The following is a 42,745-nucleotide window of genomic DNA, read 5'->3' as shown; positions in this document are numbered from 1 at the left end:
TACCCCTTCTTCCCAATGCCCCATGCCCCATTCCCCATACCCAATGTCCCTAACCAACAAGTTGAATTACTTATGCCAAACCTATATCACAATTTATCATCTGTACTCGTTAAACCACAGCAAGATGAGCCTCATCAAGTTGAAGATTCTAATGCCATTGTTGATTATCGAAAAAAGGCAGCAACTGAGACTAAAGAATGGTATTACGGCACGGAAGAACTGCTAGATGCCTTACCAAGGATCTGGACACGCTCAATGCTGTACTTTTTGGCAGGTTTTGCAGCGATCATCTTACCTTGGTCGATGCTTTCTAAAGTTGATGAAACAGGAAGTGCTAGAGGGCGTTTAGAACCTAAAGGAGCGACGCAAACCTTGGGCGCTGCGGTTCCTGGTAGTGTTGTCTCTGTGAAAGTTCAAGAAGGTTCGACTGTTAAAGCTGGACAAGTTTTACTGGAGTTAGAGTCTGATGTAATGCGAACAGAACTGCAACAAGCGCAGACAAGGCTGCAAGGATTAATTAATCAGCGATCGCAACAAGAGCTATTAAAAAACCAATTCATCTTGATGATTAGCACTCAAGAGCAACAAAACAAATCCCAAGAATTGGAAAAAATGGCTCAAGTTAATCAGGCGCAGCAACATCTGGATGCCCAGCAAAGCTCGTATAACTTACAAAAATTGGAAAAACTAGCTTTAGTTGAGCAAGCTAGGCAAAATATTCACTCTACTTCGATTGCTCAAAAGTTAGCTACCAGTCGTTTACAGCGAGATTTAACAGAAGTTGCACGTTATCGTAATCTTTTGGGACAAGGTGCAATTCCTCAAATTAAAGTTGTGGAATTGGAAAAGATAGCAGAAGAAAGCCAACGCTCCCAAGAACAAGCAAAGTCTGATATCACACAAGCTCGACTGCGTTTACAAGAAGAAGTAAGTCGTTATCAGGGGACTATGAGTCAAGCTTTGGCAGATATTCAACAAGCAAAACTACGTCTGCAAGAGCAGCAAAGTAGCTATCAAGGTATTGTGCAAGCAGGTAAACTGGCAGTACTCAGAAATCAAGAACAGCTCAAAGAACTACAAACACAAATTAGTACTCTGCAATCAGAAATAGCTCAAACAGGTAGTCAGATTACATCCTTAAACCTCCAGCTACAGCAACGAGTAGTGCGATCGCCTATTGATGGGGTAATTTTTGAACTGCCCATCCAAAAACCAGGGCCAGTAGTAGAAACAGGACAGGTGATCGCCCAAATTGCCCCAGAAAATACTCCTTTGATTCTCAAAGCTCAGATGCCTAGTCAACAAAGTGGTTTCTTGAAGGTGGGAATGCCAGTCAAAGTCAAGTTTGATGCTTATCCCTTCCAAGATTATGGTGTGCTACAAGGGAAAGTTAGTTGGGTTTCACCTAACTCAAAAATTCAGACAAACGGCGACAACAGAACAGAAACTTATGAGTTGGATATCATCTTGGATCATCCATACATCCAAGCCGGTAACAAGCAGATTACTTTAACCCCTGGACAGACAGCAACCGCAGAAGTAATTATCCGCCAGCGTCGAGTGATTGACTTTATCTTAGATCCATTCAAGAAGTTGCAAAAAGGTGGTCTGGAACTATAGGGATTAGTTAAGTTTCGAATTGCCTACTAATTAGAAAATATATCTTGAATTATGAACTAGGACAGGTTATGAGCCTGCCCTATTTTTTGTTGTTCAATACTTAAAGGATGTTTGTTTTAAAAGTATTAAGCGAATATAATTCGCTACTAAGTAGAACGGCGTAAATATTTGTAGTTGGGATGAGGCATGAAGCAAGAGGGTTTTAGCGTTGTTTACCTTTCTTAAGATAATTGTGTTTTTTCCCACCGACTTACTTAACATAATCAATAACCCTGTTCTGTCACTCTCGGAAAACAATAATCGAAGCAATATTCTGAAACTTTGATTGAGCCAAGCTTTGAGGCTTTATTTTCTAACAGTAACTAAAATTTATAGCCAAAACTTAGAAATTAAAGCCTCGAAAGGCTTTCAGCGATTGGGTTCTCCCAAAGTGATAAAAGAGGGATAATCTGCGGAAGCAGGTTTTGTTTGTGTAGCCAAGGCACTGCGTTGGGCGGCTTTGCCGACTTAAAGGAAATGCCGCGCGACTTCTAGTCGCCCAGGTAAGTAATAAACTAGACTTTACAAACATCCTTTTAGATCAATTTGAAAAAAAATGCGACAGATAGGTAGGGGCACAAACAATGTTGTGCCCTTACGAATAATTGATGTGTTGCCAATATTATTTGAATTGGTATTATTCATCCAATCATAGTTGTCATTAATTTGTAATTTATACAACTATAAAATTGAAAGCTATTTCAGAAAAATCAACAGTAAAAATTTTGTTTTCATCTACACCTGCTAAACTCTTAGTGCTATTTGAACTTTGATTTAAACTATCATACATTGTGGCTAATAGTGAATCACTATAACCACCTAATAATCCTTGAAGGAAGCCACCTAATATGGTGTTCATTTCCATTATATGTAAGTCATGCAAAAACATGTTTACATCGGTTTGATGTAAATCAGAAATTACTATTTTAGCCATTTTATTACTTTTCCAGGTCAGGTTTTTTAGTCAAAACTGATGAGCTATACTCGGAATACTTTTGTCTTTTTAGTAAGACATCATTAGCAAGCTCATTTGAAAATCGAAAGCAGATTTAGCTTTTACATTATGACATTACTAGCTATTTTAAAATTAAAGATATGATGTGAAAAAATATTAAATACTATAAAATCAAGACATAAGTAATTAAATTTTGTCTTTAAAATTGGTTTTTTATCTATGTTTATAGATTAAGCAATGCTACACTATTAAAAATAAATTGTATACATTATTATCGCACTAAATATTAAAAGTACCATTAGATAGAGACAGGAATTAAGAAAATAAGAGAATATAATAAAAATGTTAATTACCTATCAAAAAAATCCCATAAGTAATTTTCAATTAATTTATTTTTGGAGGAATGGCATAATGTCAAATGTTTTAAACATTTCTAGCGAAGACATTATTTACCATATAAAATTGTCTTGTCAAATTCCTGGTATGTTAGAAGCGATCGCTTCTAAAAAAGTTATTGTTGAGGCAGCCGAAGCAGCAGAAATTACAGTTGATACAGAAGAACTGCAACAGGCAGCAGATAATATGCGCTTAGCCAACAACTTGGTCAAAGCCGAAGATACCTGGTCGTGGTTAGAAAAACATCATCTTTCTTTAGATGATTTTGAAGAAATAGCTAAAATCACCATCTTATCTGCAAAGCTAGCTAGTCATCTATTTGCAGATAAAGTTGAACCATTTTTTTATGCTCACCAAATTGATTACTCTGGAGCCGTAACTTATGAAGTTATTTTGGATGATGAGGACTTAGCTTTAGAACTGTTTTATGCTTTGCAAGAAGGTGAAATTAGTTTTCAAGAAATTGCTCGCCAATATATTGAAAATCTAGAAAGCCGCCGTGCTGGTGGTTATCAAGGGATTCGCTACCGTACTGATTTTAGACCAGAGATTGCAGCGGCAGTTTTTGCCGCCACTCCCCCACAGATTTTGAAGCCAATAATTACACCCAAAGGAGTACATATAATTGCAGTTGAGGAGATAATTAAACCACAATTAGATGAACAGCGTCGTCTGCAAATTATTGGTGATTTCTTTACAGATTGGTTACAGAAACAAATCTCTACTCTGGAAATTGTGGCGCAGCTTCAAAAGAATACTAATTCACCTTCATCCTCAGCCCAAGATTTGCTAAAACCAGCTTAATTTTAGCAACCATCAACCATAATCTAATTGACAATATGGTTAAGTTAAAGTTAAAGGCACTTTTTTGATGACGAATTACAATTCATCACTCATCATTCATCAAAATGGTGGCTGCCGCAAATGCCAAGTAGTTGATTGTTCATAAGCATAAGCTACTTGAATTAATTGATCTTCCCGCAGCACTTTACCAATAAGTTGCAATCCAATAGGCAGGTTATTGTTATCAAAACCACATGGCACACTTATACCCGGTAAACCAGCAAGATTTGCGGGAATCGTCATCAAGTCAAGTAAATACATGCTTAAAGGGTCAGTATTTTTTTCCCCTGCTTTAAAAGCTGTCGTAGGAACAGTAGGACAGGCTAGTACATCAACCTGCTTAAAAGCCTTTTCAAAGTCTTGCTTAATCAAGGTGCGGACTTTTTGCGCTTTAAGGTAATAGGCATCATAATAGCCAGCAGAAAGGGCATAAGTTCCAATCATAATCCGGCGTTTGACTTCTGCACCAAAACCAGTAGAACGGGTGCGAGTGTACATAGACAGCAGATTTTCTGCATCAGGAGCGCGATAACCATACTTAACGCCATCGTAACGAGCTAAGTTAGCCGATGCTTCTGATGGAGCGATGATGTAATAACTGGGTACGCCATAGCGGAAGTTAGGGCAGGAAATTATATGAATTTCGGCTCCCAAATTTTGTAATTGATCAATCGCTTTGGTAACAGCTTGTTCTACAACAGAGTCCAAGCCTTCACCAAATGTTTCTTTGATGATACCAATTCGCAGTTTACTTCTGGCTTTGAGGTCTGGCTTTAAACTAGCGGCGTAGTCGGGAATTTCAACTTTGAGGCTAGTGGAATCTTTAGGATCGTAACCTGCGATCGCATTTAACAATATTGCAGTATCTTCTACTGAACGTCCAAATGGGCCAATTTGATCCAAGGACGATGCGAAAGCCACCAAACCGTAGCGAGAAACTAACCCGTAAGTCGGTTTCAGCCCTACCACCCCGCAGAAAGATGCAGGTTGGCGAATCGAGCCACCGGTATCAGAACCGAGAGACACAACACATTCTTCCGCCGCCACCGCTGCTGCGGAACCTCCAGAAGAACCCCCCGGAACCCGTGATAAATCCCATGGGTTAGCTGTAGTTTGGTAAGCAGAATTTTCTGTGGAACCGCCCATTGCAAACTCATCTAAGTTGGTTTTGCCCACCATCACTGCCCCCGCATCAGCCAGTTTTTGTGTCACTGTTGATTCATAAGGTGGGACAAAATTTTCTAAAATCCGGGAGGCGCAAGTGGTAGGAACCCCTTTGGTACACATATTGTCTTTAATACCAATGGGAATACCTGCAAGCAGTCCAATTTTTTCTCCAGCAGCAATTTTGGCATCCACAGCCCTAGCCTGCTCTAACGCCTGTTGTGCTGTTACATGTAAGAAACTATGTAATTTTGGCTCTAACACTTGAATGCGGTCTAAAGCTTCTTGGGTAATCTCAACAGCAGAACGTTCTTTTTTAATTAGCTGTTCGTGCAGCTCGCGGATGGATGCCATGATTGCTCTCTTTGTGACTCAAGTCCTTGATTTTAGTACATATTGCAGAAGATTGGGTATTGGGTATGGGCTAGAATACAATCCTGGTAAATTTATAAATTAATTTTACAGACTTGATTTAGGGAGTTGGTAAAGATGGTTAAAATAATCACCCGTAAATATGTAGGTCAAGAAAATGTTTATGACATTGGTGTTCAACATGACCATAACTTTGCCATCAAAAATAATTTCGTAGCTGCCAATTGTTTCAATAAATCCCATTCAACTGCCTACGGTTATGTCACGTATCAAACTGCATATTTAAAAGCTAATTATCCATTAGAATATATGGCGGCACTGTTGACGGCTAACAGTGGCGATACAGACAAGGTACAGAGATATATTAATAACTGTACCAATATGGGTATTCAAATAGATCCACCAGATATTAATCGCTCAGGTCTAGATTTTACCCCAGCCGCAGGAAAGATTTTGTTTGGATTTTCAGCAGTGCGAAATGTGGGACAAAACGCGATCGCCTCTATTTTAGAAGCAAGAAATGAAGGAGCAGAGTTTAAATCCCTCGCAGATTTTTGCGATCGTTTAGATCTGCGAGCAGTCAATCGCCGAACTTTAGAATCGCTCATTTATTGTGGAGCTTTTGACAAAATTGAACCAAATCGTCAACAATTAATCAAAGACCTAGAACTCGTTTACGATTGGGCACAATCCCGCGCCAAAGATAGAGCTAGCGGTCAGGGAAATCTCTTTGATTTATTAGGCGAATTTCCGAATACTAGTACTAATAATAAAACAAAAAGTAAAGCTTTTGAATCTGTTCCTAAAGCTAACCCTGTTCTCGATTTTCCTCCCCAAGAAAAGTTGCGGATGGAAAAAGAATTATTGGGATTTTATGTATCAGATCATCCACTAAAATCTTTAAGACAAATAACACCACTCCTCACGCCAATTAACCTCTCACAGCTAGGCGAACAAAGAGAAGATACAAAGCTGTGTGCAGTTGTCATGCTGAATAATGTGAAAAAAGTCATGACTAAAAAAGGCGATCCAATGGCAATTTTACAAATAGAAGATTTGACTTCACAATCTGAAGCAGTGGTTTTTCCTAAAACTTATGAACGCATAGATTTTCTCCTTCAAGTCGATACTAGATTGATTATTTGGGGTAAAATAGACCGACGAGATGACCAAACTCAATTGATAGTTGAAGATGCAGAACCGGTAGAAACGGTGCAAATGGTTATGGTGGAACTAAATCCCCAACAAGCTGGCGATATTGAAGAATTGCACCGCTTGAAAACAATTTTGCAAGAACAGTCAGGGGACAAAGAAAAAGCCAAAATGCCAGTAATTGGAATTGTACAAGCAGAAAATTCTCGGAAACTAGTTCGCTTAGGTTGGCAATTTTGCGTGCAAGATTCTCGAATAACAGTGCAAGCTCTACAAAATGCTAGATTTACTGCTCACCTAAAACCTTTGATTAGTACCTAATAAATAGATATTCTTGTTTTATTGTCTAATGAAAATATTGTTGTAAAAGTGTTTCCATAAATTAGCATGTGGCTAGCTTTAAAATAGCAGTGCTAATTAAAGAGAGAACAAATCTCGTATATCTACTTAATAAGAATAGTTTTATTAATACAATTTTTTTAACTAAGTCAACAGTAAATTGCCTTAGAAATATTAGTCTTTAATAGTTTTTTTAGTTACTTATGCGGATGATGCTTTTCTGTATAAAATGATATCTTGTTATGCCATAAGGACTTAGACTAGCGCTAGGGAAAGGAGCTAAAACTGGATGATTACAAACGATTTATACCAATTTGTTTCTTACTGTAAAAAAATTCAACCTCAAACTCAACAAGATATTAAACAATTTTTTGAGGGGGTAATCGTTTTTCCTTATGATAATGAACTTCTCTTACAAGCTTATTTATTTTTAAATATTAAATCATTGTTTCCTTCATGTTGTGAATTACTATTATTTGAAAAATCTCCAATAGCGGATTATACAGATTTAGGTAAATGCGATTTTGTCTATCTCACATTTAAAGGCAGTCTATTTTTAATTGAAACTAAATTTATTGATACAGAGGCAACAGGAGCAACAGAAAGAAAAAGAAGAAATAAGCATAGAAATAAGGTATTTGATCAAGTTATTACTTTAAAAAGCCGATTTAGTGAATATTGGGATATTAATCTTGAACAATTAGAATGTGGTGTTTTTACAACTGATTCAGAAGTTGAATGGAGAGGAAATGGTGTTAATGTTATAACTCAATCAATATCTATTAATAATCTTGAAAGATGGCGTAAAAACTATAATATAAAGTAACTATTTTTAAATTTAAACCACGCTTATAATCTTAATTTAAATGTCTATTAATTTATATTGAAATTATCTATATTTAACTAAGAAAGTTCTCTAAACAATAAAAAAGTCATATTTACATCAGCATTTAAACCAACATCGACGATATAACAACAGGTACAAGCTTTAAACACCCGTTTTAGTACAAAAGTACTATTTGTTTGATAGAATGCCTTACAAGCTCAGTAGCCTTGTAGGAAAAACTATGAAAACAATCGAACACAGCTACAACAATAACATCTCGCTTCCATTGTCCTTATCACAGCCTACCAAGGTCAATAGTGCAATAGTGCCATTGCAACCTCAACAAGAAATTATAACCAGCGAATGGGAGCATTTAATAGCACAAGCGCAGCGCATCAATCAAATGGCAGCAGAGTTAGAAGTAAAAATATTAGAGTTGAAGGCAATAGCCAGCACCTTCAACACTCAAGCAAATGGTAAACCTTGCAAAAGCATTTGCAAGTATTTGACAGTTAGTGTCCCTTGGGTGAGACAAAAGCCAGATAAATCATTGATTATCACCACACGGAAAGTTGATTTATTCCGAGCAGAAAAGGAAGCTGCACTTTTAGCCCAAAAACTTCGTCAGCAAACTAAAAGAAAAAGATTAGCCTCTCAGCAACATATAAAAAACAAGAGTATGGCTGATGCTGATCAACTATTACGCCTTTAAATGACACAATCACTTCCTAAGTTTGTTGATTGCTGACCGTTAACAGTCAACAGTTAACAGTCCATACGAAAAGATGTGCAACTTAGATATGTGACAGCTTACCAATCGTTTTTTACCAGGAACACTGAATCAACAAATCTTAAAATTATGAAGATTCAACCATAGATCAGGCTTTAGGCTGTAACAGTTATGCTGATGGAAGTGGTATCTGGTACGAATGGCGCTAAGTTTTGAGATGCCATACTGCCACAATCCACATCAACTATCCCAACTTCATAGCATTGGGAACAGTTGGTTTTGAAAGCGAAGAGGCAAAACTGCCCTAGGAGTTGCACTTTCATTTTTTTTTGAGAGTGCAACATCACGGACGATCAATCAGCGCATAAAAGAGGTAAAGAAAGGTGTTAAAGACACTTTTAGTGATTGCTGTTGGTTTTTTACCGTCCCTAATTTCTCTGTGGGTGATCCGCAAAACCCAGTTACGGACACGCTCACGGTTGAGGCAAGCTGCGCTGAATTTGTCAGGAGTAAGGGTACGGCAAAATATTCGACCTCCTGAAAGCGATCGCTACTATTTAGAAGGAGTAGGCTACCTCATTGGTGACATCAGTTGCAAATTTAATGCCCAGTCTGGCTACATTCGTTGTGCTGTCAACCCCAGCGGCCCTTGTCAAAATTGCCGTTACTATGAATCAAGAGAATTAGCTGGTAGTGAAAAACAATCTTGAGCAATTAAAGTCTCAATCAAATAAGAAAAACAAAGAGTTTAGATCATAATTTTGACGTTACTAAATCCAGGTATTATATTTGTGAACAATATCGTTATTTTTCCAACTTTTCGCTACACGGCCTTGAGCTAGATAATTTGTGTTGGTATAGTAGCGAACATTATTTTCAAGCACAGAAGTTTTTTTAACGTTTCATTTAGAACTAATTCAATTAGTAAAAATGCCTAAAGATGCGGCCAAAATGGGGCGTGAAGAAACTCGTCCTCTACGTCAAGATTGAGAACAAGTTAAAGAATAAATTATCCACAAAGCAGTGCTACGTAAATTTGAAACCCATGCAAATATTCGAGAAGTTGTACTTTTTACGGAAATGAAGAAATATTAGACAATTCACCCATTGTATAGATTTTGGGGTTGTGGGTCTGATGGAAGTGATAAAAATATGCTGGGAATAATTCTAATGAAAATGCAAGAGATACTGCGTTATACTGACGATGCAAGGAGTTGAAAATACTGTGGTAAAATAACACTATTACCGTTAATGCTTACTCCTGCGGACACCTAAACAAGGTATTTAGGTAAAAGCAATCTAAAAGCTTAAAACTAACTTATTGATAACTAGTGACTTCCAGTAGTGTGTTGGCTGACACAAATATTTTTCTGTATTTAACTTTTCAAAGTACTCTTGCTTAAACTCACGAGAAGCACATTTTTGTAGAGTAACTTACAAAGTAAGCTAATCGTCCTTTAAATTGCACCATTTTCATAGTAAGTTGCAAACCCTCTCTCTTGCTGCCTGCCCCCTGCCCCCCTGCGGTTCCAATGGGCTTTCTTATATGTATGCTTAACAGTTTAGTAATTCCTTAGATGAGTAAAAAATTATGTCTCTATCAAAAAAGATCAAGCAATACTGCAAATGGTTTTGGGATGAATCACTAGGAGGTGATTATGACACTTGGGGTACTAGCACCTACTTTATGGAGGTTGGCCACGATTTGTGTGCTGTTAGACAAATAGAGGTTTACGAAAACGGCAACGTATTATTTTATGATGACAGCCACCTTTTAGATAACTATGGCATGTTATGCGATAAACCTTTAGGTAAAGAGGATATCCAAGAATTTGGTATTACCAAAGCCGAATTTGAACAAGTGTGGAATACAAAAACACCAATGAATAGGTAAAAAGTCACCTGAAGCAATCGGCTTTGATTTATTTCGCTTCGCGTGTCAGTTGTCAATTGTCAGTTGTTTTAGCCACTGGTTTAATACCCTATCCCTTTATGGGTGGTTTTTACAAATCTTCTTGAAAAGTTCTGCGCCCGGAAACCGGGACGCACAGCGCCAGTTCTCTCAAGTCGGCAAAGCCGCCCACGAGACTGGCTTGACTTTTCGCTTTCTTTGCAACTGACCACTGACCACTAACTACTGACAAAACTCCATCCCTTCATGGGTGGAGTTTTTATATAACTAGACAATAGAGAAAAAGAAATTCGAGTTGTACCGAGTTTTTTTACACAATCAAAGAGGAGTTCTATAGTAGAAAAATCGACTGCCCTGTAGTGTGGTTATACTGTATTCTTGAAAATCTTAAATTGCTTTAGTTATAACTGATTCAAGATCAAGAATACTGTTTGAAATAATCCTACAACAACACCTAAAACACCACCTAAAGTCACGATCGCCTGCAACTCATTTTTGACAATTCCCTCAATAGCAGCTTCTAAATCAGCGGGTGAAGTTGACTTTACACGATCAACGATTACTTGATCTATCGACAAAATAGGAATTACTTGCGCTACGATTACTTCTAAATCTTTTTCCAAGTACCGTTCTAAAATGAAAGCTAACTCTTGACTTACCACTTCTAAAGAAGAACTTACTACAGGTGAAGCGCTAAGACGATTGAGTAGCAACGAAGCAATATTTTCCCAGTTAACCGAGTCTGTTAATCCTTGCAGTAATTCACCACCACTAGTTTGTACGTAATGGCGTACAGTTTCGCGTGTAGTTTTTCGTAATTGGCGTACAGTACCAATTGGCAAATTTTGCAATGATAAATTTTGCAAGATTTTCTTGAGGCGATCGCGCATTTGCAAATCTTGAATCAATTCTTGTAAACGCTGATTAGTCGCTTCTTTTTCATCCAAACAAAAAGTTCGCAGTCTCGTCAGAGTATTACGTAAGCCAAACAGATTTGCTACTACCCAATATGTGCCGCTAGTCTTTTCTCGAAAGCTTTCATCAACAATCCCAATTGTGCGATCAGTTAAAAAATCAACAATTGCCTGACGCAACACATCTGGTGGTATAACTACTTGTAATAACCAATCAGCAAGACGTGTAGATTGTTCTTCACTTAGTTGCAATTCCAGCAATACTTGATCAAAAATTTGATTAATCTGCACCTCTAAAAAGTCTTCTTGGCGAGCTAAAACTTTCAGCAGACGTGGTAAAGATTCACCTAACAAATCACGCAAAATCCCCGCCACAATTTTGGTGCTTTTTTCATTTTGATCTGTTTTGATTTGTTCAATCGCCATTTGCAGCAACCAAAGAATTGCTGCTTGTACGCGTTCTGTTTGCAACAAACGTCGCGCCAGATTTTGCAATTCTTCTGGCGTTAGCAGCGATCGCATGATTGTATTAGAAATGTTTTGAGCCAAACGTTCCTGGTTGCGAGGAATCAATCCAGGTGTGAACGGCACTCTTCGTCCCCCAACGTAAATTGCTCGGTAGGGACGAAATAACATTTTGATGGCTATATCATTGGTGAAATAGCCGATAACTCCACCCAGGATAGGGGGAGACACATAAAGCCAAAGATGAGACCAGTCCAAGGGAGGAATTAAAAAAGTTAAGAGTGTAGGAATTAAAAGTTAGGAGTTAGAAGTTAGAAATGAGAAATGAAAATTTATCATTACTCATAGTTCATAAATTCATTAAGTCTTCACTCGTTACTCATCACTCATTTTTTTGACTACCAATACTCCCATCATACCGTTCGCAATGGGGTAGTGTGTGGCTGAGGCGAAACCAACTTGACGAGCTAATTCTACTTGCTCTTTCCCTGTGGGGAAGCGCTCTAAGCTGGGACTGATGTATGCATATTCATCTTTTAAACCCATCTGCTTTGCCATTGGTACAACAATACTATCTAAATACCATTGTTGAAAAGCGCGTAGTTGCGGATTGCTGGGTCGATGAAAGTCTAAAATTGCTGCTTTCGCACCTGGTTTGAGAACTCGATGTAATTCTTGGAGGCTACGGGGAATATCAACAACATTTCTTAAGCCATAGCCCATTGTAGCGGCATCGAATTGGTTATTTTCAAAGGGTAAATCTAGTACATCAGCCTCAATCCAAGAAATTACAGGTTGAGGGTAATGCCTTTGGGAGCGTTCTTGGGCAGTTGCTAGAAGGTTAGGCGAAAAATCTACACCATACACTTGTCCTGTCGCTCCCACACGCCTTGCTAAGCATAAGGCTAAATCGCCGCTGCCGCAACACAAGTCTAAACATGTGTCTCCTGGTTTAGCAGCGCTCCATTTGACTGTCATTTCCTTCCATATACGATGTTGCCCCAGACTCAACCAATTGTTTAACTGATCATAAACTGGAGCAATACGGTCGAAAATGGCACGGATTTCAGTAGACATTAATTAGGCAATAGTTTTTGGTCAGTTGTTTTTTATTTTGACTAATGACCATTGACCACTTAACTAATGACTATATTTTTGTTTGATGGCAACGGCTACTAGTCAGAGCGATCGCTACTAGTTCTGCTGATAAATGAATTAGGGTTAATTCATCTTCTCGCAAAGAACACGGTTGTTCCCACTGTAGTGACAATACCCCTAACATATCATTTCGGTAGGTAATTGGAATAACTAAATGTGCTTGTACACCAGTATCTTGATAATGAGCTACACCCGTTAGTTTGGCATCTTTGGCTACATTCAAAGAAACTTGCATTTTTCCAGTAGCGATCGCCTCACTAGTTAGAGGGTCTTGAGCTAACCAGTTATCTAGCTTGCCGTTAGAACTGTAAGATCCTTGAGTCGCAACTAAGGTATTTCCCTCTATTAGCTGCAAAAGACAACCGTCTGCGTCAAAACTATCACTAAAAGCTGTAGCAATTGGTGTTAGAGTTTCATCTAAGCTATGAGCCGCTTGTGTTACCTCCACCAAAACAGTCAGCAGCGCCATTTGGGCATTAGCACGGCGCAATTCTTCTGTCCGTTGCTTAAGCAAATCATAAGTTTCTGCCGCCCTTTGCACTACTGCCTTAAGTTCTCCTGGATCCCAAGGCTTGGTGATATATTTATATACTTGCCCAGCGTTAATTGCCTCTACTAAATCCTCAATATCTGTAAACCCAGTGAGGATTATTCTTACCGTATCTGGAAATTGAGGTACAGTCTTACTGAGAAACTCAGTGCCTTTCATTTCTGGCATCCGTTGATCAGAGATGATTACTGCTACCTCTCCTTCTACGGCCAAAACTTCTAGGGCGTTCATGCCACTATCGGCTTTCAAAACATTAAAGTCTCGCCGAAAGGTACGATACAGGAGATCTAGGTTATCTGGCTCATCATCAACGACTAATATTTTTAGCTTTTTTGGTCGCTCTAGAGTTGCTAATGAACGGCGACTTGTATGATTTTCGGAAGTGGGATTATCCATAAGATAATTGTTATCAATATTCATCATCTTGTTACATTCCATACCCAGGTTAATTGAGAATAGGTGTTCAGCCTTGCGTAAATTTACGCTATCGGGTCAGTTGTCAGTTGTCAGTTGTCAGCGATGCACTGACTTGTACTGAGTTTCGACTACGCTCAACTGCCGCACAGCCGAAGTAACTTGTCGTAAAGCCTGCGGCATAGCTATGCTTAGGGCGCAGCCTCTCGTAGAAAAGAGAAGTGTTGTTTTTTATGTGGTTTAATACTCCATGTTCTTAAAAAGATCTTTACTACTGACCACTAACCACTGACCACTAACCACTAACCACTAACCACTGACCACTAACCACTAACCACTAACAACTAACAACTAACCACTAACCACAAGAGGGTAGAGTTTTTATATTGATCTATTTGCTCCCACTTATGTTATGTGTATTATTCATAACTCATAATTTTGTCTGGCGGTAGAGTGTAGAGATAGTCCGCTGTTAAAGATTACAATAAGATTTGCTGACGAGGTATCAATTACCTTTGCAAATTGAAGCTCCCACCCCATAAATATGACTGACTTATCACCCAACTCTCAAAATCCTGCCAATGATGATACACAAGAGTTGCTGCGAAAGCTGCGGCAAAAGCAAGGCAATTGGGTGGAATGGGGAATGGCGATCGCTTCCCTACAAAAATCTGGTTACAATCCCCAACAGATCTTTGAAGAAACTGGATTTGAACCGATTCAACAAAATCAGGTGATTGTTGGTTCCCAAGTTTATGGTTCTTTAGAAAATGGTGGAGTATCGGAGGCGACGCGATCGCATTACGCTACAAGAGGCAGTGACATTTTATATGAGCTACGTCTGCTTACTCAAGAAGAACGAGCCGCAGCCGCTGAACTTGCCTTTGTTCATAAACTCGATGTTGATGAAGCACGAGATATAGCCAAAGCAATTAAAGATTTCTCTCGTTTCCGCAATTTACCGGAAGGTTTTTCTAACCATCCAGGTGATGCTGTTGCTTATCAATCGTGGAAACTGGCACGCCAATATACAGATTTACAAGAGCGATCGCGTCTAATTGCCAAAGGTTTGCGATTTGCTCAAACGCCCGAAGCTAGGAAACAAATAGAACAGTTACTAGTTGATTTTACGGTTGTTTCCAAGCGCCCAGCGCCGATTTTACCCTTTTATCGATTTGAATCTGATGAGGAATTACCTCGCATTCTGCCAGTTGTAGGTGAGTTGCCATTAACACCCAAAGACTTGCAAAATGTGCCTTTGGTAGAAGACATTCAGCCATTTCGCTTAGTCAAATTTGCAGGAGAGCAAGCCTGGGTTCCTTTACCAGGTTGGCAAGTGCTGCTAAGTGCAGAAGATCCAGTGGTAGTTTTGTGTAATAGCGATCGCCTCCCGAACCAACCAACAAATCCACCCAAACCATTATTAGTAGTAATAGATCGCGCCCAACGACAATGGGATGATTCTAGCTACTTTGTCGTTAACAACGACGGTGAATTAGATTTTCAGTGGTTTGAAACTGAAGCAGAACTTCCTCTGTTAGGCAAAATTATTGTCATTGTGCGTCCTAAGAAAATCTTTGATGAAGAAATCACCAAGGATGCTTGGCAAATTGACGAATAAATAAATCGTTTCTTGGTTAAGGCAAAAGACGCGATAAATCGCCGTCTCCACATGAGGCTTTTTGGCTAATTTTGAGTACAGGCTCTCACTGAAGTTCATTCAGCGGACTACAATCAGTGGTGGGTTAAAAGCCAGCACTGATTATTTTTAATTTTTAATTTTTAATTCCCCGAAAGGGGTTGACTGCACCGATAAAGCTGATAGGGAATACCTATGCGATAGTGCTGCGCGGGATCTATAGTGCAGGTAGTTTGCCCAGAAAGCGCTACCTGCTTTGGATAGTCTCGTCTTCTCATTCCAGGGCCAACTATCCATAAATTCAATTTAGAGGCTTTTGGTACAGGCATCTGAGAAAGTTTATTCCATAAAACAGATAAATCAGGTTTTTTATCTAACAAGGCAAAACTATCAAATTTAATTACAGATGTGCTTGTAGTAATCCTAATTTTTTCTAATGCCAAGGCAAAACTTAATCCCAAGGCTACATCTTGGTAATTGCTGTATCCTACCACTAACATTACTGGTAAAGAAGTTTCTAAGTTGATGTTTTGGGCGACTTGTTCTGGCTGAAATGGCTTTTGAAAAGCTAAATTAGAAACTACAAAAATACAACTAATAAGACCAATAATTAAAAGTATGAATTTAGAATTTTTACTTGTGCTGATAGTAGCTGCGAGAAGGGCGCAAAAGCTAGGATAGTAAACAAAAGTGTAGCGGGGAACAGCAGTAATATCTTTATCTAATAAATAAACAATAGCAAAAAATTGTAATATTACAAAAATAGTGAAGTTTATAAGTGTAAATGTTGCTAGATGAGTTTTCTTTTGTAACCACAGTATTTTTAAACCTTTAAATACTTGCCGCCCTACCCAAATAGCAAAAATCACCATTAAAAATCCACAAATAGCTGTAATGATTATAGGTTGATTTTCCACAGGTAGAGCAATTATCATCAACATCCAACTAATGAGAGTTTGATATAGGGGTGCAAGTAAATTGGGAGAAGGCAACCAATTGGTTTCAGAACTTTGAAAATGATTCAATATCACAATTAACCAGGGAACAAAGCTAATTACTACTCCACTAATTGAGAGAAGAAGAGCAAGCCAAACTTTGTGTGGATTTACTATCTTTTTTCCACCCCAGAACATCAACAAAATTAGTGTGGCAATTTCAGCAATGAAAGCCAACAAAAAAAAGTAATGAACATAAAGACCGATACTATTAATAATTGCCCATAAAATCCAAACCCAAAATCTTAAACGTTGACTCTCAAAGATATCTCGCTGAATTTGTATGAGTCCCAATAATGATAAAGTTATTAGGAACATGGGCATGGTGTAGTGCCGTGCTTCTTGGGAAAGGTAAACAGCAAAAGGTGAAACAGCCATCATCAATGCTGCGATACTTCCAGATGTAGGAGAAAAGGCAATGCGATTGACACCATAAATTGCCGCGATCGCACCTACACCAAATAAAGCCGGTAGCGATCGCAATTTTTCTACCCACTCGAAACCCAAGGGAGTCATCCACCCCAGCCATTTGTACATCCCACAAAAAAACAGCGGCGGATGGGTAGACTGATTAGCAACATTTTCGGCAATTTGATTACAACTCACCCCAGGCTGGAATGTAAAAATCTCTTGCACGCGCTCAAGAGGAAACGCTACATTCAAAGGTAAATCATGGTAATTTTTACCCAAACTAAAAATGGCAGTAATTACCTCATCCATCCACAGGGGTTTTAAGTCTAAATGCCAAAAACGCAAAATAGCACCCAGTGCGATCGCCCCAGCTAAACCTAGATAATGTAAATCAAGTCTGCGATTTGTCATTATTTATCGCTCTTTCATCACTCTCATGAGAGAATAATAAAGTAAAGTGTCGTAAATTCTTTGCGCTCAGCAATTTTTAAGGCAAGAGAAGCAGCTAAAACCATAAAATTTGTAGACTGCTTCACGAATTAATTATCCCCACAATCTCCTACCTGCTTTGCCATTTAATCTTTCGTGGGTGTCTTCTAATAAAGTTGGAATATCTAAATTTTCTGGACATCTAGGTAAGCAATCACCGCATTCTGTGCAGCGATTGGCTTTCATCCCAGGAAACCAGTGTCCAGCATTTTCAAACATTCCGTAGCGATATTTGCCATACTCGGTCATATCATAAGCTACGGCGAGATTTCGTAATCGTAATACCTCTGGTATATTAATATTTTCTGGACAGGGTAAACAAGCGTAACACTGGCTACACTTATCAGTTCCTAAAATAGTTTTTTGGTAATTTTCTAACCGCTGGAAAGCAGAAATTTCTGTTGGTGTTAGTTCACTATCACTATTAGCAAACTGCAAAGGTTCGATTAATTCATCTGGGTTTGCTGGCCCTACACTGAGGGTAGTAATGCGATGATCATTCAGCAAAAAACGATAGTTTAACTCTAAAGGCGAATATGGCTGGCACAAGTTTTTTAGAGTTTGAGGCGGGGTGTAAAGCCTTCCTCCCTTATCAGCAGGAGAAATTATCAAAATGCCCATGTCTTTCTGGGCAGCTAACTGAATCGCTGGTGCATTCCGTTGAAAGAAATAATAATAATGCAGATTGACAAAATCAAAAAAATCTGTATTGATTGCCGCTTGAATAACTTCTAATGATCCGTGGGTGGAAAAACCAACGTGTCGCACTCGGCCATCAGCAACGGCTTCTTGCACTGCTACCATGCAGCCACCTTTGGCTTGCACCCACTCTAGATGCTCCCAAGTATTTAAGCCATGAATCCCCAGACAATCTAGATAATCTAGATTGAATCTTTCTAAGGATTCCCAGATGCACCGACGCATACTATCAGCGTTAGCTGTGGGCGGAATTTTAGTGGTGATGTGAAATTGAGAACGAGATACTAACAACCCACTTTTGATTGCACGGCCAAGATACTCCTCACTTTTGCCGTAACCTCTAGCTGTTTCTAGATGATTAATTCCTAGCGCCAAGGCTTTAGCGATCGTCTGCTGAGCATTTTCGACATCAGCCAGGTAGCGCATGGTTCCCAAAGAAAAAACCGAGAGGCGTAGATTTGTTTTGCCAAAGCGTCGGTATTGCATCTTGAACAGAGTTAGAAGTTAACAGTTAAAAGTTGAAATAACTCATAACTCTTAACTTACAACTTTTTTAACTGTCGCCATCACCAAAGCGCTTGATTAAATCTTCAGGACGGAGATTAGAGATAAATTCACGAAAGGCTTGCTGTTCTGCTTCATCCGCGTCGCGATCAACAGGGATTGAAGCATCAGCAACGACTTCTTCCATTACCCAAATGGGGGTATTAGTACGTAGAGCGATCGCGATCGCATCGCTAGGACGTGCATCAATTTCTTTTTTGACTTCACCTTGCTGGACAATTAAAGCTGCATAAAATGTATCCTTTTGTAAGGAATGAATAATGACCTTTTCTAAAGCCATATTCCATGTCTCTAACATATTCACAATTAGGTCGTGGGTTAAGGGTCTAGGAGGCTTTTGGTTCTCCAGCGCACCCATAATTGCCCTTGCTTGTTCCTGACCAATATAAATTGGCAAAGCACGCCGATCAGAAGCATCTTTCAAAAGTACGATCGGGCTGCGGGTTATGGCATCTAATGCTATACCAGCGACTTTCATTTCAATCATTGGTTAAGCCTCTACAATCCTTTGAGCGCTTGGGTGCTATGTAACAAATAAAACTCTTTATTCGGCGAGTCTGGGACACGAATAAACATAATCATTATTCTCTATAATTGCTTCTATTAAACTCCGAACTTGTTGTGAACACCAGAGTAAGTCAAATTGGTTCGTTTAGACAATAAGCTTCTTAACCAAGTATGCCTTGTGAAGGATGCGAATGTGTTATTATTCCTATAATTAATGCAGTCAGAAATTATACTTAGATTGTTTGAGATTATTGTGAGAATTACCAGTGGATTTTAGGGGAAATTAGGCAATAAATAGAGTTAGTTTTACAAAAAAGCCGTGTTTACAGGATTAATCCAAGCCTTAGGAACTATGAAACCCTTGGAGGGCGATTCTTGGCAAATTACTTGTATGAGTCAGCCATCTGTTGTCATTATGCAGGATTTGGCTTACGGTGACAGCGTTGCTGTAGATGGTGTTTGCCTGACTGTAGAAAAAGTCTTAAAAGACGGGTTTATCGCTACTGCTTCACCGGAAACTCTCCGCCGCACAACTTTGGGAGGTGAAGAAACACAACAGAGATATGTCAACATAGAAACCTCTCTGCGGGTAGGTAGCAAAGTTGGTGGTCATTTCGTGATGGGTCATGTAGACGGCATAGGCCGATTGCTAGAGGTTGAACAAACAGCTAGTTCTTGGGAAATGACTTTTATGGCATCCGAAGCGATCGCGCGGTACATTGTCCCTAAAGGTAGCATTGCTGTGAATGGCATCAGCCTTACGGTAGCTGCATACGAGCCAGAAACATCTCAGTTCACAGTAGCAGTAATTCCTCTCACTTATGCCGAAACTAATCTCCGCTATCTTGCTCCTGGGAGTTGGGTAAATTTAGAAGGGGATATTTTGGGCAAGTACGTGGAAAAGTTCCTTTATCCTAGCCAAAGCAAGCACACAGCCGCAGATGATATCAGTCTCGGTGTAGTTACACCTGCATTTTTAGCAGAACACGGGTATTTATAAGAAGAGGCAGGGGGCAGGAGGCAGGGGTAGATAAAGAAAATAATAACTACTTCCCTTTACCCTTTGCCCCTTACCCCTCTTTTTATGAGCCTGGTTGCTGGGGTAGTTGAGCAGTTTGTAAGGTTTGTACTAACTGACCAAGGGCAATCTGTAATTGGACTCCTGGGTCAACAGCAACCCACCCCTTTTGTGTGAGGTGACGGACTTCAAAGTGGAGGTGAGGCCCTGTGGAATTGCCGGTACTACCAACTCGCCCGATGACAGTTCCTGGTTCCACCCATTGACCGGGTTGAACAAAGATTTCTGACATGTGACCGTAAAGGGTTTGTTGAGCAGAAGTGTGATTTACGGTAACGGTTAAACCATAACCACCCTTCCAGTCAGCAGTTTCCACCTGACCTTTTGCTGCTGCCAAAATTGGTGTACCCATAGGCGCACCCAAATCTGTACCAGCGTGGAAGCGGCGATCGCCTGTAATTGGATGTACCCGCCAACCAAACAATGAAGTAATCGGAGCAGCTACAGAAAGCGGATATACCATTCCTGTACTGCCACGATAGGCGATCGCACCACTGAAAGGTATTTGTGGCAATACTGATGCTAGGGCGAAGTCGTAAGACACTGTGCTGGGGCGAGGAGCAATATTGCCATCAGCCATTGGTGGGGGCAAAGTACCACCACTCGGTGCAATGGGGGATGCGTTGACTCTTGTGGTAGCGAAATTGCTAGGGTTGGGGATAAACCTGTTAGGACGATATGCAGTCTTGGTGACACCAGTAGAACTATTACCAGTAGCACGCCATTTACTGCTGTTGCCAGTAGTAGCCACTTGTCGGACTGGTGGAGTGCTTGCTAACTGGGCAGTTTGACTTTTCTTGAGCCAATTAGGTGCTGGCTTTTGATTAGCTAAACGCTGAGTTTGAGGTGCTTTGGCACAATTACCACCTGATACACCTTGCCCTGTGGATAAAGTTGTTCGACAACCACTAGAGCGTTCTGTGAGTATTACAGAATTAGGTGCTTGATAAGTAGCGGCCGTATCAGTGTTGTAATTGGTGGGGTCAATATAGGCGTTATTATAATCCTTGGTTTTCCCTGCCGTCGCCCTAACAGGATTGTTCGAGTTTTTTGATGGTTGGGCAACTTGAGGAAGTCTTTCTGGTAAAGAGCGAGGAGCAGTGGGTTTAGCTACCTCGATTTTGGGTTTTTCTTCTCTATCTGCAACACTTGCTTTGGGTTGAGAAAATTCTACTTGGGGTTTTTCTTCACTAATACGGACTGGACTTACCCGCAAGTTTTCTGCCTGGGTTCCTGAGCGTTGGATATTTACAACAGGCTCAGTTTCAACTTTAGGTTTTGATTGTCTAACTGGTGCCGCTGATTGCTCAGTTTCAACTTTAGGTTTTAATTGTCTAACTGGTGCTGCTGATTGAGCAGCTTCAGGTCTGCGAAGTTTCTGCCTGAGTTTGGTTTGTGGTTGGGAAACACTCGGCTGCGATCGCACTGCTTTAGAAGCAGCAGTATCTTTTTTTACGGGAATTGTCGCCGCTGTTGGCTGAGAATTTTCAATAGTGGGAACGATGTTATCTATTGATGATTCTGTTTGGGCAAGCGCCAAGCCACCACTGAGGAAGCTGACACTACTTAACAAACAGAAACTCTGTGCTGGCAAGGTAGATAAATAAATACGGAGTAGTTTCCCGCAAGAGAAGCGTCTTGTCGTCAAATCTTGCTGTTTTGAGTTGTGCAAACGGTTTTGGGCAGAGTTATTGCGCTGCGTCATTTGTTCTCTCAGTTGTTTTTAGAGTAATCCAAAGATAGACGTATTTACATTTGTGCCAATTCAATTGAAGTTTTTTTAAAAGTATGAAGTGTTAGGGATGTTCGCGTAGTGTCTCCGATAGGAGAAATATGAAATCAAGACCCCACCAAGTAATCTCGGTGGCTTGCATTTCATTTTTGGCTTTTTTCGTCCTTTATTCTTCATTTTTTCTTCAATTGGTGGTTTGTCTCGCCCTAAGAGCAAAATTTTAAACAAACCTCTAGTTAAACAGAAGTCTTGCTATATCCCAAACTGATTATACCGGGTTCAACAGAAATTTCTGGTATCGCTAGTTCATTTGTATTATCTATTACCATTTTTAGCCGGAGATTTCCCTGATCTGTTACCCCAACTACAATCCCTGAATGATTATTGACGCATACCTTATCACCCATATTAGTCAGTAGATTGCAATAGCGAGACAAGAGTATGCTTACTCCTTCTTGGCAAAGGCATTGCATACCGGATTCTATTCCCAGCAAAACGGTGGAGGTTAGCATTTCCAGACAAGAAATAGATTTACTCGCCTGGGTAGCTTGCCATAATTCTAGATTAATTCCAGTTTCTGGTACTGGATTTGCCCAGTTAATGCCAACGCCGATCACTGCTTGGGTGATACATCCATTGTTTACTTTCGTTTCTGTTAAAATACCGCCTAATTTGCGACCATTTAAGACTAAATCGTTAGGCCATTTAATCCCCACATTCACGCCACACTGGCACAATTGTGAAGCAATTCCCCAAGCAGTTGCTAAAGTTAGTTGGTAGCTGGCAGTAGCTTCTAGTTTAGGAGCGATCGCCACCGAAAGATATAATCCTCCGGTGGGAGAAATCCACTGGCGACCCCATTGTCCTCTTCCGGCAGTCTGCTGAGCGGCAATTACTACAGAGCCACTTTCAGTTCCTTGGTTAAGCAAATTCCAGAGGGTTTGGTTAGTGGAGGAAACGCTTTCAAAAATATGTAGAGAAAATGGTAAATAATTAGACTCACGTCCTTTTTTCAAGCCAATTTCCACTAATTGCTGATCAAGTGCCACAATAGTTAGCCCAAATTCCGTTGTTCAAGTTAGCATGAATTGGCTGATTTTGATTTCTGTTGGATTTGGTTAAAGATGCACATTTGGCATTGGCACAATTGGCAAGGACTACCCTACCTGAGTTGTAGTCTTTTAGAACATTGGCATCACGGCTTCTTTACCCATCAGTTTTGGCCGCGATCACCACAGGAGTTGACAAACGTATTACACCCAGAAGCATCAGTCTATCGTTTAAAACAAGTTCATGGCAATACAGTTCTGACTCCCCAAGAAGTTGATCACAAGGTAAGCACTCTTGAGGATGATTTAGCCCCGGCAGATGGTCTAATTAGTGAACAGCCTCTACAAGCGGTGTGGGTAGCTAGCGCCGATTGTACGCCTGTATTAATTGGGGATGTAATAACTGGACAGGTAGCAGCACTACACGCGGGTTGGCGGGGTACAGCAGCAAAAATTGTTCCCCAAGCGATCGCCCGACTGCAAGCACAAGGTAGCAAACTGAATGATTTACGTATTGCAATGGGCCCTGCGATCGCCGGAGAAGTTTACCAAGTTTCTGTTGAGGTAGCTGCGGAAATCGGGTCTAGCATCGTACCCCATGAAGACGCACAAAAGATTGTCGATGCATTGCACGAGTTACCTAATTCTCCCTTACTGGAAGATCCCAATCCAGGTAAAGTTAGGCTGGATGTGCGGCGAGTGAATGTTTTACAACTGGAAAATTTGGGGATTAGTGCAGAACAAGTGGCGATCGCTCCTTACTGTACTTTTCAAACTCCCGATCATTTCTTTTCTTACCGTCGAGAAAAAGAGAAAAAAGTGCAGTGGTCAGGAATTGTCAGCGGCAATAACAAGGGGTAGGGAGCAGGGGAGCAACAATCTTGGGAAAAGGTTAAGAGGGTAAAGGATGAAGAAATAAACCCTTTCCCCCTTACCCATTCCCCTTTGCTCTTCTTATCCATGCCCAATGCCCAAACAAACAATTTAGTTATTTTTTTGTTCTAACTTCCACAATCTCCCTCTTTTGTAAATCATTGTCAGGTTATATTTTTCCTCTATTTTTGATTTAAATTTTTGAGATGGATTAAATAAAAATACATGACTGAAATTGTTGGGAATATTTGGTGTCTTTGGCTCAATTACTAATTGCAGTTTTACGTTTTTATTGAGCAGATGACTTAAAGACATTAAATCACCAATATTCAAGGAAGAATTACTACTAATTACAAGTGGATTATTAGTTTTGTTAATTATCCGAGCTACTTCGGGATTGGCATGACTGCCTTTACTCCACCATGTTTCAGCTTGGGAACTAATAGCACAAGATAGTAATCCAATCGAAATTACTATAACTATGATTAATTGCCAAAACTTATGAACTATCAATTTAGCAGCAATAATTTGAGTTGCTAATAAGTAAGCAACAGCTAACTGAATGCCTACGTAACATGGCATCACATATCTAGCCCTAGTACTTAATTGTCCTCCCATAATCACATCAGGTAATATGAGGGCTAATGCAGTAAATCCACTCAATGTAAAAACAAATAACCAAACTCTGGGTGCTGTTCGTCGATAAAGAAATAAAAATGCATAAATTACTAAAAATAAAAGCAGAGGAACTAAAAATCTGCCCCAACGCAAAATAGGTAAATTAAAATCTGGGAAAAATGGTTCGTAACGCCAAAAATCTGCAAACAAGCCCCCAATATTAGTAACCCAATTTGAAACCAAACTTGATATAGATTGTCTAGTTTGAGCGCTACTTGTTGTGCGATCAACTTGAGATAAATTATTGATGATAGTAACAATCCAAGGTGCAAAAGCTAGAAACCCTAGACTAGTTGCGCTCAAATAAGCTTTAACTGTTTTGGTAAATCGCAGACGTTCTATAGCAATTACATAAATGCCGTGAGCGATCGCCACCAATCCAGAAAATAAAAATGTATATAATCCGAGTGCTACTGTAACTCCATAAATTCCCCACAGGCGTTTCTTTCGCAGGCGTATTGCTCTAAGCAAGACAGCACTCTCTAGCAAAATAGTTACAATCCACAAACTGAACTGTCGTGCCTCTTGAGCGTACAACACATGTAAGGGCGAGACTGCCAAAAGTGCTATACTCATCCATGCTGTTATTGGTGACTCAAATAACTCTAAACACAGCCAATAGATACAAGGAAAGGCTAGGAGGCTAATAATGGCCGACAGGCTTCTTGCTGCCGCTACTGAATTGCCAAAAAGTTGTACCCATAATCTGACTATCACATAATACAGCGGCGTATGCTGGGCTTCATCTACTGCCAAAGAGTTGATTGTACTAATTACACCTGTTTCTGGATGAGGTCGCTGATAATTTTGGATAGTATCAACATTGATGACTTGCCCATTAAACACTTGTTGGACAAATTCTGTTTTCGTGTAACCAGAAATCCGTAATGAAGTATGAGCTTCATCATGCCAGTAGACTTTTTTCTCCAGGTTAACAAAACGAAAATATATCCCCAAAACTAATAAAACGATAATTAAAAATCTAAACCAAGGAGGAATAATATTTTTTAAATTTTGTAAAGTATTGACTGGAGAAGTATAAGTTTTCATCAATTTTTATAAAACATAGCCATAATTTATCTTCATGCTAAAATTACCATATTTAGCTTGCTGTTAACACAGAAATGTAGTATATATTTTTAATCTAATAAATTTGTTGAACAACATTTTAATATCTTCTAAATCATTGCTTAAATGAGGCAGTAATTAAACTTTAAGAAATATCCCATAACAAATAAAAATACATACTAGATGAGTGCAAAAATATAGAAAAATTGTTTGCCTTTTGAACTTAAACAACAAATAATTAGTTGTAATTTTTGTCAGAATTTATACAATCTCTTTTTAAGATCCACAATTTATTTTATGAATGTCAATTCATTCGACACGCTGTTAAAAGTTCCCACTGGTGTATTGCAAATTTCTGATTTGTTACCTACCAGCGTGGATAGAGATGATCAAGCTATCTATTTATCTCTAGTGATTCCCACTTATAAAGAGCGTGACAATATCCAGAATGTAATTAAGATATTGAGTCAGTTATTGGATGAGTTGATACCAAAAGACTACGAACTGATTGTAGTTGATGATGATAGCCCAGACCGCACTTGGGAAGTGGCACAAAGTTTGACGAGAGAATACCCGCAGCTGCGGGTAATGCGCCGTCAACAAGAAAAGGGACTTTCATCGGCGGTAATTCGTGGATGGCAAGTAGCAAGAGGGCATGTGTTAGGTGTAATTGATGGAGATTTACAGCATCCGCCAGAGGTGTTGACACAACTGTTATGGGGGATTCAAGAAGGTGCAGATTTGGCTGTAGCTAGCCGTCATGTCGAAGGTGGTGGTGTCAGTAGTTGGAGTGTTGTCAGGCGTTTTTTATCTCGTGGCGCTCAGGTGTTGGGATTAATTTTGTTACCGGGGGTACTGGGGAGAGTTTCTGACCCTATGAGTGGTTATTTTATGGTACGCCGGAGTGCGATCGCCGGGGTAATACTAAACCCTGTAGGATACAAAATTCTCCTAGAGGTAATTGGACGCGGAAAAGTGGGCGAAATTACCGAAGCAGGTTATGTGTTTTGTGAACGCCAAGAGGGCGAAAGCAAAGTGACATGGAAACAATATATAGAATATCTCCACCACTTGTTACGGTTACGGTTGTCTAAAGGCGTGTTAGGAAAAATGAATGAACAAACCGGGTTCCCAATTGGTCGATTTTTGCGCTTTGGGTTGGTGGGACTAAGTGGGGTATTTGTAGATATGGCAATGCTGTATTTACTCAGTGACCCGGCTACTTTAGCCTTGCCATTGACACGTAGCAAAATTATTGCTGGTGAAATTGCGATTTTAAATAATTTCTTTTGGAATGACGCTTGGACTTTTGCTGATGTCAGCATGAAGCAGCAAGAATGGCATCAACGTCTGAAACGCTTTTTAAAATTTAATCTCATTTGCCTGGCTGGATTGCTTTTAAACGTTCTGGTATTGAACTTAGTGTTTAATTTGATTATTCCTAACCGCTACATTGCTAACTTGATTGCGATCGCCGTTGCTACTATTTGGAATTTTTGGGTGAACTTAAAATTAAGCTGGCGTGTAACCGACGTAAAATAATTACACAGTTGCCATTGAACTTAATTTCAAATATCAAGTCTAATATTACCTACCGTCTGCTTCTGGGAAGGGAAATTCCTATCTTATAAAGGATGCATTTATCTAATCGATATGCCAGCATGTTTCATCGCTGGTTTCACCCCTTGCTGTGCCTGATTTTGTTTATCATCGGGCTGTGTCTGCGTTTAGCCAACTTGACTGGAAAGTCTCCTTGGACTGATGAATTTTCTACTTTAGTGTTTAGTTTAGGCAATAGTTTTTTGCCAGTACCGCTAGATCAAGCGATCGCACCTGATATTTTATTACAACCACTGCAACCACAACCCGGCGCTAACATCTTTGATGTGTGGGCACATCTTAGTAGTGAAACGAACCATCCTCCACTTTACTTTGTCTTAGCTCACTGGTGGATGCAGTTATTTCCTACACAAAACAGTTTAGTTTCTTTGTGGGGGGCGCGATCGCTGGCTGCTATTTTTGGCGCTGCATCTGTCCCAGCTATTTATGCTTTAGGCTGGCTAACTTTTCGCTCTCGCTTAGTTGGGCATTTAGCTGCTGCCATGATGGCAGTATCACCTTTCGCTATTTTTTTAGCACAAGAAGCTCGTCACTACACTTTGGCAATTTTGTGGGTGATTGCTTCTTTAGCCTGCTTGGTAGTTGTTACACGTCACATTCAAAACCGCAGTCAACTACCCATCTGGATAGCCCTTTCTTGGGTAGGAATTAATGCTTTAGGCATCGCAACTCATTACTTTTTTGTCCTGACTTTGTGTGCGGAAGCTCTAGTTTTAGTTGCTTTAGCTTGGCATCAAACCCAGAATGGAACAAAATTTTCTCCCCTATTCTTTCTTCCCTGGCGGCGCATCTATGCCGTAGCCGCTGGTACTTTTGTTGCAGGTGCGGTTTGGCTACCAATGTTTTTGCAGAATAGCTACGGTAGCAAATTGACAGATTGGATACAGCAACCACGGGAGGGGTTTGCTTGGTTAAGTCCAATTTTTCAAGCTTTCGCAGCATGGATCACCATGCTTTACCTGCTACCAGTTGAAGCCCCACAACTAGCAATTGTTATTTTCTCTGGGCTGGTAATGTTGGTGTTTTTGATTTGGGCAGCACCAATTTTAGTTCGTGGGTTTAAGATGCAACTACAACAACCAGAAAATCGGTTGATGACTCAGGTATTGTCTGGGTTCGTTGTAGGAGCGATCGCTTTATTCTTTATTTTTACTTACTTTTTGGGCATAGATCTCACACGAGGCGCTCGTTATAACTTCGTTTACTTCCCAGCTGCGATCGTTTTACTAGGAGCGAGTCTTGCAGTTTGTTGGCAAAGTTCTCAAGAATCAACCGGGGAAATAGGACGATGGGGAATTAATGGTAAAAAAGCCGTAATCCTCATTTGGCTAATGGGATTTTTCAGCGCTGTGACAGTTGTCAGTAATCTTGGCTATCAAAAATACTATCGTCCTGACCTTTTTTTACAACTAATTCAAAAAACATCCCAAGTCCCAGTACTCATTGCTACTACCCAAATTACCCATGTCCAAATTGGGGAAATGATGGGCATAGCCAGGGAGTTGAAAATTCAAAATTATCCTTCTTCATCTCCTCTATTTCTCCTTGCTCATCAAGATCAAGATCCTCAGACTTCTACCACTACCTTAGAAAATACATTAAAGACACTGCCGCAACCGTTTGATTTATGGCTTGTGAACTTTCATGCTCCCATAGCCGAAGAAGTTAAAAAATGTGTTCTTGAGACCCAATCTTTACCAGCAGTCAACGGCTACGAATACAGAATTTATCACTGTAATCAAAATTAAATTAGCCTGATATGGCATTTCCTACTCTGCTGAAGTACAGAGACATGGCTGTTTTTTGCTAATCTTCATTGTTGCATTGCCTTTCCTTTTACCAAAAAGTTGTGTTATGGTCTTATTGAATGAACGTTCAATCAATAAACATGCAAGCAAAAAGTTCCCGGCAGCAACAAGCGATCGTGCGGCGTGAGCATCTGGTAGATACAGCGTTGGCACTGTTTTCCCAGCAGGGTTACGACGCAACAAGTATCAAGCAAATCGCGGCGGCGGAGGGCGTAGCAGTAGGACTGCTGTATCACTACTTTCCGAGTAAAAGCGAACTGCTTAGGGCGGTCTGGGAGCGACATAGCTTTTTGCCGGAGTTGCGCGCTTTGCTTTTAGTAGAACATGGCGAGACAGCGGCGTGTGTATTGCAGAAAGTGGCAGAGCGCTTTTCAGCAATGATTGATCGCAAAGAGTCACTGTTTCGCCTCATGGTGCGCGAAAGCCAGAGTAACTCTGAAGTTGCAGACTGTCTGCACGCGATCGTAGAAGAAGGAATTACAGCGTTGGGGGCTTATTTAGAAACGCGTGTTGAACTAGGAGAATTACGTCCTCACAATACAGCCTTAACTGCCAGAATGCTGCTTGGAACAGTGTTAACCACACACTTAGCACGTCTGCCGATTCGCCCGTGGGTGGAGTTAGTTACTCAACTGCTGCACGGCATCAGCGCTCACCCTAACTAAGACTAATTTTGAAAACTGAGGTTGAAACTATGAAGACAACAATTAAAACAGATGTGATTATCGTCGGAGCCGGCCCGACTGGGCTTTCGTTGGCCGTACAATTGATGCGTTACGGCATTGACTTTGTGATCTTTGACAAGAAAGAAGGTGTCACCGATTTGTCAAAGGCTTTAGTAGTTCATGCGCGTACATTGGAGATTTACGACCAAGTTAATTTGGCAGAAAAAGCCGTCCAAAATGGGGAGATCGTACAGAAAGGTATCTTGATGCATGACGGTAAAGTCAGCAGCAATATAGATTTTTCGGACTTCGGCGTACAACTGAGTCCTTTTCCTTTTATGCTCGTTTATGAACAAAGCAAAAACGAACATCTGCTTTACGAACATCTCCAACACAACAGGAAAGATGTTCAGTGGCAGACCGAAATGGAAAGCCTGACACAAGATAAGGAGGGTGTAACAGCGGTTCTTAAAGCTGCAAACGGCGAAACGCAGACGGTTGAAGCCCGATATTTAGTGGGTTGTGATGGTGCAAGCAGTCCAACGCGACATTTCCTAGGTCTCAACTTTGAAGGTTCGACCTACCCGCGCCTGTTTTATGTCGCGGATGTGGAGATGGAGTTCCCAGCAGAAGAAGGCACATTTTACGCTTCCTTAGGGCATGACTCTTTTGTGTTAGTCGTTCCCATGCAAAGCGGGAAACATTGGAGATTTATTGGCAACTTACCTGAATACAATGACAAAGTGGATCGAGAAGTGACCTACGATGAAATCGAAAACAAGGTCAAGCAATTGATGCAGCGTCCACTAGAGATTACGAATGTACGCTGGTTTTCGATTTACAAAGTGCATACTCGTCGCGCCGAGAAGTTCTCCGTTGGCAGATGTTTTCTGGCGGGCGATGCCGCACATGTCCATACACCTGCGGGGGGTCAGGGCATGAATACGGGTATCCAAGACGCTTACAATTTGGCATGGAAGCTCGCGTTTGTTTTGCGCGGCAATGCTAAGGATTCGCTTTTGCAAAGTTACAACGAGGAACGCCTAGCGAATGCGAAACGGCTCTTGGAGACTACCGACCAGTTTTTTGAAGTCGCGGCGGGCGACCAGTGGTATTTCCGATTTTTCCGCGATCGCATTTTGCCAAGTCTTGCTGGTTTTGTGACGCAGTTGGGAGCAGCAAAAGAGTTTCTTTTTCCAATGGTTTCTCAAATCGGACTGAACTACCGCCACAGTTCTTTAAGCAAGCATCAGGGCGATCAAAAGTTTGAGGTCAAAGCCGGGGATAGAATGCCTTATTTTCTAGTTGATGGAATGAATATTTACGACAGACTTCGTGATCCAAAATTTCACCTGCTTGTGTTCTCAGATGGGAAACACGATTATGAGGATTTGAAGGCGGAACTCGAAAATAAATACGGCAATTTAATCGACTTCAACGTCATTCCCCTTTATTTAATAGTCGGAGAAATCTTTGGCACTCACCGACCTTTCCAGGTACTGTTAAGACCTGACAACTATATTGGATTGATCTCCACAGATGTTTCCTTGAACGATCTCCAAGCCTACTTTGATGGTTTCTCAGACACTCATAAACGCTGCTTATCGACTGCTATCGCGTAAACACTACAAATAGGGTGATGCAAGCGATCGCCTCGTATTGCTCGTTCATCCTATCAATATCATGGTGGGATGAGATATTCAGATATGACTTTTTACACCTCGCTACCGCTGCGCTAACGTAATTCGTAATTAATTTTTTGGTATGCCAACGGGTGATAACCCAGCGATCGCCCGCAAGTTTTGGCAACGCATCAACTCGGTAAAACTAAAACTGGTACGTCCTTCAATTTTAGCGATCGCCTCAATAGCAGATAACAAACGCTGGGCAGCTTCAGTTTCAGAATAACCCCGCCGTTGGGCTACTCTAATGGCTGTGACATCGGCATTCAATTCTGACTCTTGAGATTTATTAATGCGCCAGATGCGAACTAAAGCGATCGCACTTAATCCCCCAGCGACAGCTACACCCACTATATCTGACTGTGCTGATTCTATTAATCCAGCCAATAGACCTGCTAGTACTACACCTTGATAAATATTGGGTTTAAACCACTTCACTCCTGCTAACCAGCTAACTTTTTGCAATAGTAGTAAATCCCGTTGTGGTTTCGTCAAGCGATGCCATAAGTCAAAATTAATATATATCGGTCGCTCCTGATTCCACGGCAAAGGAAAAACTGCATCAATTACCTTTGCTTGCTCTGGCTTGCTAACAATTTTTGTAGTCATCCGAGCAGAAGCAGGCATTACATCTAACAATCGCCGAATTTCAAAGTTTGGCTCCATAATTTTAAAAAGATTAAGACTAGGGAAGAAGCAGGGGAAGCAGTGTTTCGACTACGCTCAACAACCGGAGCAGGGGGAGTAAGAAGAGGGGGGAAAAGGGTAAAGGATGAAGAAACAAACCCTTTAACCCTTCCTTCCCCCTTACCCCTTCTTCCCAATGCCCCATGCCCTATTTTCTATTCCCCTTTTGTGCTAATCTTTGAGCAGTTTGATTGTGTAGTGGGATTCTATGGTACCCATTTATTCCAAGTTCAAAGCCTCAAAGTTTTGAATAACCATTAAGACTATATTTTTAACTACATGGACGCTTTTGCTCCCATCCCACCTAAATGGACAAACGAGGCAGTTCACGCTGATAAATTCTGCTGTCCTAAATGTCACTCAAGTAGCCTAGAAGCTCTGCAAGTTTGGATCAATCGGCGATCGCCTGTGATGACAGAAGATCATCGTCGCAAATGGCAAGAGTTCTACAGCTGTAACTGTGGTTTTGTTTGGTGGGCATGGAGTAGCGATCGACCTCCAATGGATATCGCTAATCAACAAGATTATAATCCTATGTAAGCATTTCTTAATTGCATGGAATGCAGACCTAACCCGCAGCCCCTTCCCTAGAAAGTAAGGGGAGTAACACTCAAAGCCTATCTCCTAAAAGGAGATAGGTCAAAACTTTACTGCACCTAATCGAGAATTGCTATAAATGCGATCGCATGTTGTCCAAGAGTGAGCGATTGCCTTACAGAAAATCTCAAAAATAAAACGTAGACGCGTAGCGGTGAGGCAGTCGCAATCCTGACGGTTTCCGTCGGTTGCGAACTGCCGAACCCGAAGGGCTTGTCGTTAGACATCGCCTATTGTGGAAGAGTGAGTGCGATCGCTTTGCAGAAAACCTCAACATTAAGGCAAGTGTCTGTTGTGTAAGAGTGTGCGATCGCCTTACAGAAAACCTTAAAAACAAAGGGTAGACGCATAGCGGTGAGGCAGTCGCAATCCTGGCGGTTTCCGTCGGTTGCGAACTGTCGAACCCGAAGGGCTTGTCGTTAGACATCGCGCTTTGTATTATCATAAATTAGGCAGAGATCAAACGTTGTCTTGCTTGAGGAATTGAACGACCTAGTTCTTGAGCAGTTTCAATCCATTCCTGCATAATAATTTCTACATTTTGCAGTGCTTTAATATAAGTTTCACCATCAGCAACACATCCAGGTAATTCTGGTACTTCGGCAATAAATGCTTGGTCTTCTTCACTCCAATAGAGAATTATTTCATAATGAAGTGTCATCTTGACCTCCTAATTGGTATTTAAGAATTACTGCACGAACTTGTTTAGCTTGATACGCTTTGGCTTGAGAACCTTTAGGTTGTAAATTAAGAATTTCTTCTATTCCCTCTTGGGTAAAAATATGGTGACTTCCGCGAATACGTTCATCAAACCCTAAATCACATAACAGTTGACGTAATTGGGTAAATGAAATGTTTGCATCAGATGTACCCAATAAAATTTTAGCTAGGAGTTTGTCTTGTTGGCTCACAACTTATGATTTTTACCTGAAATGCTTATGATAACTGAAATCGCACTTCGCATACTTCAGGGAGCGATCGCCTTGCAGAAAATCTCAAAAACAATGCGATACCTATGGTGAGCTACGCTAACGCATTTCGTATTTTAATCAATTCACCAGATACCTTTAAGATTAAGCACAAATTGCGGTAACACATCTTCTCCTGATAAAGTATCAGGAGATTGCAGCACTTCAACATCTCTACCAAAGCGATAAATTTCTACTTGCCGAATTTCTAAATCAATTAACCAACCTAATCTAGTACCGTTGTCTCGGTACTCTTGCATTTTATTTTGTAGCCTTATTAAACAATCAGTATCAGAACGCAATTCCACTACAAAATCAGGACATACAGGCGGAAATCTCTCTTTTTGCTCCTGTGTGAGACAATCCCATCTGTCACGTTTTAACCAAGATGCATCAGGCGATCGCACTGCCCCATTTGGTAAAATAAACCCAACCGAAGAACTAAAAGCTATACCTAGTGACTCATCACGATTCCACACTCCAAGTTGAGCAGTTAAATTAGCATTGCGGTTGCTGGTTAAGCCTCCTACTAAAGGCATTAGTAGCAATGTGCCATCAGCATTACGCTCAAATCTGATTAATTCATTTATCTGACATAACTGGAAGAATTGCTCATCTGTTATTTGAATAACAGGAGCAAAGTTAATAGTTAACGCATCCATAAAAAAAATTAAACTTGAATATTCCCATAAAATTTAATATAGAAGCGATCGCACTCCCCCATTACCAAAGCGATCGCTGATTGTATGATGTCATTTTAGGCGATCGCCTTACAGAAAACCTCAAAAGCAAAGCGATCGCCTGTTGTGAAAGAGTAGAGTGATCGCCTTTCAGAAAACCTCAAAAGTAAAGCGATCGCTGTTGTGGAAGAGTGAGTGCGATCGCCTTACAGAAAATCTCAAAAATAAAGCGTAGACGCGTAGCGGCTTGTCGTTAGACATCGCCTGTTTGGATGAGTGAGTGCGTTAGCGAAGCTCACCGAAGATATCGTTTTATTTAGGCTTTAAATTCCCAATCTTACGAAGTTGCCAATAATATTTTTCTATTGAAACAAGTTATATACCGCACTAATTTTTTCACCAGATAACTCTTGAGGTTGTTTTTCATGTCCATCTCTTATATAGAGCTTATTTTCATACCATACAGGCTCTTTTCCTGCTTGTATTTCAATCATTAATACTGTGTGATTATGATATGTTATGGGTGTTAATGCTGTATTAACGCAGGTTTTTAGCCATTCTGGTAATTTAGAATCCCTAATTTTTCGACTAATATTTAGTATATATTGATCGGGCGTTATGCTTTGAATTTTAGCCTCTCTTTCTATTCCAACAATACCGAATGGGAAAAATCTAGGTGCAGATATTTGATCAAGTGCTTCAATAAGTTCAGTATCTTTTTCTTTGTCAGATATTCCCAAAAATATATATCCTCTTTTTCCTTTGCCTAGATTTGCTATTGCCGCAATATTTTGACAAATTTTTTCAAAACAATTGTTATCGAAACTTCGATTAGAACGGTTTAATGATAATAATCCTTGTTTAAAATCATAATTTGGTGCTTCTGTTTTAGAGCGTCTTAAATAGTTCTCCAAGTCTATGGCATAAGAACCACTACTACGAGTTGTTGATGTTGATAATTTAAAATAATTTTGAATTAGTCCTTTCGTAAGACCAATATTTCTTGTTCTTTTATCTGCTGTAATACTAGCACTTACTTCTATTTTTGTCATAAGTCCCATTACCGCATTAAAAATTGCCTGATAATCAAAAGGTTCTTTAGATTCTTGAATAATTAGATCGTAAAAAGCCATAAATAATGTATAAAACGGCTCCTTAACTGGATTGCTAACTCCTCCATCACGACTAAGAATCCTTCTGAGGAAGTTTTTATCATTTCCTGAGTCTGTTAATGAGACTGAATTTACAGCATTTTTTATCTGCGATAGTATCGCTTTAATATCTTCTTTAAGGTTATCTGTTCCATATCGTGTAACAGCTAATTCTATTTCATCTGATTTATCTACGTCTCCCTTGCCATAATAATTATCAAAGTTTTCTTTTCTTGCTGGAAAAGGTTTTCCTAAAGCTATAGAAAGTATTATGTCTGCTAACAATTGTTCATCTGCACTCTCCCGCAAATCAGAGTTACTTATAATACCTTGACGACACCAGAATGTATCTTCTGCAAGGACTCCATATCCTAAATTAATAGATTTAGAATCAATACTAATCTCAGGCATTTCTGAAAGAGGAACAATTTCTCTTGATACATCACCTCGAATTTCACAAGCTAATAATCTAACTAATTCTGCAAAATTGCTAGTAACTCCAGCTGATCTTACCTCTTGAGCAGATAAATGTTTTCCATTGGAATTAATTCTATTAAATACATCTTCAATTTCTTTATTACTGTTAGCCTCATAGATAGTAACGGCTAATGAATATTCTAAAAAATCTATACATTCTTGAGCATTTAATAAATTTTCTATGCTTGTTTCTATTGGTTTAAATACTCCCTGATTACTTAGCTCATTAGCTAATGGATGCTTTGTAACATCAAAAAACTTACCATCAATTGAAAATTGGTTTTCGATAAAGCAAAAAATGGCATTTAATCGTTGCATTCCGTCAATGATTTCATACATATCCTTCCCATCTTTTTTAAATTTGCCAAATAAAATTAGTGGAATAGGATATTTTAAAAGTATGCTTTCTATTAAAGATGCTTTCTCTGTTTTCGCCCATACAAGTTTACGTTGGTATCTACGATTTACAATAAGATTATTTTCTCTATAAAGACGATATAATTCCAATATACTTATCCCTTTGGGTGTAATACTCATACTGTTTTATTATTTTTTAGTTTGCAATACATTTTTTATTTCAGTTACCAAATCGCCTCAAGGTTTAAAATAAAACCCTGTAAAACATCTTCTCCTGACAAGGTAACAGGCGATTCCAACACCTCAACCTCTTGTCCTTGCCGATAAATCTCCACTTGCCGCGATTTGCGATTAATTAACCAACCCAAACGCACATCATTATCTATGTATTCCCTCATCTTATCCTGTGCAACTTTCAAACTATCACTTGGTGAAAGTAACTCAACAACAAAATCAGGACAAATTGGAGGAAACTTTTGTTTTTCTTCTTCAGTTAAAGCATCCCATCGTTCTAACTTTATCCAAGAAGCATCAGGTGAACGAGCTGCACCATTAGGTAATTTAAAACAAGTAGAAGAATCAAAAGCGATGCCAGTACCATCAGCATCCGTCCAATTCATTAATTGTTGAGTGATTCTGGCATTCTTATTTCCGGTTTCTCCCCCTGTAGGTGGCATGATAATTAATTCTCCGGTTGCAGTGCGTTCAAACCTTAAGTCACGGTTTGCCTGACATAGATTAAAAAACTGCTCATCTGTCAGTTCCAATACTGATTGAAGGTTGACCGTTAAAGCATTCATAGTCATATTTCAGATTGAAAAGTTAAGGCAGGCATAAAGCCTGCCCATGTAATCCTAGTCTATCCCTTCAATCCGGTCTTCAACTTCTTGGTACAACTCGCGCAGACGATCTAAATTATCCTCGCTAGTCTCCCAATAACCGCGTCCATTTACTTCCAACAAAGTTGATACAATCTTGCGGAAAGAATGGGGATTAAGGTTCAACAACCGTTTCTGCATTTCTTCATCTTTAATGAAGGTTTCGTTAGTATCCTCATAAATCCAGTTATCTACAGCGCCGGCTGTCGCACTCCAACCTGTTGTATTCACCAACCGCTTGGAGAGTTCGCGCACACCTTCGTAACCGTGAGACAGCATACCTTCGTACCATTTGGGATTTAATAATTTGGTACGCGCATCCAAACGCACGGTTTCTGATAATGTCCGCACTTGGGCGTTAGCTGTGGTTGTATCTGCAATATAAGATGCTGGTTTCTTGCCATCACCACGCAGACTTGCCACAAGCTTGGTGGGATCTGAATCAAAGTAGTGAGAAACGTCCGTTAAGCTAATCTCGGAAGAATCGAGATTTTGGAAAGTTGCATCAGCAGTTTTTAATGTACTTTCAAAAATCTGCCGGGATTCGTCCATCATACCGGGGTTATCGGAATTGAAGGCGAATGATTTCCGCTTCAAGTACATTTCTTGCAACTCGGCTTCACTATCCCAAGTACTGTTTTCTACCGCCAAGTTGATATTTGACGAGTAAGAACCAGAAGCATTGGAGAAAACGCGCGTTGCTGCTTGACGCAGATTAATTCCCATGTCTTCGGCTTGCTGCAAAGCATGTTTGCGAACAAAGTTCATTTCTAAAGGTTCATCCGCTTCAGCTGCCATCTTCACCCCTTGGTCTAGGAGGTTCATCTGGTTAATGAACAAGTCGCGGAATACACCAGAACAGTTGATTACCACATCAATTCTGGGTCGTCCCAACTCTTCTAAAGATATTAACTCCAACTTGTTCACCCGTCCCAAAGCATCGGGAACTGGACGCACGCCCACCATCCACATAATTTGCGCTAGGGATTCGCCGTAAGTTTTGATGTTATCGGTTCCCCAGAGGACACAGGCGATGGTTTCTGGCCATTTTCCATCATTTTCTGCCTTATTACGTGCTAAAAGCCGATCTACGACGATTTTGGCTGATTGGACTGCTGCTGTTGTGGGGATGGATTGCGGATCGAGTGCATGGATATTCTTACCTGTAGGCAATACATCCGGGTTGCGGATGGGATCGCCGCCAGGGCCAGGTAGGACATACTCGCCTTCTAAGCCTTTGAGTAAGGCTCCTAGTTCGTTATCTGCACAAACTTGCTGGAGGCAAAATTCCAAATACTCGAACAGTGGTTTCAACACAGCAGTATCCACTTTGGGATAACCTGCTTTATGCAATGCTTCCACCCAAGGTTCTTTTTTACCCATATTGAAGAAATTCAACCGGGAGACTAAAGAAACTCGTCCTTCAGCATCAGTTTGTGCTTGCACTAATGCACCAACTGCGGTACGTGTTGCTAAGGTGATATCTTGCAATAACTGGACATCTTCTAAAATGCCTCGATCGCTATTTTGGTAAATATCGTCAATATTACGCCCAATACTGTTGGCGATAATTCCCGGTAAGCCTTGAAGTCCTTCTTCTTGACGATCTAGACTAGCAATATTGACGAGAGTTGCGATCGCTTCTTCTGCACTTGGCGGTTTACCAATGACGTGCAAACCACAAGGCAATAACCGCGACTCAATTTCCATCAACTTGCGGTAGACGTTGCCAACAATATTATCTCGTTCATCAGCACTCATGTCTCTGGCATCGGTTTCTGGCAGGTCAATATCCTTATCCAGATTCACGATTCGGCATTTATCCATGATGCTATTGACAATGGAAACACCGCGTCCACTATCTTTCAAGGTTTGGTAGGAAGCAATTAATTCACTGAGTTCCTTCAAACCTTTATACAAACCAGCATTTTCTGCCGGCGGTGTCAAGTAAGAAATTGTTTCGGCGTAACTCCGGCGTTTGGCAATTGTCGCTTCACTCGGATTATTAGCTGCGTAGTAATACAGGTTAGGAATTGAGCCAATCAAGTTATCTGGATAACAATCACCAGACATGCCCATCTGTTTACCGGGCATGAATTCCAAGGAACCATGAGTACCAAAGTGCAGTACAGCATCAGCTTGCCACACTTGCTCTAGGTAAGTGTAGTAGGCAGCAAAACCGTGGTGAGGACTAGCTGAACGGGAGAACAACAACCGCATCGGGTCGCCTTCGTAACCGAATGTGGGTTGCACACCGATGAAGACATTACCGAATTGCTTACCATAAATCAGCAGATTTTGCCCGTCGCTGTTGAGATGTCCGGGAGGTGGGCCCCAGTTTTCCTCTAAGCGTTGAGAGTAGGGTGTCAGCGCCTCATACTCAGGAACCGACATTTTGTAAGCAACGTTCAGTTCTGGGCTGTTGTACTGCGCTTGAGCGTCATGGATGACTTCTTGCATCAACGCTTCGGCGGATTCTGGCAATTCTGGTAAGTCGTAGCCGTTATTTTTGAGGGCTTTCATCACCTCGTAGATGGAACCGAATACATCCAAATAAGCGGCGGTTCCGACGTTGCCTTTATCTGGTGGGAAGCTGAAAACGGTAATAGCGACTTTTTTATCTAGCTTCGGTTTGCGGCGGAGGTTCGCCCATTTTAAGGCGCGTTCGGCTACCGCTTCAACTCGATCGCGCAGGGCGATCGCTTTGCCTGTAGTACCATCTCTACCTGATAATATAATTGGCTCAATTGCCCCATCTAATTCGGGAATCGCAATTTGCAATGCTACTTGAATCGGATGTAACCCTAAATCGCTATCCATCCACTCTTCTGTGGTTTGGAACACTAAGGGCAACGCCACCATGTAAGGACGGTTTAAGCGTTTAAGTGATTCAATTGCTTTAGGATGGTCTTGTCTAGCCGGGCCACCGACCAAAGCAAAACCAGTCAGTGATATCACTGCATCTACTAACTGTGTATTAGTATTCGGTTCATAAAAGTAGGCATCCACAGGCTTGGAGAAATCCAAACCACCAGCGAATACTGGCAGTACCTTTGCCCCCAAAGATTCCAACTCCTGCACGATCGCCACATAATGGGCATCATCACCAGTAACTAGATGTGTACGTTGTAGTACCAATCCAATACAAGGAGCTAGGGGATCTTTGAGATCTTTAGGGATATCCTTGCGGGCTGTGTACCAATTGAGATACTCTTTGACATCCTCAAACATATTCGGAGCCAAAGGATGCCAAATCCCTAAATCGGGATAAACCACTGGCGCTTGATATGCTGCAGATGCAAAATTTTGTTTCTCTACATCTTTAAATACATATTTATCAGCTAGCATCAACAAGAAGTTTTCCAGGTTTTCTGGAGAACCCCCTAACCAATACTGAAAACTGAGCATGAAATTCCGCGCATCCTGTGCTTTGTCCATCGGGAGGAACTTCAGCACTTGGGGTAGCGTTCGCAAAAGCTTCAGCATCCCATCTTGGAATCCGGCACCGGATTTTTCTTTGCGTTTCCGCATGAATTGGGCGATCACACTCTTCGACTGACCCAACTGTGCCAGAGAAAAGCTGCCCATTTTGTTTAGGCGCATTACTTCTGGCATCGAGGGAAAGACAACAGCGACATCCAAGCGATCGCGATATGGTTCAACTGCTGTAACTACTTTTTGTGCTAAGTCTTCTATGAAAATAAGTGAGGCGATAAATATATTTGCGCTCTCCATATCCCGTTTGAACTCTTCATAGTTCTCTGGGTCGCGGAGTTCCTCAATCAAGTACCCGCTGATTTCAATCGCCAGGTTGGGGTGATTAGAATTAATCTTCCGAACTGCTTGCGACAATGCGCTTTGGTACTGGGACTCAAGCACGACATAGACCACCTTGATTAAATTACGTCCGCGTAAGTTATCAGGCGCAATGTGTCTAATGGTGGACTTGACGTGGGTGAACATGCTTCCTCGGCTCCTTTGATGCGTGTTCTCTACTAAAAGTTTTTAGCGGCAATTAGACGCTAAAAATGACTTTTTCTCTTCGGCAATAAGAGTTTTTTATCAGAAAAACCTTACTCAGTGGGAATTTTATCGTCTATCTGACACAAATCGATATAAAAAATGAAATATTTATTATTGAATATTGAGAATGGCAAAAGTAATTACTCAGTATTTGTAACAAAAACTTAATATATATAACTATTGACAGTTGACTATTGACAAATGACTAAACAAGAATTTGATATTTTAATTCTCTCGAATGGCCCTGGTGAGGTAACGACTTGGGTGCGTCCAGTTGTCAAAGCACTGCGGCAAAAATTAGGAGATGACCGTTCTGTAGTGAGGATTTCAGTAATTTTGTCCCCTTGTCCAAATGCTACTGGCAAAGAAGCTGCGATCGCCCTTGCTTATCCAGAAGTAGATCGAGTCCAGAAAGCAGAGCATTTTTGGCAATTTTTGCTTAGGGGAAAAACTGATGAAAATTGGGACTGGAGAAGTCGCGGTGTAGTGGTTTTTCTCGGTGGCGATCAAATTTTTCCTGTAGTCATCGGCAAAAAATTGGGCTATCGCACAGTTGTTTACGCTGAATGGGAGGCACGTTGGCATAATTGGATTGATCGCTTTGGTGTGATGAAAGCAACAGTTGTTAAAGGTGTCTCTTTAAAATATGCTCACAAATTCACCGTCGTTGGCGACTTGATGCTAGAAGCCGCCGAGAGACCAGATTTAAATTCCCCATCACTTAAAACTGAATTGATTGGTTTACTGCCTGGTTCAAAAGCAGCAAAATTAGCTCAAGGTGTACCATTAACTTTAGCGATCGCAGAATACGTCTACGCCAAAAGACCCCAAACTAAGTTTGTGCTTCCCGTCGCCCCAACTTTGGATTTACAAACTTTAGCTAGTTTTGCCGATCCCCAAAAAAATTCTTTAGTTAACACTTTTGGCTCTACTGGTGCATCTTTAATTACCCCAGAAGATAGTAATTATCCTTATGTACTCAAAACAGCCACGGGCTTAGAAGTGGAACTATGCCAAAAAAACCCTGCTTATGAATTATTATCCCAATGCCGTATCTGTCTGACTACAGTAGGAGCAAACACAGCTGAACTAGGTGCTTTAGGCATACCTATGATTGTTTTGCTACCGATGCAACAACTTGATGCCATGCGTTCTTGGGATGGTTTACCAGGATTACTAGCTAATTTACCAGGAGTGGGTTCAACCTTTGCAAAGATGATTAACTCGATCGCATTAAAACGCAAAGGTTTATTAGCCTGGCCGAACATTTGGGCACAAGAAGAAATTGTGCCAGAACTTGTAGGTAAACTCCAAGCGCCAGAAGTTGGGGAAATAGTTTTAGACTGGTTGTCTCATCCACAAAAATTGGACGAAGTGCGAGCTAAGCTACACAGCGTCCGTGGTGAAAGTGGTGCAGCAAGTAAGATTGCACAGATTGTATGTGAGGAAATCGAACAACAATTAAAGGTCAACAGATTCTAAATCATCTGGTATTGTTGAGTCTTTAAGGGCATTACGAAA

General features: G+C 40.5%; 37 protein-coding genes (1 of these 37 only partly in view). 16 read left to right on the top strand and 21 right to left on the bottom strand.

The genetic code is table 11. From position 1 onward, the window contains the following. Window positions 1-72 precede the first annotated feature (72 nt). Window positions 73-1,620 carry an HlyD family efflux transporter periplasmic adaptor subunit gene (locus tag I8751_RS01265; RefSeq protein WP_214437361.1) on the top strand — a complete coding sequence of 516 codons (1,548 nt, stop codon included), beginning with the start codon at window positions 73-75 and terminating at the stop codon, window positions 1,618-1,620. A gap of 712 nt (window positions 1,621-2,332) precedes the next feature. Here I8751_RS01265 and I8751_RS01260 read toward each other — a convergent pair. Continuing rightward, the gene (locus tag I8751_RS01260; RefSeq protein WP_214437349.1) at window positions 2,333-2,593 is read right to left on the bottom strand and encodes a hypothetical protein; all 261 of its coding nucleotides are present in this window, start codon (window positions 2,591-2,593) and stop codon (window positions 2,333-2,335) included. A gap of 432 nt (window positions 2,594-3,025) precedes the next feature. Here I8751_RS01260 and I8751_RS01255 point away from each other — a divergent pair, with 432 nt between their 5' ends. Next, entirely contained in the window at window positions 3,026-3,814 is a 789-nt protein-coding gene (locus I8751_RS01255) for a peptidylprolyl isomerase (RefSeq protein ID WP_214437348.1), read from the top strand. A gap of 99 nt (window positions 3,815-3,913) precedes the next feature. Here I8751_RS01255 and gatA read toward each other — a convergent pair whose 3' ends face one another. Next, window positions 3,914-5,371 (bottom strand): Asp-tRNA(Asn)/Glu-tRNA(Gln) amidotransferase subunit GatA, encoded by a 1,458-nt coding sequence (gene gatA, locus I8751_RS01250; RefSeq protein ID WP_214437347.1) that lies wholly within the window; start codon window positions 5,369-5,371, stop codon window positions 3,914-3,916. A 135-nt stretch (window positions 5,372-5,506) separates the two neighbouring features. Here gatA and I8751_RS01245 point away from each other — a divergent pair, with 135 nt between their 5' ends. The 5 genes from I8751_RS01245 (at window position 5,507) to I8751_RS01225 (ending at window position 10,330) form a co-directional block, all read left to right on the top strand. Continuing rightward, on the top strand, window positions 5,507-6,862 hold the full coding sequence (locus I8751_RS01245; protein ID WP_214437346.1) for a helix-hairpin-helix domain-containing protein: 1,356 nt from the start codon (window positions 5,507-5,509) through the stop codon (window positions 6,860-6,862). Between the two features lie 307 nt (window positions 6,863-7,169). Further along, on the top strand, window positions 7,170-7,706 hold the full coding sequence (locus I8751_RS01240; protein WP_214437345.1) for a hypothetical protein: 537 nt from the start codon (window positions 7,170-7,172) through the stop codon (window positions 7,704-7,706). Window positions 7,707-7,947: 241 nt separating this feature from the next. Next, window positions 7,948-8,418 carry a hypothetical protein gene (locus I8751_RS01235; protein WP_214437344.1) on the top strand — a complete coding sequence of 157 codons (471 nt, stop codon included), beginning with the start codon at window positions 7,948-7,950 and terminating at the stop codon, window positions 8,416-8,418. 401 nt (window positions 8,419-8,819) lie between these two features. Beyond that, window positions 8,820-9,146 (top strand): DUF6464 family protein, encoded by a 327-nt coding sequence (locus tag I8751_RS01230; protein ID WP_214437343.1) that lies wholly within the window; start codon window positions 8,820-8,822, stop codon window positions 9,144-9,146. A gap of 881 nt (window positions 9,147-10,027) precedes the next feature. Beyond that, on the top strand, window positions 10,028-10,330 hold the full coding sequence (locus I8751_RS01225) for a hypothetical protein (protein WP_214437342.1): 303 nt from the start codon (window positions 10,028-10,030) through the stop codon (window positions 10,328-10,330). 109 nt (window positions 10,331-10,439) lie between these two features. Here the strand turns inward: I8751_RS01225 and I8751_RS01220 are convergent, their stop codons facing one another. The 4 genes from I8751_RS01220 to I8751_RS01205 form a co-directional block, all read right to left on the bottom strand. Then, window positions 10,440-10,580 carry a hypothetical protein gene (locus tag I8751_RS01220; protein WP_214437341.1) on the bottom strand — a complete coding sequence of 47 codons (141 nt, stop codon included), beginning with the start codon at window positions 10,578-10,580 and terminating at the stop codon, window positions 10,440-10,442. A gap of 169 nt (window positions 10,581-10,749) precedes the next feature. After that, on the bottom strand, window positions 10,750-11,985 hold the full coding sequence (locus tag I8751_RS01215) for a DUF445 domain-containing protein (protein WP_214437340.1): 1,236 nt from the start codon (window positions 11,983-11,985) through the stop codon (window positions 10,750-10,752). Between the two features lie 117 nt (window positions 11,986-12,102). Then, the gene (gene ubiE / locus I8751_RS01210; RefSeq protein ID WP_214437339.1) at window positions 12,103-12,804 is read right to left on the bottom strand and encodes a bifunctional demethylmenaquinone methyltransferase/2-methoxy-6-polyprenyl-1,4-benzoquinol methylase UbiE; all 702 of its coding nucleotides are present in this window, start codon (window positions 12,802-12,804) and stop codon (window positions 12,103-12,105) included. Window positions 12,805-12,874: 70 nt separating this feature from the next. Beyond that, complete coding sequence (locus I8751_RS01205) at window positions 12,875-13,831, bottom strand: response regulator (RefSeq protein ID WP_214437360.1); 957 nt, start codon at window positions 13,829-13,831, stop codon at window positions 12,875-12,877. Window positions 13,832-14,393: 562 nt separating this feature from the next. Here I8751_RS01205 and I8751_RS01200 point away from each other — a divergent pair. Continuing rightward, window positions 14,394-15,470, top strand: a complete 1,077-nt coding sequence (locus I8751_RS01200) for a RuBisCO accumulation factor 1 (RefSeq protein ID WP_214437338.1) — start codon at window positions 14,394-14,396, stop codon at window positions 15,468-15,470. Between the two features lie 161 nt (window positions 15,471-15,631). Here the strand turns inward: I8751_RS01200 and I8751_RS01195 are convergent, their stop codons facing one another. From I8751_RS01195 to I8751_RS01185, 3 genes are all read right to left on the bottom strand, one after another. Continuing rightward, the gene (locus I8751_RS01195) at window positions 15,632-17,305 is read right to left on the bottom strand and encodes a glycosyltransferase family 39 protein (RefSeq protein ID WP_214437337.1); all 1,674 of its coding nucleotides are present in this window, start codon (window positions 17,303-17,305) and stop codon (window positions 15,632-15,634) included. A 132-nt stretch (window positions 17,306-17,437) separates the two neighbouring features. Next, entirely contained in the window at window positions 17,438-18,568 is a 1,131-nt protein-coding gene (locus tag I8751_RS01190) for an aldo/keto reductase (protein ID WP_214437336.1), read from the bottom strand. 67 nt (window positions 18,569-18,635) lie between these two features. Continuing rightward, window positions 18,636-19,133: a bifunctional nuclease family protein gene (locus tag I8751_RS01185; RefSeq protein ID WP_214437335.1), complete on the bottom strand. Its 498-nt coding sequence runs from the start codon at window positions 19,131-19,133 to the stop codon at window positions 18,636-18,638. Window positions 19,134-19,472: 339 nt separating this feature from the next. Between I8751_RS01185 and I8751_RS01180 the strand changes: the two genes are divergently transcribed. Beyond that, on the top strand, window positions 19,473-20,153 hold the full coding sequence (locus I8751_RS01180) for a riboflavin synthase (protein WP_214437334.1): 681 nt from the start codon (window positions 19,473-19,475) through the stop codon (window positions 20,151-20,153). Between the two features lie 82 nt (window positions 20,154-20,235). Here I8751_RS01180 and I8751_RS01175 read toward each other — a convergent pair whose 3' ends face one another. Both I8751_RS01175 and I8751_RS01170 read right to left on the bottom strand, forming a co-directional pair. Then, on the bottom strand, window positions 20,236-21,936 hold the full coding sequence (locus tag I8751_RS01175; RefSeq protein ID WP_214437333.1) for a peptidoglycan DD-metalloendopeptidase family protein: 1,701 nt from the start codon (window positions 21,934-21,936) through the stop codon (window positions 20,236-20,238). Window positions 21,937-22,199: 263 nt separating this feature from the next. Next, window positions 22,200-23,012, bottom strand: coding sequence for a biotin--[acetyl-CoA-carboxylase] ligase (locus I8751_RS01170; protein WP_214437332.1), 813 nt, complete (start codon window positions 23,010-23,012; stop codon window positions 22,200-22,202). 75 nt (window positions 23,013-23,087) lie between these two features. Here I8751_RS01170 and pgeF point away from each other — a divergent pair, with 75 nt between their 5' ends. Beyond that, window positions 23,088-23,873: a peptidoglycan editing factor PgeF gene (gene pgeF, locus I8751_RS01165; RefSeq protein WP_214437331.1), complete on the top strand. Its 786-nt coding sequence runs from the start codon at window positions 23,088-23,090 to the stop codon at window positions 23,871-23,873. 123 nt (window positions 23,874-23,996) lie between these two features. On the opposite strand, the gene I8751_RS01160 is transcribed toward pgeF, so the two are convergent. Next, the gene (locus I8751_RS01160) at window positions 23,997-25,613 is read right to left on the bottom strand and encodes a glycosyltransferase family 39 protein (RefSeq protein ID WP_214437330.1); all 1,617 of its coding nucleotides are present in this window, start codon (window positions 25,611-25,613) and stop codon (window positions 23,997-23,999) included. A 315-nt stretch (window positions 25,614-25,928) separates the two neighbouring features. Here I8751_RS01160 and I8751_RS01155 point away from each other — a divergent pair, with 315 nt between their 5' ends. The 4 genes from I8751_RS01155 (at window position 25,929) to I8751_RS01140 (ending at window position 31,346) form a co-directional block, all read left to right on the top strand. Next, window positions 25,929-27,173, top strand: coding sequence for a glycosyltransferase (locus I8751_RS01155; protein WP_214437329.1), 1,245 nt, complete (start codon window positions 25,929-25,931; stop codon window positions 27,171-27,173). A gap of 119 nt (window positions 27,174-27,292) precedes the next feature. Beyond that, window positions 27,293-28,999 carry a glycosyltransferase family 39 protein gene (locus tag I8751_RS01150; RefSeq protein WP_225893881.1) on the top strand — a complete coding sequence of 569 codons (1,707 nt, stop codon included), beginning with the start codon at window positions 27,293-27,295 and terminating at the stop codon, window positions 28,997-28,999. Between the two features lie 119 nt (window positions 29,000-29,118). Then, window positions 29,119-29,724, top strand: a complete 606-nt coding sequence (locus I8751_RS01145) for a TetR/AcrR family transcriptional regulator (protein WP_214437327.1) — start codon at window positions 29,119-29,121, stop codon at window positions 29,722-29,724. A gap of 29 nt (window positions 29,725-29,753) precedes the next feature. After that, the gene (locus I8751_RS01140; protein WP_214437326.1) at window positions 29,754-31,346 is read left to right on the top strand and encodes an FAD-dependent monooxygenase; all 1,593 of its coding nucleotides are present in this window, start codon (window positions 29,754-29,756) and stop codon (window positions 31,344-31,346) included. Between the two features lie 129 nt (window positions 31,347-31,475). Here the strand turns inward: I8751_RS01140 and I8751_RS01135 are convergent, their stop codons facing one another. Then, window positions 31,476-32,072, bottom strand: a complete 597-nt coding sequence (locus tag I8751_RS01135; protein WP_214437325.1) for a DUF3318 domain-containing protein — start codon at window positions 32,070-32,072, stop codon at window positions 31,476-31,478. A 300-nt stretch (window positions 32,073-32,372) separates the two neighbouring features. On the opposite strand from I8751_RS01135, the gene I8751_RS01130 reads away from it, so the two are divergent. Then, window positions 32,373-32,633: a hypothetical protein gene (locus I8751_RS01130; protein ID WP_214437324.1), complete on the top strand. Its 261-nt coding sequence runs from the start codon at window positions 32,373-32,375 to the stop codon at window positions 32,631-32,633. Between the two features lie 116 nt (window positions 32,634-32,749). Here I8751_RS01130 and I8751_RS01125 read toward each other — a convergent pair whose 3' ends face one another. The 7 genes from I8751_RS01125 to I8751_RS01095 all read right to left on the bottom strand — a co-directional run bounded on the left by I8751_RS01125 (window position 32,750) and on the right by I8751_RS01095 (window position 41,164). Beyond that, window positions 32,750-32,917, bottom strand: coding sequence for a hypothetical protein (locus I8751_RS01125; RefSeq protein ID WP_214437323.1), 168 nt, complete (start codon window positions 32,915-32,917; stop codon window positions 32,750-32,752). A 221-nt stretch (window positions 32,918-33,138) separates the two neighbouring features. Further along, window positions 33,139-33,351, bottom strand: a complete 213-nt coding sequence (locus I8751_RS01120) for a type II toxin-antitoxin system HicB family antitoxin (RefSeq protein WP_214437322.1) — start codon at window positions 33,349-33,351, stop codon at window positions 33,139-33,141. Further along, a complete protein-coding gene (locus tag I8751_RS01115) occupies window positions 33,335-33,601 on the bottom strand; it encodes a type II toxin-antitoxin system HicA family toxin (RefSeq protein WP_214437321.1) in 267 nt (88 codons plus the stop codon). The genes I8751_RS01120 and I8751_RS01115 overlap by 17 nt, the downstream gene beginning before the upstream one ends. A gap of 143 nt (window positions 33,602-33,744) precedes the next feature. After that, the gene (locus I8751_RS01110; RefSeq protein ID WP_214437320.1) at window positions 33,745-34,320 is read right to left on the bottom strand and encodes a Uma2 family endonuclease; all 576 of its coding nucleotides are present in this window, start codon (window positions 34,318-34,320) and stop codon (window positions 33,745-33,747) included. 380 nt (window positions 34,321-34,700) lie between these two features. Continuing rightward, a complete protein-coding gene (locus I8751_RS01105) occupies window positions 34,701-36,503 on the bottom strand; it encodes a GmrSD restriction endonuclease domain-containing protein (RefSeq protein WP_214437319.1) in 1,803 nt (600 codons plus the stop codon). Between the two features lie 44 nt (window positions 36,504-36,547). Further along, window positions 36,548-37,123, bottom strand: coding sequence for a Uma2 family endonuclease (locus tag I8751_RS01100; protein WP_214437318.1), 576 nt, complete (start codon window positions 37,121-37,123; stop codon window positions 36,548-36,550). Between the two features lie 54 nt (window positions 37,124-37,177). Continuing rightward, the gene (locus I8751_RS01095; protein ID WP_214437317.1) at window positions 37,178-41,164 is read right to left on the bottom strand and encodes a magnesium chelatase subunit H; all 3,987 of its coding nucleotides are present in this window, start codon (window positions 41,162-41,164) and stop codon (window positions 37,178-37,180) included. Window positions 41,165-41,425: 261 nt separating this feature from the next. On the opposite strand from I8751_RS01095, the gene I8751_RS01090 reads away from it, so the two are divergent. Further along, on the top strand, window positions 41,426-42,706 hold the full coding sequence (locus tag I8751_RS01090) for a glycosyltransferase family protein (RefSeq protein ID WP_214437316.1): 1,281 nt from the start codon (window positions 41,426-41,428) through the stop codon (window positions 42,704-42,706). Here the strand turns inward: I8751_RS01090 and I8751_RS01085 are convergent. Then, window positions 42,686-42,745, bottom strand: the 3' end of a protein-coding gene (locus tag I8751_RS01085; RefSeq protein WP_214437315.1) for a hypothetical protein. Its footprint extends 528 nt past the window's final position; only the last 60 of its 588 coding nucleotides appear in the window; the start codon falls outside the window, past its right edge — the gene reads right to left on this strand; it ends in the stop codon at window positions 42,686-42,688. The genes I8751_RS01090 and I8751_RS01085 overlap by 21 nt on opposite strands.

This window comes from Atlanticothrix silvestris CENA357 (assembly GCF_016056295.1).
GTDB classification, from domain to species: Bacteria; Cyanobacteriota; Cyanobacteriia; order Cyanobacteriales; family Nostocaceae; genus Atlanticothrix; species Atlanticothrix silvestris.
This window is presented reverse-complemented; position numbering and strand designations above follow the sequence as displayed.

What these genes read in the sequence shown, in the direction of transcription:
- I8751_RS01095 (WP_214437317.1), bottom strand. Translation starts at nt 41,164, where the DNA reads ATGTTCACCCACGTCAAGTCCACCATTAGACACATTGCGCCTGATAAC.
- I8751_RS01225 (WP_214437342.1), top strand. Translation starts at nt 10,028, where the DNA reads ATGTCTCTATCAAAAAAGATCAAGCAATACTGCAAATGGTTTTGGGAT.
- I8751_RS01265 (WP_214437361.1), top strand. Translation starts at nt 73, where the DNA reads ATGCCAAACCTATATCACAATTTATCATCTGTACTCGTTAAACCACAG.
- I8751_RS01195 (WP_214437337.1), bottom strand. Translation starts at nt 17,305, where the DNA reads ATGACAAATCGCAGACTTGATTTACATTATCTAGGTTTAGCTGGGGCG.
- I8751_RS01110 (WP_214437320.1), bottom strand. Translation starts at nt 34,320, where the DNA reads ATGGATGCGTTAACTATTAACTTTGCTCCTGTTATTCAAATAACAGAT.
- I8751_RS01150 (WP_225893881.1), top strand. Translation starts at nt 27,293, where the DNA reads ATGTTTCATCGCTGGTTTCACCCCTTGCTGTGCCTGATTTTGTTTATC.
- I8751_RS01100 (WP_214437318.1), bottom strand. Translation starts at nt 37,123, where the DNA reads ATGAATGCTTTAACGGTCAACCTTCAATCAGTATTGGAACTGACAGAT.
- I8751_RS01135 (WP_214437325.1), bottom strand. Translation starts at nt 32,072, where the DNA reads ATGGAGCCAAACTTTGAAATTCGGCGATTGTTAGATGTAATGCCTGCT.
- I8751_RS01140 (WP_214437326.1), top strand. Translation starts at nt 29,754, where the DNA reads ATGAAGACAACAATTAAAACAGATGTGATTATCGTCGGAGCCGGCCCG.
- I8751_RS01130 (WP_214437324.1), top strand. Translation starts at nt 32,373, where the DNA reads ATGGACGCTTTTGCTCCCATCCCACCTAAATGGACAAACGAGGCAGTT.
- gatA (WP_214437347.1), bottom strand. Translation starts at nt 5,371, where the DNA reads ATGGCATCCATCCGCGAGCTGCACGAACAGCTAATTAAAAAAGAACGT.
- I8751_RS01185 (WP_214437335.1), bottom strand. Translation starts at nt 19,133, where the DNA reads ATGATTGAAATGAAAGTCGCTGGTATAGCATTAGATGCCATAACCCGC.
- I8751_RS01260 (WP_214437349.1), bottom strand. Translation starts at nt 2,593, where the DNA reads ATGGCTAAAATAGTAATTTCTGATTTACATCAAACCGATGTAAACATG.
- I8751_RS01240 (WP_214437345.1), top strand. Translation starts at nt 7,170, where the DNA reads ATGATTACAAACGATTTATACCAATTTGTTTCTTACTGTAAAAAAATT.
- I8751_RS01190 (WP_214437336.1), bottom strand. Translation starts at nt 18,568, where the DNA reads ATGCAATACCGACGCTTTGGCAAAACAAATCTACGCCTCTCGGTTTTT.
- I8751_RS01175 (WP_214437333.1), bottom strand. Translation starts at nt 21,936, where the DNA reads ATGACGCAGCGCAATAACTCTGCCCAAAACCGTTTGCACAACTCAAAA.
- I8751_RS01205 (WP_214437360.1), bottom strand. Translation starts at nt 13,831, where the DNA reads ATGGATAATCCCACTTCCGAAAATCATACAAGTCGCCGTTCATTAGCA.
- I8751_RS01200 (WP_214437338.1), top strand. Translation starts at nt 14,394, where the DNA reads ATGACTGACTTATCACCCAACTCTCAAAATCCTGCCAATGATGATACA.
- I8751_RS01235 (WP_214437344.1), top strand. Translation starts at nt 7,948, where the DNA reads ATGAAAACAATCGAACACAGCTACAACAATAACATCTCGCTTCCATTG.
- I8751_RS01090 (WP_214437316.1), top strand. Translation starts at nt 41,426, where the DNA reads ATGACTAAACAAGAATTTGATATTTTAATTCTCTCGAATGGCCCTGGT.
- I8751_RS01145 (WP_214437327.1), top strand. Translation starts at nt 29,119, where the DNA reads ATGAACGTTCAATCAATAAACATGCAAGCAAAAAGTTCCCGGCAGCAA.
- I8751_RS01255 (WP_214437348.1), top strand. Translation starts at nt 3,026, where the DNA reads ATGTCAAATGTTTTAAACATTTCTAGCGAAGACATTATTTACCATATA.
- pgeF (WP_214437331.1), top strand. Translation starts at nt 23,088, where the DNA reads ATGCACATTTGGCATTGGCACAATTGGCAAGGACTACCCTACCTGAGT.
- I8751_RS01245 (WP_214437346.1), top strand. Translation starts at nt 5,507, where the DNA reads ATGGTTAAAATAATCACCCGTAAATATGTAGGTCAAGAAAATGTTTAT.
- I8751_RS01155 (WP_214437329.1), top strand. Translation starts at nt 25,929, where the DNA reads ATGAATGTCAATTCATTCGACACGCTGTTAAAAGTTCCCACTGGTGTA.
- I8751_RS01160 (WP_214437330.1), bottom strand. Translation starts at nt 25,613, where the DNA reads ATGAAAACTTATACTTCTCCAGTCAATACTTTACAAAATTTAAAAAAT.
- I8751_RS01120 (WP_214437322.1), bottom strand. Translation starts at nt 33,351, where the DNA reads ATGACACTTCATTATGAAATAATTCTCTATTGGAGTGAAGAAGACCAA.
- I8751_RS01105 (WP_214437319.1), bottom strand. Translation starts at nt 36,503, where the DNA reads ATGAGTATTACACCCAAAGGGATAAGTATATTGGAATTATATCGTCTT.
- ubiE (WP_214437339.1), bottom strand. Translation starts at nt 12,804, where the DNA reads ATGTCTACTGAAATCCGTGCCATTTTCGACCGTATTGCTCCAGTTTAT.
- I8751_RS01125 (WP_214437323.1), bottom strand. Translation starts at nt 32,917, where the DNA reads ATGTCTAACGACAAGCCCTTCGGGTTCGGCAGTTCGCAACCGACGGAA.